Here is a 56,520-nt window from a genome sequence, read left to right on the forward strand (position 1 = left end):
AAACCCCGGCAGGCGTCAGCTGCCGGCGCTCCCGGTGGCCGGTGAGGCCTGCGCGACCACGCCGGTCTGCTCCGAGGCGGTCGGGCCACTGCGGCGGCCCGGCTGGCGCAGGAACAGCACCATGACGGCGGACAGCAACGCGATGCAGCCGGCCAGGACGTAGGCACCGGTGTAGCCCCACGCCGCGATCACGCCCGCGGCGAGACCACCGCCGCCGACACCGCCGATGAGCTTGGCGCTGTAGACGAGGCCGTAGTTCGTGGCGTTGTGGTTCTCACCGAAGTAGTCCGGCACGAGCGCGGCGAACAGCGGGTAGAACGCGCCGCTGCCGAACCCGGTCAGGACCGCGAACACCATGAACCAGAACAGGCTGTGCGTGTTGCCCGACCACATCACGCCGAACTGCGCGACCGCCGCGATCACGAGCACCCAGAACAGCGTCTGCTTGCGCCCGATGCGGTCCGACGCCCAGCCGACCAGGCCGCGGCCGACGCCGTTGACGATCGCGAGGATGCCGGCCGACGAGGCCGCCACGAACGCGCCGAAGTGGCTCTCCTCGGCGAAGGGCACCTGGAAGTTGATGCCGAACAACGACACGCCGCCGATCACGATCAGCGTGACCCACATCAGCGGGAGCATGCCGGTCCTGATCGCCTCCATCGGCGTGAACTGCCGGACGGCCGGCGGGTTCTTCTCCAGGCTCTTGGCGCTGCCCGCCGCCTTGCCCTTCAGCCACGCGATCGGGTCGACCTCGGACGGCCACCAGTTCTTCGGCGGGTCCTTGAACAGGAACCCGCAGATCCCGACGACCAGCAGCATGTAGAGGCCGATGGCGTCGAGCGTGATGGTCAGGTTCTCGTGCCCGAGGAAGGCGCTGAACAGGTAGATGAACGGCACCGAACCGTAGGCGAACCCGCCGTTCACGAAGCCGGTGCGCGCACCGCGCTTCTCGGGGTACCACTTGCCGACCATGTTGATGCAGGTGGCGTAGACCAATCCGGCGCCCGTGCCGCCGAGCACGGAGTACCCGATGAAGGCGAGCACCAGGTTGCCGCTGTGCGCGATGGTGAAGTAGCCGATCCCGGAGAAGACCGCGCCTACGAGCATGGCGGTCTTCGCCGAGACGATGTTCTTCTCGCGCAGCCGGCCGGCCGGGAACGCGACCCCGGCCTGGAACACGGCCCAGATGCTGGCCAGCCAGAACGCGTCCGACAACGACCAGCCGTACTTCTCTTCGAGCGTGCCTTCGACGGCTCCCCAGCCGTACTCGAACACGCTCACCGCCATCATGGCGACCCACGGCAGCCAGACCATGAATGCGCGTGAGCGGCCCATGATGTCTCTGGGACTCTCACCGATCCGGTACTTGCGTCCGTTGTCGTCGACGATCTCCTGGTACGTCGGTAGGGCTGCGGTCATGAGAGTTCTCTTTCGTCAACGTTGACTTCGGTTCCCTCTGAGTGGGGTGGCTCCTTGTCCCCCGCCGGGCGCGACCGCGCGCGCCCGGCGCTTCTTGCGTGCTCGTGTCCCCCGCTGTGGCCGACGGCTAGGTGTCCGGCAAGATACGCCTCCTTCCTCCTCGCCGGAAGTGATCAGCCGAGCAGCCCGGCCGACCGCGCCCAGCGGTACTTGGCACCGAGTACCGCCACCGGCTTCTCGGTCGTGTACGGGTAGGCGACGATCCCGTTGGCGTAGAGGTGGTCGCTCGCGGCCTCCACCTCGACGTCCCCGGACAACGACGCCACCACCGGCTTGTGGATCCCCCTGCGGCGGAACTCCTCGACCACGTCCACCACGAGCTCGGCGAACACCATCGGCGGCGTGACGATCGTGTGCCAGTAGCCGAGGATCAGGGAGTGGATGCGCTCGTCGGAAAGACCGAGCGCGATCGTGTTCCGGTAGGTCGACGGCGGCTCGCCACCCGTGATGTCCACCGGGTTGCCGGCCGCGCCGAACGGCGGGATGAACTCCCGGAACGCCGCGTCGAGGTCGTCGGGGATCTCCATCAGCGACAGGCCGTTGTCCACACAGGCGTCCGACAGCAGCACGCCCGAGCCGCCGGCGCCGGTGATGATCACGACGTTCTCGCCCTGCGGAGCCGGCAGCAGCGGGATGCCGCGGGCGTACTCCAGCATGTCGTTGAGCCCCGGCGCCCGGATCACGCCGCTCTGGCGCAGGATGTCGTCGTAGACCTTGTCGTTGCCGGCCAGCGCGCCGGTGTGCGAGCTGGCCGCCTTCGCGCCCTGCGACGTGCGCCCGGCCTTCAGGACGACGACCGGCTTCTTCGCCGAGACGCGCTTGGCGGTCTCCGCGAACGAGCGGCCGTCCTTGAGGTCTTCGAGGTGCATCGCGACGAGCTGGGTGTTGTCGTCGTGCTCGAAGAAGGTGAGCAGGTCGTCCTCGTCGATGTCCGCCTTGTTGCCCACGCCCACGATGGACGACACGCCCATGCCGGCCGACCGGCTGAAGCCCAGGATCGCCATGCCGATGCCGCCGCTCTGCGAGGAGAGCGCGACACCGCCCTTGACGTCGTACGGGGTGCAGAAGGTCGCCGACAGGTTCTCCGGCGTGTAGTAGTAGCCGTAGATGTTCGGCCCCAGGACGCGCACGCCGTGCTTGCGCGCGATCGCCACGACCTCGTCCTGCAGCTCGATGTTGCCGGTCTCGCCGAACCCGGACGGGATCAGGATCGCGCCGGCCACGCCCTTCGCGCCGGCCTCTTCGAGCGCGGCGGGCACGAACTTCGCCGGGATGGCGAACACCGCGACGTCGACGTCGCCGGGTACCTCGCTGATGCTCGCGTACGCCTTGCGGTCGAGGATCTCCGAAGCCTTGGGGTTGATCGGGTAGATCTCGCCCGCGTAGCCGCCGTTGACGAGGTTCTTCATCACCGAGTTGCCGATCTTGCCCGCCTCGGCCGAAGCCCCGATCACCGCGACGGCGGCCGGCTTCATGATCCGGTTCATCGACGCGAGGATCTCCTCCTGCGTGAACCGCACCGGCTCCTTGGCCGCGTCCGGGTCGACCAGGATGCGCACGTCGACCGCGGTCGCGCCGGCGGCCGTGGCGAGCACCGGGTTGAGGTCGACCTCGGCCAGCTGCGGGAAGTCCGTGACGAGCTGCGAGAGCTTGTTCACGATGCCCGCGAGCGCCTTCTTGTCCACCGCCTCGCTGCCGCGCACCCCGTCGAGGACCTCGGCCGCCGCGATACCGTCCACCATGGACAGTGCCTCGGCCTCGCTCGTGGGGGCCAGCCGGAAGGTCACGTCCTTGAGCACCTCGACGAGCACGCCGCCGAGCCCGAAGGCGACGATCTTGCCGAAGGTCTGGTCGGTGACCGACCCGATGATCACCTCCTGGCCGGTGGTGAGCATCTGCTGCACCTGCACGCCGACGATGTCCGCGTCGGCGTCGTACGCCTCGGCGTTGGCGAGGATCGTGGCGTACCCGTCGGCCACCTGCTCGGCCGTGCGCAGGCCGACGAGCACGCCGCCGGCCTCGGTCTTGTGCAGGATGTCGGGCGACACGATCTTCAGCACCACCGGCAGGCCGATCTCCTGCGCCTGCGCCACCGCCTCGTCGGCCGAGGTCGCCAGCCGCTCGGCCGGGGTGGGAATGTCGTAGGCCTCGCACACGGCGCGGCCTTCGGGGGCGGTGAGGGACGAGCGCCCCTCGGCCGCCGCCTTCTCCAGGATCTTCTCGACCGCAGCGCGGCCGGTTCCCGTGGTCATCCAGCTTCTCCTTAGATCACGCCTGCGGTGCGCAGCCGCTCGAGGTCCTGGCCTGCGTAGCCGAGCTCGCCCAGCACCTCGTCGTTGTGCTCGCCCAGCAGCGGCGAGCGGCCGATGTCGACCGGGGAGTCCGACAGCTTGAGCGGGCAGCCCACGGTCTTGAACTTGCCGCGCTCGGGGTGGTCGACCTCGACCACGCTGCCGAGCTCGGCGAGCGTCTCGTCCTCGATGAGCTCCTGGGTGGACAGGATCGGCCCGCAGGGGATGTTGCGGGCGTTGAGCTTCTCCATGACCTCCCACTTGGTGTGGCGCTCGGTCCACTGCTCCACGAGCGCGAACACCTTGTCCAGTTTGGACAGCCGCGCCTCGGGCGTGGCCCACTCCGGGTCCTCGGCGAGCTCGGGCTGCCCGATCAGCTCGGTGATGGGCTGCCAGCCGACGGGCTGGATGATCACGTAGATGTAGTCGTTCGGGCCGCCGGGCGCGCAGCGCACCGCCCAGCCGGGCTGCCCGCCGCCGGACGCGTTGCCCGAGCGCGGCACCTCGTCGCCGAACACCTCGTTGGGGTACTCGCCGAGCGGGCCGTGCGCCAGGCGCTGCTGGTCGCGCAGCTTGACGCGGCAGAGGTTGAGCACCGCGTCCTGCATGGCCACCTGCACCCGCTGCCCGCGGCCGGAGTTCGTGCGCTGGTACAGCGCGGCGAGGATCGCGGCGACGAGGTGGATGCCGGTGCCGGAGTCGCCGATCTGCGCGCCGGTCGCGGTCGGCGGGCCCTCCTCGAACCCGGTGGTGCTCATCGAGCCGCCCATGGCCTGCGCGATCACCTCGTAGGCCTTGAAGTCGGCGTAGCGGCCGGGGCCGAAACCCTTGATGGACGCGTAGATCAGCCGGTCGTTGATCTCCTGCAGCTTCTCCCAGGAGAAGCCGAAGCGGTCGACGACACCGGGGCCGAAGTTCTCCACGAGGATGTCCACTCCGGACACCAGCTTCGTGAAGATCTCCTTGCCCTCGTCGCTTTTCATGTTGAGCGTGATGCTGCGCTTGTTCCCGTTCAGCATCGTGAAGTAGAGACTGTCCACTCCGGGCAGGTCCCGCAGCTGACCGCGGGTGATGTCCCCGCGGCCCGGTGTCTCCAGCTTGATCACGTCCGCGCCCAGCCAGGCGAGGATCTGGGTCGACGACGGTCCCGACTGGACATGGGTCATGTCGAGGACGCGGACGCCTTCGAGTGCCTTTCCCATTTCTCGTGCCTCCCGACTACTTGTACATCGTCTGGTTCATGGTTCCGGGGGCGTACGCGTCCGGGTCGACCCAGACGTTGATCAGCGACGGCTTGCCCGATTCGCGGGCGCGCTGCAGTGCCGGCGCGATGTCGGCGGGGTCGCGGACCTCTTCGCCGTAGCCGCCCAGCATGCGGGCGAACTCGTCGTAGCGGACGTCGCCGAGGGTGTTGCCGATGCGCTCGCGCGCGAGGCCGTACTTCTGGGCCTGGCCGTAGCGGATCTGGTTCATCGACGAGTTGTTGCCGACGATCCCGACGAAGGGCAGGTTGAACCGCACCAGCGTCTCGAAGTCCCAGCCGGTCAAGGAGAACGCGCCGTCGCCGAACAGCGCGACGACCTCCTTGTCCGGGCGGGCGTGCTTGGCGGCCATCACGAAGGGGATGCCGACGCCGAGCGTGCCCAGCGGGCCCGGGTCCATCCAGTGGCCGGGCGACTTCGGCTGCACGACCTGGCCGGAGAAGGTGACGATGTCGCCGCCGTCGCCGATGTAGATCGAGTCCTCGGTGAGGAACTCGTTGATCTCGTGCACGAGCCGGTACGGGTGGATCGGGTTCGCGTCGGAATGCTGCTGCGGCAGGCGCTTCTCCTTCGCCTTGTCCTCCACCGCGCGCAGTTCTTCCAGCCACGGCTTGCGGGCCACCGCGCCGTTGTCGGTGCGGCCCGACGCCGCCTGGGTCACGCCGGCGAGGATCTGGCCGGCGTCGCCGACCAGCCCCAGGTCGATGTCGCGGTTCTTGCCGACGGTGCGGTAGTCCAGGTCGATCTGCACCACCGTGGCGTCGGGCGAGAGCCGCTTGCCGTAGCCCATGCGGAAGTCGAACGGCGTCCCGACGATCACGATCACGTCCGCGTTGTCGAACGCGTAGCGGCGCGAAAGCTGGAAGTGGTGCGGGTCGCCGGGCGGCAGGGTGCCGCGGCCCGCGCCGTTCATGTACGCGGGGATGTTCAGCGTGCGCACGAGCTCGGCCGCCGGTTCGGCCGCGCGGGTGGTCCAGACCTGGCTGCCCAGCAGGATCACCGGCTTCTTCGCGTGCACCAGCAGGTCGGCGAGGCGCTCGACGTCGGCGGGGTCGCCGGCGCTGCGGGTGGACGCGCGGTAGCGGCCCGCCTCGGGGATCCGCGCGGCCGACAAGGGCACGCGCGCGTCGAGCACGTCGCGCGGGATCTCCAGGAACGCCGGGCCGGGCGCGCCCGCCAAGGCCTCGCGGAACGCCATCGACACCAGGTCGGCCGCGCGCGCGGTCGAGGGCACGGTCGCGGCGAACTTGGTGATCGGGGTCATCATGTCCACGTGCGGCAGGTCCTGCAGTGAGCCCATCTTGTGCTGGCTCAGCGCGCCCTGGCCGCCGATCAGCAGCATCGGGCTCTCCGCGCGCAGGGCGTTGGCCACGCCCGTCACCGCGTCCGTGGTGCCCGGGCCCGCGGTGACGACCGCGCAGCCGGGGCGGCCGGTGATCCGCGCGTAGCCGTCGGCGGCGTGCGCGGCGACCTGCTCGTGGCGTACGTCGATGACGTTGATGCCCTCGTCGACGCAGCCGTCGTAGATGTCGATGATGTGCCCGCCGCACAGCGTGAAGATCGTGTCGACGCCCTCCGCCTTGAGCGCCTTGGCCACCAGGTGCCCGCCGGAGATCGTGTCCGGAGCCGGCTGGCCGCCGTTCGTCGCAGGGGCGGCCCGGTCCTTGTCGACGTTCTGGCCGGTCGTGGTTGGCGCCATTGCTCAACTCCTCTGGTCTCACGCCGGACCTCTCTGATCCGGGCGCTCGTTCCGGTGCGCTCCCCGGTCTGCACTGCCGTCGGTCCACAGCCGCGGCGAAGGGAATCCCTCCAGGTCAGCGGCACCTTCGCCGAAAACTGTAGATTGCATACCGTATGAGGTAGGCATTAGGATTACTCTCCGAGCGACCCGCTGTCCAGGGCCATCCGCAGGTTTGTCCGGAGGTTTTTTTCGCCGGAGCCGCGGCGGATGACGGCACGCCGGACGGCCCTTTTCCTCCCCAGTCCCGTTCGCGGCCCACCGGGCCCGCCAGGAAGGACTCAGATGGATCTCTTCGAACACGAGGCGCGCGAGCTGTTCTCCTCGCACGGCGTACCGGTCCCCCACGGCCGCGTCGCCGCGAACCCGGAGGAAGCGCGCGCGGCGGCCGCGGTGATCGGCGGCACCGTGGTGGTGAAGGCACAAGTCAAGACCGGCGGGCGCGGCAAGGCCGGCGGCGTGAAGCTCGCCGCGACGCCTGACGACGCCGAACAGATCGCCGACGACATCCTGGGCATGGACATCAAGGGCCACACCGTGCACAAGGTGCTGGTGACCGAGGCGAGCGAGATCGCCGAGGAGTACTACGTGTCCTACCTGCTCGACCGCGCGGAGCGGACGTTCCTCGCCATGGCGTCGGTGGCCGGCGGCATGGAGATCGAGGAGGTCGCGGCGACGCGGCCCGAGGCGCTGGCGAAGGTGCCGGTCGACGCGCGCACCGGCGTGGACCGCGCCAAGGCGGCCGAGATCGTCGCCGCGGCGCAGTTCCCGGCGGAGGTGGCCGACCACATCGCCGACGCGCTCGTGCGCCTGTGGGAGGTCTTCGTCGGCGAGGACGCGACGCTGGTCGAGGTGAACCCGCTGGCGCGCACCGAGAACGGCCAGGTGATCGCGCTCGACGGCAAGGTCACCCTCGACGCCAACGCCGAGTTCCGCCACGCCGACCACGAGGCCTTCGCCGACCCGAACGCCGGCGACCCCCTGGAGCGCGAAGCCGCCGAGCAGGGGCTGAACTACGTGAAGCTCGACGGCGACATCGGCGTGATCGGCAACGGCGCCGGCCTGGTGATGTCCACATTGGACGTCGTCGCGGCCGCGGCCGCCGAGGTGGGCGCGCGGGGGCCGGCGAACTTCCTCGACATCGGCGGCGGCGCCTCGGCCGGGATCATGTCGGCCGGGCTCGGCGTGATCCTCGGCGACCCGGACGTGCGCAGCGTCTTCGTGAACGTCTTCGGCGGCATCACCGCGTGCGACGCGGTGGCCGACGGCATCGTGCAGGCGCTGGGGATCCTCGGCGACCGCGCGACGAAACCGCTGGTGGTGCGCCTCGACGGCAACAACGTGGCCGAGGGCCGGCGCATCCTCGCCGAAGCCGGCCACCCGCTCGTGACCGTGGTGGAGACCATGGACGACGCCGCCCGCGAGGCGGCCAAGCTCGCGACCGTTCCTGCTAGCGCGGAGGCCTGAGAAGTGGCGATCTTCCTGGACGAGAACAGCCGTGTCGTCGTGTCGGGCATGACCGGCGCCGAGGGCATGAAGCACACCAAGCGGATGCTGGCCGCGGGCACGAACGTGGTCGGCGGCGTGAACCCGCGCAAGGCCGGGCAGAAGGTGGCGGTCGGCGAGCACGAGCTGCCCGTGTTCGGCAGTGTCGCCGACGCGATGGCCGGGACCGGCGCCGACGTGGTGGTGCTGTTCGTGCCGCCGCCGTTCGTGAAGGACGCGGTCATCGAGGCCGTCGATGCCGAGATCGGCCTGGCCGTGGTCATCACCGAGGGCGTGCCGGTGCACGATTCCGCGGTGTTCTGGGCGCACGCCGTGGCCAAGGGCGGCAAGACGCGGATCATCGGCCCGAACTGCCCGGGCATCGTCTCCCCCGGGCTGTCCAACGCGGGCATCATCCCGGCCGACATCACCGGCCCGGGCCGCATCGGGCTGGTGTCGAAGTCGGGCACGCTCACCTACCAGCTCATGCACGAGCTGCGGGACATCGGCTTCTCCACCTGCGTCGGCATCGGTGGCGACCCGGTGATCGGGACCACGCACATCGACGCGGTCGAGGCCTTCGAGAAAGACCCGGACACCGACGTGATCGTGCTGATCGGCGAGATCGGCGGCGACGCCGAGGAACGCGCGGCCGCCTACGTCCGGGAGAACGTGAGCAAGCCCGTGGTCGGCTACGTCGCCGGGTTCACCGCGCCGGAGGGCAAGACGATGGGCCACGCCGGCGCGATCGTCTCCGGCTCCGCGGGCACGGCCGTGGCGAAGAAGGCGGCGCTGGAGGCGGCGGGCATCCGCGTCGGGCGGACGCCGAGCGAGACCGCGCGGCTCGTGCGCGAGGTCCTCGCGGGAACGCCGTAGCCGTGGGCGAGATCGACGCGCTCGTCGCCAACGCCGGGCGCTACCACGGCAGCCTCGACCACACCCGGTTGGTGAAGCGGCCACGCCGGCGCGTGGCGGTGGTGGCGTGCATGGACGCGCGGATCAGCGTCTACCGGTTGCTGGGCCTGGAAGAGGGCGACGCGCACGTGATCCGCAACGCCGGCGGCGCGGTGACCGACGACGCGATCCGGTCGCTGGCGGTGAGCCAGCGGCTGCTGGGTACCCGGGAGATCATCCTCGTCCACCACGAGGACTGCGGCATGCGAACCTTCACGGACACGGAGTTCGCGCGCCAGGTGGAGCAGGGCACCGGCATCCGGCCGCCCTGGTCGGCCGAGGCGTTCACCGACGCCGAGCAGGACGTGCGCCAATGCCTGCGCCGCGTGCGCAGCAGTCCGTTCCTGCCGCACACCGCGTCCGTGCGAGGGTTCGTGTACGACGAGCGGACCGGGGCGATGACCGAGGTCGGCGCCGCGGGCCGGCCGGACTAGGAGGTACGCCATGCACCGGGGATGGGCCGAGGCCCGCCGGATCGCCCGCGACGCGGTGAAGCCGCTCGAGGCGGTCGAGCTGCCGTTGGGCGAGGCGCTGGGCCGGGCGCTGGCGAGCCCGGTCCGGGCCCTGGTGCCGATGCCGGCGTACGACAACTCGGCGATGGACGGGTACGCCGTCGCCGGGCCCGGACCGTGGACCGTGGTGGGCGCGGTCCGGGCCGGCGGCGCCCCGTACGCCGGGGTGCTGGCCCACGGCACGGCCCTCGAGATCGCCACGGGCGCGCCGGTCCCGGCCGGCACGCGGGCGGTGCTGCCGGTGGAGCACGCCGTCCACAGTGGACGGCGGGTGAGCGGCACCGTGGTGACCGGCAAGCACGTGCGCCGCCGCGGCGAGGACTGCTCCGAGGGCGAGGAGCTGCTCGCCACGTCGACCACCGTGACGGCCGCGGTGCTCGGCGCGGCGGCGGCCGTCGGGCACGACACGCTGCTGGTGCACCGCCGGCCGCGGGTGTCGGTGGTCGTGACCGGCGACGAGGTCCAGACCTCGGGGCTGCCGCGGCCGGGCCGGGTGCGTGACGCGATCGGACCGCTGTTACCCGGCCTGCTGCGCGCCGCGGGTGCCGACGAGCACGGCCTCGTCCGGCTCGCCGACCGGCCCGACGCCCTCACCGCGGTGCTGACCGACGACGACGCCGACGTGGTGGTGGTCTGCGGCGCCACCTCGAAAGGCCCGGCCGACCATCTGCGTGGCGTGCTGCGCGCACTGCTCGCCGACGTGCGCGTGGACGGTGTCGCGGTCCGGCCCGGGCACCCGCAGCTGCTGGCGGTGCTGCCCGACGGCCGGTGCGTGGTCGGGTTGCCGGGCAACCCGTTCGCGGCGCTCGGGGCCGGGCTGACCCTGCTCCTGCCGTTGCTGACCGAGCTCGGCGGGCACCGCGAGCCGAGGCCCGTCACGGCGTGGGCCGCCGAACCCCTGCCGGCGCACCCGAGCGACACCCGGCTCGTGCCCGTCGTGCGCTCCGGCGGCGACGTCACGCCGGTGGGCCACGACCGGCCCGGTTCGCTGTGGGGCGCGGCGCTCGCCGATGCCCTCGCCGTGGTGCCGCCGGGCTGGCGGGGCGGTGACGTCGAGCTGCTGCCCCTGCCCTGACCACGAGCACCCGAGGAGGACCGCGGATGGACCTGCGGCAGCTGGAGATCGTCGTCGCGGTCGCCGAGGAAGGCGGGTTCACCGCCGCGGCGCACCGCCTGCACACCGTGCAGTCGACGGTGTCCACAGTGGTGCGCGCGCTCGAACGCGACCTCGGCACGTCGCTGTTCGAGCGCACCACCCACCGCGTCGCGCTGACCCCGGCCGGACGGGCGTTCCTGCCCGCCGCGCGCGCCGCGCTGAAGGCCGCCGAACACGCGCGGGCGACCGTGGACGGGGCGCGCTGGAAACTCGCCGGCCGCGTGCGCGTCGGCGTGATGCCCGGCGCGTGGCCCGACCCGCACCGCGCGCTGGCGGCGCTGCGCCGCGAGCACCCGGGTGTGCAGGTGCAGGTCCTGCTGGTCCCGCCGAGGCAGCTGCGCTCGGCGGTGCACGAGTCCAGTGTGGACGTTCTCGTCGCCGTGGAGGACTGCGTGGCCGGTGACGGGTTGATCAGCCGGCCGTTGCGGCGCGAGGAGATGGTCCTGGTGAGTCCCGCGGGCGATCGCGGCGCCGACCGGCCGGTCACCGCGGCCGACGCGGCCGCCGCGGCGGTCGTCGACTTCGCCCCGGGCTGGGCCAACCGCGAAGCGACCGACCGCGCGTTCCACACCGCGCAGGTGCGCCGCACCGTCGCCCACGAGGTCACCGACGTCGCCGCGGCGGCGGAGCTCGTCCGCCACGACCTGGGCGCGTGCATCCTGCCCGCGTCCGTGGCCGCGCGGTTCGCCGATCTCACCTCTCGGCCCTTCTCCCGCGGCGGCCCGACCTGGCACATCACCGTGACCCGCCCGGCCGGTGATCCCCCGCCGGCGGTGGCGGCCGTGCTGCGGCACCTGACCTGAAGCCGCAAAGCCTTTCGCCGGTCCGGGGCGTGCGCCATGATGAGATGTGCTGCTACGCCAACTGGAGTACCTCGTCGCGCTCGCGCGGGAACGTCACTTCGCCCGCGCCGCCGACGCCTGTCACGTCTCGCAGCCTTCGCTCTCAGCCGCGATCCGGAAGCTGGAGCACGAGCTGGGCGCGCCGATCGTGCGCCGGGGCCGGCGGTTCGAGGGCCTGACACCCGAGGGTGAGCGCGTGCTGCTGTGGGCGCACCGGATCCTCGCCGAGTGCGACGGGATGCGCCAGGACCTCTCCACGATGCGCAGCAACCTCTCGGGCGTCCTGCGCGTCGGCACGATCCCGACGTCGCTGACCGCCGCGACGCTGCTCACGACCCCGTTCTGCGAACGCCACCCGCACGCCCGCGTGTCGCTCGAATCCCTGCCGTCCCGGGAGATCACGCGCCGGCTCGCGGAGTACGAACTGGACATCGCCCTGACCTATGTGGACGACGAGGAGCTCGGCGCCGTCCGCACCTTCCCGCTCTACGAGGAGCGCTACCTGCTCCTGACACCGCGCGACGGCAAGCTCGCCGGGCGCGAGCGCGTGCGCTGGGCCGAGGTCGCCACCGTTCCGTTGTGCCTGCTCGGCCCGCAGATGCGCAACCGGCGGATCCTCGACGGGTTCTTCGCCGACGCCGGGGCGTCGGTCGTCCCGGCGATCGAGACCGACACCGTGTCGGCGCTCTACGCCCACGTCGCCTCGCGGCGCTGGTCGAGCGTGATCTCCCACGCGTGGCTGCACATGTTCGGCGTGCCGCCGGGCATGCGCGTGGTGCCGCTGGAAACCCCGGCCCGGCCGCCCCAGATCGGGCTCGTGATGGCCGACCGGGACCCGGAACCCATCCTCGCCCGGGCGTTGCTCGAGGTGACTCCGCAGGTCGACGTCCGGGGGGTCCTGGAGCGCGTCCTCGCCGGTTTTCTCGCGCCCGCGCGACAGCCGGGACCTATCTCGGCATAGGCACTAACGCTTTGACCCCCTCTCTGCGGCGGAGGAAGGTAAAAGTCGTTAGCTGCCAACGAAAAACCTCGGGAGACAGACCATGGCAAAGGTGCTCTGCGTGCTGTACGACGACCCGGTCGACGGGTACCCCAAGACCTACGCGCGCGACGATCTGCCCCACCTCGACGGCTATCCCGGCGGCCAGACCCTCCCGACGCCCCAAGCGATCGACTTCACGCCCGGCGCCCTGCTCAGCAGTGTCTCCGGTGAGCTCGGCCTGCGGAAGTTCCTGGAGAGCCAGGGCCACCAGCTGGTCGTCACGTCCGACAAGGACCGCGACGGCTCGGTGTTCGACCAGGAGCTGCCCGACACCGACGTCGTGATCTCGCAGCCGTTCTGGCCCGCCTACCTCACGGCGGAGCGGTTCGAGCGGGCGAAGAACCTCAAGCTCGTGGTCACCGCGGGCATCGGGTCCGACCACACCGACCTCGACGCGGCGATCGCCCACGGCGTGACCGTGGCCGAGGTGACCTACTGCAACAGCATCAGCGTCGCCGAGCACGTGGTGATGATGATCCTCTCGCAGGTGCGCAACTACCTGCCCTCGTACCGGACCGTGCTCGACGGCGGCTGGAACATCGCCGACTGCGTCGCCCGGTCCTACGACGTCGAGGGCATGCACGTCGGCACCGTCGCCGCCGGCCGCATCGGCCTCGCGGTGCTGCGCCGCCTCAAGCCGTTCGACGTGCACCTGCACTACACCGACCGGCACCGCCTGCCCGCCGAGGTGGAGCAAGAGCTGGGCCTGACCTTCCACGAGAGTGCCGCGGCGATGGTGCCCCACTGCGACGTGGTGACCGTCAACGCGCCCCTGCACCCGGAGACCGAGGGCCTGTTCAACGACGACCTCATCGCCACCATGAAGCGGGGCGCGTACTTGATCAACACCGCGCGCGCCCGCATCGCCGACCGCGACGCGATCGTCCGGGCCCTGGAGAGTGGCCGGCTCGCCGGGTACGCCGGCGACGTCTGGTTCCCGCAGCCCGCGCCGGCCGACCACCCGTGGCGCACGATGCCGCACCACGGCATGACGCCGCACATCTCGGGTTCTTCACTCTCGGCCCAGACGCGCTACGCCGCGGGCACCCGCGAGATCCTCGAATCGTGGTTCGCCGGCACGCCCATCCGCGACGAGTACCTCATCGTCGACGGCGGCAAGCTCGCCGGCACCGGCGCGCACTCCTACTCGACCAACCGCTGACCCCGGCCGAAGAAGCCCCCTTCACCGATTCTGCGGCGAAGGGGGCTTCTTCGTGTGGCGCCTCAGTGTTCGACGAGCTGCAGCGGATCGTGCAGGCCGAGCCGGTCGGCCCGGGTGTAGACGTTCATCGAGCGGCCCCGCAGGAATCCGACGAGCGTGAGCCCGACTTCCTCCGCCAGTTCCACCGCGAGCGACGAGGGTGCGGAAACCGCCGCCAGCAACGGGATTCCCGCCATCGCGGCCTTCTGCACGAGCTCGAACGACGCCCGCCCGCTGACCATCAGCATCGTGGCGGTCAGCGGCAGCCGGCCCTCCCGCGCGGCCCAGCCCACGACCTTGTCGACCGCGTTGTGCCGCCCCACGTCCTCGCGCACGCACAGCAGCTCTCCAGTGGCGTCGAAGAGCCCGGCCGCGTGCAGGCCGCCGGTGCGGTCGAACACCTTCTGCGCCTCGCGCAACGCGTCGGGCAGACCGGTCAGGACCTCCGGCCCGACGGCGAGCGGGTCGGCGGTCACCGGCCACCGCAGCGTCGTGCGCACCGCATCGAGGCTCGCCTTGCCGCAGAGGCCGCACGAGGACGTCGTGTAGAAGTTGCGCTCCAGCGACGGGTCCGGCAACGGCACGCCGGCGCGCAGGACGACGTCGACGATGTTGTACGTGTTGGAACCGTCCACAGTGGCCCCGGCGCAGTACCGGATCCCGGCGACGTCGGCGCTCTGGTGCACGATCCCCTCGCCGACCAGGAACCCGGCAGCGAGGTCGAAGTCGCTGCCGGGTGTGCGCATGGTGATCGTGAGCGCCTTGCCGGCCACACGGATCTCCAGCGGCTCCTCGGCGCTGAGCGTGTCCGGGCGCATCGTGAGCTCGCCGTCGACGACGCGGAACACGCGGCGTCGGCTCGTCATCCGGCCCATGGGGCCACCTCCGGGTTCAGCGCGCGGGAAGCAGGGACTTAGGCCGGCCCGGCTGCGTGAGCCGTCCGGTGAGGACCGCGCCGGCGAGGCTGAAGAGCCCGGCCGCGGCGAAGGCGCCGAAGTAGCCGTGCGCCGTGACGACGAGGGCGGCGAGCCCGATGCCGAGCAGTGCGCCGACGGCTTTGGCGCTGTAGAGCACGCCGAAGTTCTGCAACGCCGACTCCTCGCCGAAGTACTCGCGCACCAGCCCGGTCAGCAGGGTGTAGCAGCAGCCGTTGCCGAGCCCGGCGAGCGCGGCGCCGAGCACGAGGCCGAAGGCGTGCCGGTGTTCGCCGGAGTAGAACAGCACGAACTGGCCGATCCCGCCGGCCACCAGGGCCAGCTGCAGGATGCGGCGGCGGCCCACGCGGTCGGACAGCCACCCGAGCAGCACGCGGCCCGTGCCGGTCACACCGGCGAGCACAGCGAGCGCGACCGCCGCGAGGCCGGTGCCGCCGCCCTGCTCGGCGACGAACGTGGCCAGATAGGCGAGGTCGAACAGCAGCACCGCGGCGGCCAGCACCACCGTGCCGTACAACGCCGCCGTCGTGCCGCAGCGCAGGAGCTCGGCCGGCCGGTAGTGGCGGACGGCGGGGCGGTTGACCGAGACGGTGCGGTTGCGGACCTTGTCCCGCGCCCACTCGCGCGGGTCCGGCGCGCCCGACGGCCACCAGTTGCGCGGCGGGTAGCGCAGGAGCACGCCCGCGCCGACCACGACGACCAGCACGAGTGCCGCCGTCACGTCGAGGAGCACCCCGCGGTTGCCGACGCCGAGGCCGAAGCCGGCGACGAGGACGAAGGGGACGCTGCCGTAGGCGAAGGCGCCGCTCACCGCCCCGACGCGGGTGGCGGTGTGGTCGGGGAACCAGCTCATGACGGCGCCGACGCACGTGCCGTACACGAGCCCGGTGCCGATGCCGCCGAGCAGCGAGTAGCCCGCGAACACCACGACCAGGCTCGACGCGTGGCCGAGCGTCACGAGGCCGATCGCGCACAGGATCCCGCCCAGCACCACGGCGAACGACGGTGAGAGCCGGCCGCGGTCGCGCAGCCAGGCCGCGGGGAACACCACGCTCGCCTGCGCCACCGCCCACACGGCGAGCGACACCACGACCTCGGTGAACGTCCAGCCGTGCGCGCCGGTGAGCACCGGCGCGATGGCGCCGAAGCCGTACTGCTGCAGCCCGGCGGCGAACATCGCGGCGCCGCTGAGCCAGAGCATCCAGCTCCGGGGGCGCCCGAGCAGGTCCAGATCGCTTTCCCCGACCCGGTACCGGCGCCCGTAGACGTCGTTCAGCTCGCGAACGGCGGTGGTGGTCTGGGGTTCGGACATGGCGTCACCCGCTCGACTGGATGTTGTATGCAGTATGGAGTAGTCCGGTTATAGCACCCGCACCGCACCCTGTCCACGAGCGTCGCCCGACGGGTGGAGCGGCCTCAGTCCCCGAGCACGCGCGGCGCGGGCAGCACGGCTTCGGCCTGGACCGGGACCCACTTCAGCGAGCCGTCGGTGTCGCGCTCGACGCGCCCGAAGGCCTGGTCCCCGAAGTGGATGCCGAACCCGATCGCGCCGGACCGCTCCAGCTCCGCCACGATCCGGCGCCGAGCGGCGAGCACGCCGGCGGCGTCGACGTCGGGCAGCGAAGGCCAGTCGGGGTGCGTGATCTGCGCGGGGATGTGGAAGACGTCGCCGAACGCGACCACGCGCCGTTCCCCCGCCTCGATCACGTACGAGGTGTGCCCCGGACTGTGTCCGGGCGTCACGATCGCGTGCACGCCCGGGAAAACCTCGTCGCCGTCGCCGATCACCTGGTGCGTGCCCGCCAGCGGCTCGATCACCTCGGCCCGGCCCGGTGCGCCCGGGATGAGCTCCCCGCGCCCGTGCGGCGCCCACTCCTGCGCCGCGACGAGGTAGGTGGCCGCGGGGAAGAACTTGCGCCCGTCGACGAACGCCCATCCGGTGTGGTCCACGTGCAGGTGCGTGAACGCGACGGCCTCGATGTCCTCGGGCCGGTGGCCGAGCGCGGCGAGGATGTCGGGCAGGGCGCCGGAATCGCTGAAGGCGACCGGCTCACCGCCGATCTCGACCGGGTCGGTCTCGACACCGAGTCCGGCGTCGACGAGCAGCGACCGGCCGTCGCGCTCCACGAGCAGACCGCCCGCGGACGCCGTGACGCGGCCCTTCGCGTCGAGCACCTCGGGGTGTTCGGTCCAGTAAGCGGCCGGGATGGCGGGGAAGAAGCCGCCGGGCACCATGGCCAGCGCGCCGTCGACCACGTAGGTGAACCGCACTCCCCCGAGCTCCAGCACCCGTACGGCCGACTGCTCGTTCAGCGCTCCCGCCACCACGCACTCCCTTCTCCGCCCGTCGAGTTGATCATGCCCCCGTCAGCGCCCGGCGAGCGAGCGGATCCCCGGCGGCAGGTGACCGAGCCCACCCTCCCCGGCCAGGAACCGGACAATCTCCTCCTGCAGAGCGCGGGCCGCGCGGGTGAGCTCGACGTCGCGGCGGAAGGCGAGCCGGACGACGCGGCTGAGGCCGGGCTCGGTGAACTGCGTCATCCGGAAGCGGTCCCCCACCACAGTGCTCGGGACGACGGCGAGGCCGAGGCCCGCCTGCACGAGCTCGAGCACGGCGTCCATCTCGCCGCCCTCGATGGCGAAGGCCGGATCGAAGCCGGCGGCGCGGCAGGCGTTCACCGTGGCCTCGCGCAGGTCGTAACCGCGGCGGAACATGACCAGCGGCCGGCCCTTCAGGTCCTGGATGGCGAGCCGGCCGCGCACCGGCGCCGGCTCGTGCTTCGGCGAGATCACCACGAGCTCTTCGACGAACAGCGGCGTGCTCTCCAGGCGGTGGTCGTCGCGGACCCGGCTGTCGACGATCATCGCGAGGTCGAGCCCGCCTTCCGACAGGTCGGTCTGCAGGTCGCGGGAACCGCTTTCGTGCAGCACCAGCTCGATGCCGGGGTAGGTGCGCCGGAACGCCGCGAGCATCACCGGCAGCAGGCCGGTACACAGGCTGGGCGTGGCGCCGAGGCGCACGCGGCCGCGCCCCAGCTCGTCGAGCTCGCGGATCGCCCGGTACGCCGCCTCGGTCTCGGCCAGGATGCGCCGCGCGATGGGCAGGAGCGTCTCGCCGGCCTCGGTGAGCGTGACGTTGCCGCGGACGCGGTGGAACAGCGTGGCGCCGACGTCGCGTTCGAGCGCGCGGATCTGTTGGGACAGTGAGGGTTGCGCCACACGCGCCTGCTCGGCCGCACGCGTGAAATGCCGCGTGTCGGCCACTGCCAGGAAATATGCCAGCTGCTGGAACTGCATAGGGCCCATCATAGGCTTTGACTCTGGTGATGAGAGGAATCATGTGTTTGCCCTCTCGTTCACTCAGACCTAACGTCGCAGGCGTGGCAAGTGAACTCGCCACCGCCCGGCGCAAACGCCCGGCGGTGCGGCTTTTCTGGGAATCGTCGATCGGCAAGAAGGTCGTGATGGCGGCGACCGGACTGCTGTTCGTGGTCTGGCTGCTCGCGCACATGGCGGGCAACCTGAAGATCTTCTTCGGGCCCGAGACCTTCGACCACTACGCGGCCTGGCTGCGCACGATCGGCGAGCCGGCGCTGCCGTACGCGTGGTTCCTGTGGATCCAGCGCGCGGTCCTGGTGGTGGCGCTGGTGCTGCACGTCACGGCGGCGGTGCAGCTGTCCAAACGCGACCGGCGCGCTCGGCCGGTGCGGTACGCGCACGGGCAGCGGCCGCGGGCGACGTTCGCCACGCACACGATGCGCTGGGGTGGTGCGACGTTGGCGGTGTACATCGTGTGGCACATTCTCGATCTCACGGTCGGGGTGGCGAACCGGGATTTCGTGGAGGGGCAGCCGTTTCACAACGTGGTGGCTGATTTCCAGGTGTGGTGGGTCAATGTGATCTATCTGGTGGCGTTGTTGATGTTGGGGTTGCACATCAATCACGGGTTCTGGAGTGCGGCGCAGACGTTGGGGATCAAGAGCGCGACCAAGGACCGCGCGGTGAAGACGGTCGGGACGGTGCTGGCGGTGGTCATCACGGCCGGGTTCATGATCGTGCCGGTTTCCGTGATGACGGGATGGGTGAGCTGAGCATGCTCGAGTACACGATCGGTGAGCCGATCACCGATACGAAGGCGCCGTCCGGGCCGATCGACCAGCGGTGGAGCGCGCGGAAGTTCTCGGCGAAGCTGGTGAACCCGGCGAACCGGCGCAAGCATCGGGTGATCGTGGTCGGGACCGGGCTGGCCGGGGGGTCGGCCGGGGCGACGCTGGCCGAGCAGGGCTATCACGTGGTGCAGTTCTGTTTCCAGGACTCGCCGCGCCGCGCGCATTCGGTGGCGGCGCAGGGTGGGATCAACGCGGCGAAGAACTACCGCAACGACGGTGATTCGGTGCACCGGTTGTTCTACGACACGGTCAAGGGCGGCGACTTCCGGTCCCGGGAGTCCAATGTGTACCGGCTGGCCGAGGTGTCGGCGCAGATCATCGACCAGGCCGTGGCGCAGGGGGTGCCGTTCGCGCGGGAGTACGGCGGGCTGCTCGACACGCGCTCGTTCGGCGGGGTGCAGGTGCAGCGGACCTTCTACGCGCGGGGCCAGACCGGGCAGCAGCTGCTGATCGGGGCCTACCAGGCGCTCTCGCGTCAGATCGACGCCGGCAACGTCGAGCTGCACCCGCGCACCGAGATGCTGGACCTGATCGTGGTCGAGGGCCGGGCCCGCGGGATCGTGGCGCGGGATCTGGTCACCGGCGAGGTCTCCACGCACCTGGCCGACGCGGTGGTGCTGGCCACCGGCGGCTACGGCAACGTGTTCTACCTCTCCACCAACGCCAAGGGCTCCAACGCCTCGGCGATCTGGCGGGCCCACAAACGCGGCGCCTACTTCGCCAACCCCTGCTTCACCCAGATCCACCCCACCTGCATCCCGCGCTCGGGTGAGCACCAGTCGAAGCTGACGCTGATGAGCGAGTCGCTGCGCAACGACGGCCGCATCTGGGTCCCCAAGCAGAAACAGGACCCGCGCCCCCCGGCGCAGATCCCCGAGGACGAACGCGACTACTACCTGGAGCGGCTCTACCCCAGCTTCGGCAACCTGGTGCCGCGCGACATCGCCTCGCGGGCGGCGAAGAACATCTGCGACGCCGGCTACGGCGTCGGGCCCGGCGGGCTCGGGGTCTACCTCGACTTCGCCGACGCCATCACCCGTCTCGGCCGCCCCGCCGTGGAGGCCCGCTACGGCAACCTGTTCGACATGTACCAGCGCATCACCGCGGAAAACCCGTACGAGGTGCCGATGCGCATCTACCCCGCCATCCACTACACCATGGGCGGGCTGTGGGTCGACTACGACCTGCAGTCCACCATCCCCGGCATGTTCGTGATCGGCGAAGCCAACTTCTCCGACCACGGCGCCAACCGGCTCGGCGCCTCGGCCCTCATGCAAGGCCTGGCCGACGGCTACTTCGTCCTGCCCGCCACCCTCAACGACTACATCGGACAGGGCGGCCTCACCGACGTCACCCCCGACCACCCCGCCGTCCTCGAGGCCCAGACCGGCGTCCACGACCGCCTCCAGCGGCTCCTCGCCGTCAACGGCACCCGCTCGGTCGACTCGTTCCACCGCGAACTCGGGCTGATGATGTGGGACCACTGCGGCATGGCCCGCACCGCCGAAGGCCTGCGCAAAGCCCTCGAACGCGTCCCCGAGCTACGCGCGGAGTTCTGGCGCGACGTCCGCATCCCCGGCACCGGCGAAGAACTCAACCAGGAACTGGAGAAAGCCGCCCGCGTCGCCGACTTCCTCGAACTGGCCGAGCTGCTGCTGCTCGACGCCCTCGTGCGCGAGGAATCCTGCGGCGGGCACTTCCGCGAAGAACACCAAACCCCCGAGGGCGAGGCCGCCCGCGACGACGAGAACTTCTCCCACGTCTCCGCCTGGGAATACGGCGAGAAACCCGTCCTGCACAAGGAACCCCTCACCTTCGACTACGTCCACCCCACCCAGCGGAGCTACACGTGAAACTCACCGTGCGTGTCTGGCGCCAAACCGGCCCCGACACCCCAGGCCGGCTCGTCGACTACCCCGTCGACGGCATCAGCAGCGACATGTCCTTCCTCGAAATGCTCGACACCCTCAACCAGCAGCTCATCGAGGCGGGCGAGCAGCCGGTCGCGTTCGACCACGACTGCCGCGAAGGCATCTGCGGCTCCTGCGGCGTCGTCATCAACGGCCAGGCCCACGGTCCGGAGACGACCACGACATGCCAGCTGCACATGCGCGCGTTCTCCGACGGCGACGTGATCGACGTCGAACCCTGGCGCGCCAAAGGCTTCCCGGTGATCAAGGACCTGGTCGTCGACCGCTCGGCGTTCGACCGCATCATCCAGGCCGGCGGCTACATCACGGCGCCGACCGGCGCGGCGCCCGACGCCCACGCGACGCCGGTCCCCAAACCCGACGCCGACCTCGCCTTCGACAACGCCACCTGCATCGGTTGCGGCGCCTGCGTCGCCGCCTGCCCCAACGGCTCCGCCATGCTCTTCACCGCAGCCAAAGTCAGCCACCTCAACTCCCTGCCCCAAGGCCAGCCCGAACGCGAGCAGCGGGTGCTGGACATGGTCGACACCATGGACGCCGAAGGCTTCGGCGGCTGCACCAACAGCGGCGAATGCACCCTGGCCTGCCCCAAGGGCATTCCGCTGACGAGCATCACCACGCTCAACCGCGAGTTCCTCAAGGCGGCGCGCAAAGCCCGCAAGTGAGTTATTCGGCGAGGACGCGGCGCAGCCAGTTCACCCGGCTCGCCCGCGCCTCGCGGGACATCGGAGCGTGCGGGACGACCTCGTCGAAGCCGTGGCAGCCGCCCGGCCACACGTGCAGCTCCGCCTGCCCGCCCGATTGCCACAGGCGCGACGCGTAGGCGACGGCCTCGTCGCGGAAGGTCTCGACCGAGCCGACCTCGATGAACGCCGGCGGCAGGTCCGCGAGATCGCCGGCGCGGGCGGGCGCGGCGTAGGGCGAGACGTCCGGGCCGCCGGCGTCCTCGCCCAGGAGCGCGGACCAGCCGGTGGCGTTGGAGACGCTGTCCCACACGCCTTCGCCGACCAGCTCGGTGCTCGACGGGGTGCACGCGCGGTCGTCGATCATCGGGCACACCAGCAGCTGGCCCCGCAGCGCCGGGCCGCCGCGGTCGCGCGCCATCAGCGCGGTGGCGGCCGCCAGCCCGCCGCCGGCGCTGCCGCCCGCCACCACGAGCCGGGCGGGGTCGATGCCCAGCTCGGCGAGGTGCTCGCCGACCCACGTCAGCCCGGTGTAGCAGTCCTCGACGGGCGCGGGATGCGGGTGCTCCGGCGCGAGGCGGTAGCCGACGCTCACCACGACCATCGGAATCTCGGCCAGCCAGCCGAGCAGCCAGTCGGCGCCCGTGCGGTTGTTCCCGGCCATCATGCCGCCGCCGTGCATGAAGTAGACACCCGGCAACGGCACGGCGGGATCACTGCCCTTGGGCCGCAGCACCAGCAGCGGAACCCCGGCGTCGATCTCGCGCACGTCGGCGTGCTCGCCGATCTCGGCCACGCTCATCGTGTGCCCGGCCGCCGTCAGCTCCCGCAGCCGGCCCACCAGCTCCGGCGTCACCGACGACGGCAACGCTTCGTTCACCGCCACCAGCGCCGCCGCAATCTCGGGGTCGAACGGTGGGTGCACCCTCTTCATGCCGCCTGCTCCTCTCGGGACGTCGACCCCCGACGCTAGGCGCCGCCCCCGCCCCAGGTGAACCCGGCACGCGGCGGCCATTGCCCGCCACACGGCGGTTCAGCGGGTACCGCGGAACCGCCGCAACACCAACGCCACCGTCAGCCGCGCCCACCCCGCCGGCGACGCGACGCCGTACCCCAACGCCTGAGCGAGCAAGCCCACCGGCCCTTCAGCGTCAAGTGGTGCACGACGGTTCAGCAGGTACGGCGGAACCGCCGCAACACCAACGCCACCGTCAGCCGCGTCCGCCCCGCCTGCGACGCAACGCCGTACCCCAGAGCCTGCGCAAGCAAGTCCACCCGGCTCTGCAACGTCGAGTGGTGCACGTGAAGGACGGCCGCGGCGGCCCGCAGGCTCGGCTCCGCCGCGACGGCGGTCAGGGTCGCGAGCGCCCACGGGTGCGCGGCGAGGACGCGGTCGAGGCGTGAAACCTCCGCCGTGGCCGCCGGGCTGTCACACCCGTCCGCGAGCGCCAGCAGCCCACCCAGCTCGGCGGCGTCCACATGCGACGGTCCCGGCTCGTCGACGGTGGTGAGCCGCAACGCGAGAACCGCCTGCGCGTACGACACCGGCAGCTCCCGCACGGGGACCGCCGGTCCCGACGCCGACCGCACCGCCGGTGGCGCGCCGGCCGAGGCCGGATTGACCACGGCCGAAGCGGGCCTCGCCGCCCGACCGCTGCCGCCCGATGCGGGCACCGCGATCGCGCCAACCTCGCGCATTCGCGCAACGGGCCGCTCCAGCTTCGCCTCTGCAGCGCGCTCGGCGGTCGCGGCTGCGCCGACTTGCGTCACCGAAGCGTCGAAGCGAGCGGACCCCGGCGCGGCTCGCGGTGGGCTGGCGACCGGGTCGATCGTCACCGCCAGGTCGCCGAGGCGGGCCGCGCCAGGTGGAAACGGGCCGTTCGCGCGCACCGTCACGGTGAACGATCCCTCCGCCGACAACCCGAGCCGCCGGGCGGCGGCCAGACGCCCCGTTTCGTCGGCGGTGGCGTCCAGCAGGAGCTCCACCGACGCGGGGTCACCCGGCGGAACCGCGGCGCCGGTGCGGTCCAGCACGATCGCGGCCGTGGTGGCGAGCCGGTCTGCGAGCACGCGGTCGAACTCGGCGCGGCCCGGGTCCTCGGCCACGCGCTCCACCCACACCACCGCGCCCGCGTATCCCGGCAACGGCACCGAAAGGCCCACGGGCTGCCCGTCTGCCCGACGGCCGTCCGGCTCCACCCGGACCCGCAAGCGGCGGCCCGGAACCGCGAGACCCGCGGCGCAGCCGGCGAGGACGGCGGCGGCCCGCACCGTCGCTTCGAGACCGGCGCGGGCTTCGACCAGCGCGTCGAAGTGGGCGACCACCTGCAAGGCGGCCCCGGCTCCGGGGTCGATCGCCCGCATGCGCCCGGCCAGCTCACGCAACGTCGGTCACCTCCTCGGCGACCAGCGTACGGGCCGGCGCCGACTCAGAACCCCGGCGTGTTGCGCAGGTTGGTGCGGGCGAGCTCGATCATCTTGCCGACGCCGCCGTTGAGCACCGTCTTGCTCGCCCCGAGCGCGAAGCCGCGGACCTGCGCACCGGTGATGTGCGGCGGGATCGACAGCGCGTTGGGGTCGGTCACGAGCTCGACCACGGCCGGTCCGGGGTGGACGAACGCCTTCGCCAGCGCCTCCCGCACGTCGCGCGGGTCTTCGACGCGCGTCGCGTGGATGCCGCACGCCTGGGCGATCGCGGCGAAGTTCACGGGCGCGTGGTCGGTGCCGAAGTCGGGCAGGCCGTCCACGAGCATCTCGAGCTTCACCATGCCGAGCGTGGCATTGTTGAACACCACCACCTTCACCGGGATGTCGTAGGCCGGCAGCGTGAGCAGGTCGCCCATGAGCATCGCGAGCCCGCCGTCGCCCGAGAGCGACACGACCTGGCGGCCCGGCTGCGCGAACTGGGCGCCGATGGCGTGCGGCAGCGCGTTGGCCATGCTCCCGTGGCGGAACGAGCCGAGCACGCGGCGGCGGCCGTTGGGCGTGAGGTAGCGCGCGGCCCACACGTTGCCCATGCCGGTGTCCACGGTGAACACCGCGTCGTCGTCGGCCACCTCGTCGAGGATCGCCGCGGCGAACTCCGGGTGGATGGGCCGGCGGTGCTCGATCTTCGTGGTGTAGGCCGAAACCACCTTCTCCAGCTTGCGCACGTGCTCGCGCAGCATCCGGTCGAGATAGGTGCGATCGGTCCGCTCGCGCAGCAGCGGCAGCACGGCCTCGATCGTCGCCCTCACGTCGCCGTGGATCGCCAGCTCCAGCGGAGTGCGCCGGCCCAGGCGCGCGACGTCGGTGTCGACCTGGATCGTGCGGGCCTGCGGGAGGAAGTTGTCGTACGGGAAGTCCGTGCCCAGCAACACGATCCGGTCGGCGGCGTGCATCGCGTCGTAGCAGGCGCCGTAGCCGAGCAGGCCGCTCATGCCGACGTCGAACGGGTTGTCGTACTGGATCCACTCCTTGCCGCCGAGTGAGTGGCCGACCGGGGCGTTGAGCCGATCGGCCAGGGCCAGCACCTCGTCGTGCGCGCCGCGGGTCCCGGCGCCGGCGAAGAGCATCACCTTCTCGCCGGAGTTGAGCAGGCGCGCCAGCTCCTCGATCGTCTCGGCCGGCGGCACGACGGGCGACGGCGTCACCAGCCGGACCTTCTCCACACCCGGGTGCGCGGCCTTGCGGTCGGCGATGTCACCCGGGATGGTCAGCACGGACACGCCGCCCTTGCCGACGGCCGTCTGCATCGCGATCCGCAGCATCCGCAGCATCTGCTCCGGCTGCGACACGAGTTCGCTGTAGAAGCTGCACTCGGTGAACAGCTGCTCCGGGTGTGTCTCCTGGAAGAACCCCGTGCCGATCTGGGCCGACGGGATGTGCGACGCGATCGCCAGCACGGGCGCGCCGCTGCGGTGGGCGTCGAAGAGCCCGTTGATCAGGTGCAGGTTGCCCGGGCCGCAGCTGCCCGCGCACACCGCGAGCTTCCCCGTCACCTGGGCTTCGGCGGCGGCCGCGAACGCCGCGGCCTCCTCGTGGCGGACATGGACCCACTCGATGCCGTCGGTGCGGCGCACCGCGTCGACGATCGGGTTGAGACTGTCGCCGACGATGCCGTAGATCCGTTCCACGCCGGCGTCGCGCAGGGTCCGCACGAGCTGTTCGGCCACAGTGGCCATGAGCCACGCTCCTCTCTCGGAAAACCTGCCTCCAGCATGTGCTGCCAGCGTATATGCGTCCAATGCCTCTTTTTCCTCGGTTCCATGCCGTGGCAGTATGGATGGCATGGACCTGCACGTGCTCCGGCTCTTCCGGGAGGTCGCCCGCGGGGCGACGGTGACCGACACGGCGGCCCGCGCCCGGCTCACCCAGCCCGCGCTTTCCCGTGCGCTGCACCGGATCGAGCGCGAAGCCGGCGCCGCCCTGTTCCAGCGTTCGGGCCGCGCGCTGCGGCTCACGCCCGCGGGCCACGCCTTCGCGACCCACGTCGACGCGATCCTCGAGCGCTACGACGAAGGCATGCGGGCCGTCGCCGAAGCCGTCGATCCCGAGTCGGGGGTGATCCCGCAGGCGTTCCTGCACACGTTCGGCACCTGGCTCGTGCCGCCCGTCGTGAGCAGCTACCGCGCCGAGCACCCGCGGGCGCGGTTCGAGTTGCGCCAGCACGGCGAGGAAGGCCTGGCGCGAGAACTGCTCGACGGCACGGCCGATCTCGTCCTCACCAGTGGCGACCCGGGTGACCCGCTGATCCACTGGGTCCGGCTGCTGGAGGAACCGCTGCTGCTGGCCGTTCCGCCGAAACACCGCCTCGCGCGCCGCAAGCAGGCCCGCCTGGCCGCCGTCGCCGAGGAGTCGTTCATCCTGCTGCGCCGGGGATACGCGCTGCGCGAGACCACCGAGCAGCTGTGCGCCCAGGCCGGGTTCACGCCGCGCGTCGGGTTCGAGGGCGAGGAGGTGGAGACGCTGCGCGGGCTCGTCACGGCGGGGCTGGGCGTGTCCCTGCTGCCGCTCCCCCACACCGCGACGTTCCCGCCCGCGGCGACCGCGCCGACGACCCCGCACCTGCGCGTCACGGACGTGCCCGCGGCTCGCGACATCGGCCTGGCCCAGCTCGCCGGGCGCGTGCTGCCGCCGGCGAGCGAGACGTTCCGCAAGCACGTGCTGGCGACGGCGCCCCGCGCGTTGCCGGCGTGAACCCGTTGCCGGACAAGAAAAATCCCCGGTGCCACCCGGGCACCGGGGATCTGCTGAGGGAAAGTCAGCTCACGGCTTGCGGCCGACGATCCCGGCGACGCACTTCGCGGAGTCGCTGAGCGGGGTGAGCCGCGGGCCGTCCGGCCACCACTCGTCGCAGACGGACATGCCGGGGCCGCTGGTCGCGTTGGGCGGCAGCAGTTCCAGGCCCGGCAGCATGCCTTCGATCTCCGCGCGCGTGCGGAAGCGGCCGGCGCCCAGCGGCCCGGACACGAGGATCTCCTCGATCCGCTTCGCGACGGCGGTCAGCTCCGGCACCTCGGGGTCGTAGAAGTGCGCCAGCGCCACGAACGAACCCGGGGCGAGGGCGTCGATGTACTGGCGCATCACGTCGACGGCGCCGTCGCCCTCGAAGTGGTGGATGGTGCCGATGTGCAGCAGGCCCAGCGGCTGCGAGAAGTCGATGTACTCGCGCACGGTCTCGTTCTCCAGCACCAGTTCCGGCTGGAAGATGTCGGCGTCGACCATGTGCGTGTACTCGTTCTCGGCCAGCAGTGCGCGGCCGTGGGCGAGGACCACCGGGTCGTTGTCGATGTAGACCACGTGGGCGTCGCGGTGGGCGCGCTGCACGATCTGGTGCGTGTTCTCCGCGGTCGGCAGGCCGGAACCGCAGTCGAGGAACTGGCGGATCCCCGTCTGGTTGGCCAGCATCCGCAGCGCGCGGTTGTGGAAACCGCGGTTGCCGCGCGCGATGTGCACGGCCTCGGGCACCGCCGCGTTGATCTTCTCCATGACCGCGCGGTCGACCTCGTAGTAGTGGTTCCCGCCGAGGAAGCCGTCGTAGATCCGCGCGATGCTCGGCCGGTTCGGGTCGACCCCCACGGGAACCTGGCTGGGCGACAGCGTGGACGGCGGAGCGCTGGGCATGGGTAACCTCGCAAGGCGGCTCGGGGGCGGCTTTGGCCCACTCAGAGTAGTACCTCGGCCCCCTCCGGTTACGGGAGGTCGCCCGCTCAGCTGCACGCCGGGCGCCTAAATCGGTGCCACCTGGGCCTTCCGCGCCCGGCCGGACACCGTCAGCCGCGGTGGCGGGGCGGCGGCTGCTGGTGGCGGCTGCTCCAGTCCTGGAGGTACGAGCTCACGGCCGAGCTCCAGATGTCCTCCGACGTCGTGCCCGCCGAGGTCTGGTGCGGAGCGCTCGGGTGCCCGCTCGCCGGCCGTTGCGGCGGCTTCTGCTCCTCGGTGGTGTGCACCGTGGTGTGGTCCACCTGGTCGGTCGCCGTCGGCGCCGTCGGGATGGCGGTCATGGTCGTGACCGCGGGCGGCGCGGACGAGGGCTTCGACGGCGCGACCGGCACTTCCGCCGGCCGCCCGGCCGAGCCGCTTTCCGGTGCCGGCCACAGCGCCCACGTGCCGAGCCCGGCCAGCGCGACGACCACCGCGCCGGCGATCACCACGTACCGCGTGTTGCGCCGGTTCGTCACAGGCGGTGAGGTCTGCGTCCGCTCGGTTTCGTGCTCGGGTCCCGCGGCGGCGAACATCGCGTCGAGCCCCAGGGGCAGCTCGCCGACGATCGACTGCGGTTTCGTGGCCGGGCCCTCGCCCGAGGTGCGCGGCGCGGTGGCGGGCTCCGGGTACAGCCCGCTCGGATCGGACTCGGGCTTCGGCCGCGTGACGAGCGGCGGCCGTTCGCCGTCGATGCGCGGCATCGGCGCCGTCTCCGACAGGCTCACCAGCTTCGCGACGGAGTCGAGCTCGTCGCGACCTTCGCCGGGCCCCGTGCCTGCCATCCAGACCTCCACACCGCCGGGGCCGCGGGCCCGCGGCACGACCGGCGGCAAGATCCTATGAACCTCCGCCCGATCGTGTAAACCCGCCCCCACTTGCTCACCCAGGGTGACGGATTTTCACGGGTGACACACGACCCCGCGCGAGCGCCGCGCAGATCCGGCAGCTGCGCCCCTGATCCACGCCGTGCCCGGGGGGCGGTTACGTGCTGACCCCGGCCTGGCCCGGCACGGTCCACAGTGGACCCCGCCCCGTCGCCGGGGACCCCTCCCGGATACGCCGGCCTAGTCTGCGCCGACCGGGGAAAGGGAGTCGGAGATGCGGGTTCGGTCGGCTGTGGTGCTGGGAGCGTTCGCGCTGGTCGCGGCCGGGTGCACCACGGGCGGGCACGCGCTGCCCGCGCCGCTGCCCCCGGTGCCGGCCGCGGCGCGGGCGCTCGTGGCGTGGTCGCAGGCGGTGTGCACGAGCGTGCAGGAGTTGCAGGGCCTGCAGACCGGGATCGACGAGGTGAACCACACCGCGGCCGACCCGGCGCAGGCCGACTTCCTCGCCTCGCAGATCAGCACCTACGTCAGCGGCATCACCGGGCAGGTCGGCCAAGCGGGGCAGGGCCTCAAGTCCGTGCGGCCGTCCGGGATCAAGGCCGCCGACGCGTACGTGAGGCAGCTGGGCAAATCGCTCGACGAGGTGGCCAAGAAGGCGCCGCCGGACACCACCGCGCAGCCGACCCTCGCGCAGGCCCGCGATCTCGCCACCGCCGTCGCCGCCCTGAAGCCGGCGGCCGCCGACCTGACCAGGGCGGTGCGCGGCGACGCGAAGCTCAACGCGTCGTACAACGTGGCGCCCGCCTGCGCGCCCGTGCGGCAGTTCGGCCCCGTGGACGCCGCCGCGCCGACCCGCCCGCTCGTGACGTGGGCGGACACGATGTGCGGCGCCGTCACCGCCGCCACGGCCCTCAAGGCGCAGAAGATCGAAGACCTGATCATCAGCGACCCGCGCTACCCCCGGTTGAGCGGCTTCGACCTGGGCAGCTTCATCTCTTCAGCCGGCTCCAGCGTCTCCCGGCTGGTCGAGACACTCGGCACCGTCACGCCGTCGGGCATCCCGGCGGCCGACAAGTACCACGACAGCCTGCTCGCCTCGCTGCGCGCGGTGGCGCCGAAGCTGCCGTCGAGCGATTCGGGGACGGCCGACCTGGCCTTCCAGTCCGTCGAGCAGCTGAAACCGCAGGCGGAGCAGATCATCGGGGTGCTCGCGACCATCGCCCTGCCCACGCCCGACGTGCCCACGATCGCGGCCGCGAACCCGGTGCTGGCCCACTCCCACGACGTCGCGCCACAGTGCCGCCCGCTCGGCTCACCGCCCCCGACGCTGCCGCCCGCCGCCAACGGCACCGACCTGGGCGCGTGCGCCGGCGGCAAGTGCCAGGTCCTCGTCACCGGCCAGGCCGACATCACCGCGAGCGGCCTGACGTTCACCGCGTCCGTCACCTCGAACGGCGTCCGCATCCTGCAGGACTCGGGCGAGCTGAGCTTCGGCATGGGCGGCAGTGGCTCCTTCGGCACCGCGGGCCACATGGTGACCGTCCGCCTCTCCGGGGTCCTCGACGGGAAGGCCGTGCTCGACATCTCGACGGGGTGATCAGCGCCGGAGGGTGACCTCGAACTCGCGGAATCCGTGCCGCCGGTAGAACGCGCGGGCGCCGGCGTTGGCGGCATAGGCGGTGACCTCGAATCCGTCCGCACCGCGGTTTTTCGCCCATTCGTCGAATCGCTCGACGAGCGCGGTGCCGACACCGGTGCGGCGTCGCGCGGCGGCGACTCGCATGCTTTCGAGCACCGCCGTCACGGCACCAGGGTGCAGCGGGTCCTGCCGCCTGAGCCGGCCCACGAGATGCCCGGAGACGCCGCGTTCTCCGTGTGCGACAAGGCAAAGCGCGTCCTCGTCGGCCAGCAGGGCGGTGTAGTAGGCCGGGCCTTCGCGCTGCGGCCAGGCGAGGTCCATACGCGTGTCGTGGCGGCCTCCGTCCTCGCGGAACAGCGCCTCCACCGAGGAGACGAGCGCAGGAATCAGGTCCGCGGACACCGCGGTGATGGTGGGATCCATCCAGGAAACGGTAACCACGTCGATTAAACCTGTAAATATCGAAGGTGCGCCGGCCTCAACCGGCGGGCGCTGCGAGACAAGACAGCCGAGCCGGAGGCGCACGCCGAATCTCCCGACCGGCTGGTCTCCGCGACGGTCGGCCGGCAGGGCGAGTTGCTACTGCTGGAGCTGGACCCGCGGAGCTGGGTCACGGTCACCAGGTCCAGCTCGCCGGTCTCGGTCGATGCGGCAAGCCCGGATGCGCTCGGCTTCGGTCATACCGGTCAGCCTGCGCGGGCCACGGCCGGCGAGGCCCCCGCCGGCAGCTGACGGCCATCGGCGAAAACCAGGTGCCACCACGTGAAGTGATCAGTAGTCTTCCCGGGCCGCCGACCCCCTGGAGGATCCCGCCATGGCCCCGTTCCCGCCGATCGAACCGTATGCGCACGGACTGCTCGACGTCGGCGACGGCAATCGGATCTACTGGGAGACCAGCGGAAACCCCGACGGCAAACCGGTGCTGTGCGTGCACGGCGGCCCCGGCGGGGGCGGTGCCCGCAACAGCCGCAAGGGCTTCGACCCGGAGAAGTTCCGGATCATCCTGTTCGACCAGCGCGGCTGCGGCGAGAGCGTGCCGAACATCGCGGACCCGGCGGTGGGCCTGGAGCACAACACCACCCACCACCTGATCGCGGACATGGAACGCCTGCGCGAGCACCTCGGCGTCGAGAAGTGGATGCTGTACGGCGGTTCCTGGGGTCCGACGCTCATGCTGGCCTACGCCGAGCGCCACCCCGAACGCGTGTCGGAGATGGTGATGATCGCCAGCTTCACCAGCACTCCCGACGAGGTCGACTGGCTCTACCGCGGCGTCAGCCGGCTGCTGCCCCGCGAGTGGGAAGCCTTCCGCGACGGCGTACCAGAGGCCGAGCGCGACGGCGACCTGCTCTCCGCGTACTCCCGCCTGCTCGCCTCACCCGACCGCGCGGTGCAGCTCAGGGCCGCCCGCGACTGGTGCGCCTGGGAAGACGCCGTGATCGCGCACGAGACGAACGGCAAACCCGGCCAGTACAGCGCCGGCCCTGAGGACCAGCTGATCACGCTCGCCCGGATGTGCGCGCACTACTACGGCCACCACGCCTGGCTGGAGGCCGGCGAGATCCTCGCGAACGTCCACCGCCTGCACGACATCCCGGCGGTGTTCATCCAGGGCCGGCTCGACCTCAGCGTGCCGCTGCGGGCGGCGTGGAACCTCACGCAGGCCTGGCCCTCGGCCGAGCTCGTGGTGATCGACGACTCCGGCCACACCGGCAGCCCCGCGATGGGCGAGGCGGTCCTGAAGGCGATCGCCGGCTTCACACCGGCGTGAGTCAGACGCGGTCGAACGTCACGTCCAGCCGGTACGGGCTGCCCAGGCTCAGCCCGACCTGCCGCCGGATCTCCGCGCCCGGCGCGAGCCGGAACCGCGTGGTCCGGGCCAGCAGCTCCTCGAACGCCACCGCGAGCTGAATCCGCGCGAAGTGCAGGCCCAGGCAGCGGTGGATGCCGAAGCCGAACGACACGTGGGGCACACCGCCACGGTCGAACACCAGCTCGTCCGGCCGCTCGAACCGGGCCGGGTCCCGGTTGGCCGCGGCGAAGAACACGGCAACACGCTCCCCCGCCTTCACCGGCGTGCCCGCGATCTCGGTGTCCTGCGTGGCCGTGCGGGCCATGAACGCGACCGTGGTCTCGTGCCGCAGGAACTCCTCCAGCTCGCGCTGCCAGCCGCCGGGGGCGCGCAGGATCGGTTCGATGTCGTCGCGGGTCGCGAGGTGGTAGGCGATGTTCGCGATCACGCCGCGCGTGGTGTCGAGGCCGCCGAGGAACAGCGTGGTCACCATGCCGAGCCGTTCCTCGAGGGTGAGCGGCCGGCCGCCGATCGTCGCGGTGACGAGGGCGCGCAGCACGCTGTCCTCGCCGTCGTCCGGTTTCGCTTCCGCTTCGGCCAGCGCCTCCATCGCCAGGCCCGCGAGCGTCTGGAACGCCTCGGGGCTGCTGGTGACCGCGGCGTCCTTGGCCGCCGCCACCCCGCGGTCCACGAGGTCGCGGTTGTCCGTCGCGAACACGATCCGCGCGAGCGAACCGGCGCTGAACGGGATCGCGAAGTCGCTCACGATGTCGCACGCGCCGCGGTCCACAAAGGACTCGATCGCCGTGCGCGCGAGCTCACGCAGCTGCGGCTCGTGCCGTGCGAGGGCGGCCCGGGTGAAGAACGGGTTGAGGATCCGGCGGTACTCGCGGTGCTCCGGCGGGTCCGTGTCGATCGGGATCACCCGCACCGGCACGCCGCGGATCGCGGGCTGCGCCGAACTGAACAGCTCCGGCGCGGCGCAGACCGCGCGCACGTCCTCGTAGCGGGTGAGCACGTGGTAGCCGCCGTCCGCGTCGGTGTGCGGGACGGGACAGCCACTTCTGGCGGCCGCGGCCGCCGCCAGCAGGTTCTCGCGCTGGTCTTCGGCGTACAGGTCGACGTTCGCCAGGATCTCCTCGACCGACTTGGCCACGTGTCCTCCCCACTCCGAGGACTCACCACCGTAGGGGCGGGCGGGGGCACGCGGCATCGGCCGCACGGGCGGAAAACGTCGCGCGTTCGGGTCACCGCGCCCGTCACGGACGACGGTCGGGCCGCTCGGCCAGCAAGGGCTTCGCCGGGTCCCACACCGTGCCGTCGGCGTGGTCACGACGCCGGCGCGCGATGCCCGACAACGCTTCCAGCACCACCCGGTTCGCGAGGAACGACGTGATGTCCGCGTGGTCGTACGGCGGCGACACCTCGACCACGTCGACACCCACCACCGGCAGCTCGTACGCGATGCGCCGCACGGAGTCCAGCAGCTGCCGGGCGGTGAGCCCACCCGGCTCCGGCGTGCCCGTTCCCGGTGCGTGGCCGGGGTCGCACACGTCGATGTCCACCGACAGGAACACGCCGTCGCACTCGTCGGTGGCGATCCCGAACGCCTCGGTCAGGCACTCTTCGAGCCCTCGCGCGACGATCTCGGTCATCTCGTAGGACCGCATGCCCTGCGCGGCCATCCAGTCGAGCGTCTCCGGGCCGGGCCAGTAGCCGCGCAGACCGAGCTGCAGGAACCGGTCGCCGCGCACGGCACCCGACTCGATCAGCCGGCGCATCGGCTGGCCGTGGCCCACCAGCGAGCCGAACGCGATGTCGCCGGTGTCGGCGTGCGCGTCGAAGTGCAGCATCGACACCCGCCCCTGGCCCAGGTGCTGTGCCACTCCGGCCGCGTCCGGCCACGCGATCGTGTGGTCCCCGCCCAGCACCAGCGGGATCGCACCCGCGGCGGTGACCGCGTGCACGGCCTCCTGCAGCGAACGCACCGAGCGTTCGGCGTCGCCCGAGTACATCTCGACGTCGCCGGCGTCGAAGACTTTCAGGTCCCGCAACGCGTCCACGCGCAGCGCTAGCGACGGGCGCGAACCATCGGCGGGCAGGTAGCAGCTCTGCCGGATGTACTGCGGGCCGAACCGGGTGCCGGCGCGGTGCGAGGTGCCGCCGTCGAACGGCGCGCCGAGGATCACGACGTCGGCACCCGGGTAGGTGGCGGGGTCGGCCCAGTCGCAGCGCGCCACGCCGAGGAAGGTGAGGTCCGGGCCGAACTGGGTGCCGTAGCGAGCCATGACGTCCTCCTTGCGGGCCAACCTACCCGCGCGACGCCCTGGATCTGCCCGGATTCGCCCACCGGTCACACCCCGGCCGACGCGGCGCGGCTCAGTTCAGCTCAGTTCAGCTCGGTTCGGCTCAGTTCGCGAAGTCGACGGAGCGGCCGAGCTCGGCCCAGCGCTCGTCCTCCGCCATCAGCTTCGTCATCCCGGCCCGCATCATGGCGACTGCGTCACTGCCGAGCACCAGGTGCAGCGGCGGCTCGGCCAGCTCCACGACCTGGAGGAACACCCGGGCGACCGCGGCCGGGTCGATCGGCTCGACGCCCCGCTTGCTCCGCAGGTGCTCGATCAGCGGGCCCATCGTGGGTGCGTACTCGGGCTTGAACGCGCGGACCTCCATCGACGGTCCGGACCAGTCCGTGCGCATCAGGCCCGGCTCGGCCATGGTGACCTTGATCCCGAGGCCCGACACTTCGTCGTTGAGCACTCCGGAGAAGCCCTCCGTCGCGAACTTCGCGCTCTGGTAGGCGGAAAGACCGGGTACCGTGCCGCGGCCGCCGACCGAGGTGACCTGGATGAAGTGCCCCGAGTGCTGCGCCAGGAACACCGGCAGCGCCGCCTTGGTCACGTGCACCGTCCCGAAGAACACCGCCTCGACCTGCGCGCGGAAGTCGGCCAGGTCGACCTCCTCGACCGAGGCCATGTTGGCGTAGCCCGCGTTGTTCACCACCACGTCGAGCCGCCCGAACCGCTCCACGGCCGCGGCGACGGCGGCCTCGGCCTGCGCCGGATCGGTCACGTCCAGCGGGAAGCGCAGGAGGTGGTCGCCGTAGCGCTCGTCGAGGTCCTTCAGCGAATCGACAGTGCGGGCCGTCGCCACCACGTCGTTGCCGGCCGCGAGGACCTCCTCCACCACCGCCCGGCCGAGACCGCGCGAACCGCCCGTGACCAGCCACACCTTGCTCATCGTTCGTTCCCTCTCGCCTCCGCGGGGCCGATCCCCGCTCCACCAAGTTAGCGCAACGACGTTCTCTTAACAACACAACGGCGTTGCGGTAACCTGTGCAGGTGGTCACCTCCGAGTTCCAGCGCGCCCGGCGTCCCGAGCACAAGGAGCAGCGTCGCGACGCGATCCTCGCCGCGGCGCGCACGCTCGCGACCCGCGACGGCGTGCGGTCGGTGACGCTCGGGGACATCGCCGGCGAGGTCGGCGTGCACAAGTCGGCGCTGCTGCGGTACTTCGAGACGCGCGAGGAGATCTACCTGCACCTCACGGCCGAGGGCTGGCGCGACTGGGCCGCCGGCCTGCACGCGGCACTGGACGAGACCACCGGCGCGACGCCGGCCGAGGTCGCCGACGTCATCGCGCGCACGCTCGACGAACGGCCGCTGTTCTGCGACCTGCTCGCCCACGCGCCCTTGACGCTCGAGCGGCACGTGTCCCTGGACTCGGTACGGGCGTTCAAGCTCTCGACGCTGGAAGCCGTCAGGGACATCGCCGCCCTTTTCACGCGGACGCTGCCCGGCCTCGGCGCGGCAGGCGGGCGCCACGTCGTCGGTGCCGTGACGTCGCTGGCCGCCTCGTTCTGGCAGATCTCGCACCCGCCCGACACGCTCGCGCAGCTCTACCGCGAGGACCCGCGGCTGGGCCACGGCGTCGTCGAGTTCACGCCGCGGCTGCGCCACCTCACGGAAGCCGTCCTCACCGGCCTGATCCGCTCAGCGGACGACGCGTAGCCACAGGTTCGTCGCGAGCGGGGCCTCGGTCTGCGACTTGCGTTCCAGCCGCACCGGCTCGCCACCGGGCCGGTCGAACAGCCGCACGCCGTCGCCCAGCATCACGGGCAGGACCGACACGAGGACCTCGTCGAGCAGCCCGGCGTCGAGGCACGCGCGACCCACGGTCGCGCCCAGGACGTTCACGTACTTCTCCCCCGCGGCCGCCTTCGCCAGCTCGACCCCGCGGTGCAGGTCGTCGACGAACGTCACGTCGGGCGCCGGCTCGGCGGGCCGGTGCGTGAGCACGAACTGCGGCCCTGCCCAGGCCCCGCCGAAGGCCTTGCCCTCGGCTTCGGTGTCGCGGTACGGGTCGTCGCCGCCGTACGTGTGGCGTCCGACGAGCAGCGAGCCGATGTCGGCGACCAGCCGGTCGATCTCCGGGTTCGGGCCGAAGAACTCCTTCACCCACTGCATGTCGCCGCCGGGTCCCGCGATGAACCCGTCTAGCGACATCGCCGCCGAGTAGAGCAGTTTGGCCATTCCGCACCTCCGTGGTCGTTTCCCGTACCGACCGGCGCGGGCCCGGAAACTCATCGGTGCATTTTCCTATAGGATCGTGCACTGTCCCTGCCGAGTCAGCGAGGAGGACCGCGTGACGGTGGTCGTGAAGGCCGAGGCGTTTCTCGTCGACCTCGAAGTGGAGCAGCAGCGCACCGACGCCGTGCAGGCGTTTCTCAAGCAGGAGACGGTGTTCGTCGAGCTGGCCACTGCCGACGGCGGCACCGGGCTCGGCTACTCCTACACGATCGGCACCGGCGGCACGGCCGTGCTCGCGCTGCTGCGCGACCACCTGCTGCCCCGGCTGATCGGCCAGGACTCGCGCCGGGTCGAGGCGGTCTGGACCGACCTGTTCGCCTCGACGCGCGCGACCACCGTCGGCGCGATCACGTCGCTCGCGCTCGCGGCCGTCGACACGGCGTTGTGGGACCTGAAGTGCCGGCGCGCGGGTGAGCCGCTGTGGCGGGTCGCCGGCGGGTTCGCCCCGCGCGTGCCGCTCTACGACACCGAAGGCGGCTGGCTGCACCTGAGCACCGACGAGCTCGTCGCGGGGGCACGGAAATCCGCGGCCGCGGGCTGGGGCGGGGTGAAGGTGAAGGTCGGCAAGCCCACCGCGCACGAGGACCTGGAGCGGCTCACCGCCGTGCGCGAGGCCGTCGGGCCGCGGTTCGACCTGATGGTGGACGCCAACCAATCCCTCACCGCCGCCGAGGCCATCCGGCGGGCGAAGGCGTTCGAGGCGGTGGACCTGTTCTGGTTCGAGGAACCGCTGCCCGCCGACGACGTCGCCGGCCACGTCCGGCTGTCCGCCGCCACGTCGATCCCCGTCGCCGTCGGGGAGTCCCTGTACTCCGTGGCGCAGTTCCGTGACTACTTGCACCGCGGTGCCGCTTCGATCGTGCAGGTCGACGTCGCGCGCGTCGGCGGGATCACGCCGTGGCTGAAGGTCGCGCACCTGGCGGAGGCGTTCAACGTGCAGGTGTGCCCGCACTTCCTGATGGAGCTGCACGTCAGCCTGACCGCCGCGATTCCCAACGGCCGTTACGTCGAGCACATCCCTCAGTTGCGCGCCATCACGACCGCCGAGATGACGATCTCCGACGGGCACGCCGTCGCCCCGGAGACGCCGGGCCTGGGCATCCCATGGAACCTCGACGCGATGGACGACCGCCGGGTGGCCTAGTCAACACGAGGAGACCGGCCGCAGGGACCAGGGCCAACGCCAGTGCGGCGGAGGCGCCCCAGGCGTCGGCGGCCTGTCCGGCGAGGGCCGCGGCGAGCGCGGAGCCGGCCGCGCCGGCGGAGTTGTTCCAGGTGAAGGCCTGGGTGAGTGCCGTGGGGTGAACGGCCTTCTCGGTCTCGACGTTCAGCAGGACCAGCGTGGGCGGGATCGCCGCCTCGGTGAGGGCGAGGGCGATCGCGAGCCAGAATGCGTTGGGCGCGAAGGGAAGCAGCAGGGACGCAACGGTGAGGCAGGCGGCGGCTCCGGACAGCTGCCGCCGGGCCGGGGCGCGGTGGCGGCGCAGCCCGTAGCCCCAGCCCGACAGCAGCCCGCTGACGCCGGCCGCGGCGACGATCGGCGCGGCCGGGGTGCGGTGGCCGAGGGCGAAGGAGCTCACCGAGACCTGCGTGGTGCCGAAGTACAGGCCGAGGGCCAGGTTCATCAGGGCGATCCGGACGAAGGCCGGGTCGAGCAGCTTCTGTCCGGTGCAGACTTTCGGCGCGGGCCGGGGTGCCGTGCCGCGCTGGGCGGCCAGCACCGCTCCCCCGCTGAGAAGCAACCCGGCGGCCAGCGCAGTGGCCAGGGCCGGGTGTCCGGCCGCGCCGAGCGAGGTGACCAGGACCGGGCCGAGGAGGAACGCGCCGGCATTGGCCAGCGACTCCAGCGAGAACGCGGTGGGCGCCTCGTCGATCCGCTCTCGCAACAGGTACACCCACCGCGCCCCGGACAGCGCACCGAGCTGCGGCACGACCGCGCCGGCCCCACTGGCGGCGACGACCACCACCGCCGCGCTGGAAGACCCCAGCACCACGGCCATCGCACCACCGTGCAGGACCAGGCAAAGCGGCAGCACGCGCGTCTGCCCGAACTTGTCGACGAGCCGGGCAACTTGCGGCCCTACCACCGCCTCGGCGAGCGCGAACCCACCGCTGGCGAGGCCGGCGGCGCCGAAAGACCCGGTGCGCGCGTGCACCAGCCACACCAGGCCGAGCCCCGTCATGGCAATCCCCACGCGCCCCACCGCGGCGGCCCCGAAGAACACCGCCGCACCCCGCGTACCCAACAGCGACCGATAACCACCGGCGCGAGACATGACCAGTCCTTCTCGCCACCCGGTGGGGCGAGCCACGCACGCCGGGGGAAGCCAGGCCCGAACCAATGCGGGCCCGGACGACTCCCGCGAACATAGCAGCACACGGCCGGTCACCCTCTACCGAAATTCAGGTGCGCGCAGCCCGCGCCCGACGCACCGCGACTCACCCCGCACCGGTCGCCGAAAGGCCGGTCGCGCCGCCGCCTCCGAAATTCGGGCGCGGTCGGTCCGCGGACCGCGGCCTGGGTCGTGCAGCCGTCAGCCGAAGCAGAAGAGGGGCCCGCGGGCGCGCACCGGATCAGTCCTCTTCGGACTGCTCCGATCCGGCGTCGTAGGCGTTGTGCAGCCGGGCGCGCGAGCGGTCCAGGTGCGTCCGCATCGCGGCCGCCGCGGCGGGGCCGTCGTGGGAGGCGATGGCGTCGACGATCGCCGTGTGTTCTCGGGTCGTCTCAGCGGCGATGCCCACGCGGAAGTAGAGGCGGTAGCCGTGGGTGTGGGCGTGGAGGCGGGCCAGCGCGTCGGCGATCAGCGGGTTTCCCGAGGCCTCCGCGATGACGCGGTGGAGGCGGGCGTCGAGGACGGCGAAGTCGCGGTAGGCGTGGTAGTCGTCGGCCGCGGGGTGGGCGGTCATGGCGGCGCAGGCCGAGCGCAAGGATTCCACCGACGCCTTCGAGGCGGCGCCGGCGGCGAGGCGGGCGGCCTCGGGTTCCAGGAGGACGCGGACGTCGAACAGATGGTCCAGTTCGGTCTCGTCGAGCACGGGCGCCACGACGTAGCCCGCGTTGGGCCGGGTCGCGACGAGGCCGTCGGACTCCAGCTTGGTGAGGGCTTCGCGCACGGGGGTCGGCGAGACGTCGAGGCGCCGGGCGATGCCGTCGATCGACAGGCGGCTGCCGGGCGCGACGTCGAGGTCCATGAGCATCGCCTTGAGCGCCTCGTACACGCTGTCACGCAGGATGGTGCGCGGCGGCAGGGTCAGCCTCGGGTGCTCGGGCAGGTCCACCGCAGGGTTCTTCCGTCGCGCCACCCGGAAAGCGTAGTCCCCCGCGAACGCTCAGCGGCGCGCCAGTTGCCGGTTGACCGCCGTGTGGCAGCCGAGGCACGCCGGCACGGCCCGCACGTCGGTGCCGGACACCAGCGCGACCGTGGCACCCGGCACGGCGAGCTCGTCGCACACCGAGTGGTGGTGTCCCAGCACCGAACACACGCACCGGCACAGCTGCACGGTCTGCCTCGGTTCCGCGGCCATCGGAGCCCTCCTCCCGGAAATCCCCAGCAGAAGAGTGATAGCCCCTCCACCGCCCGAAAAGCGCAGCCCGATCCGAGAGGAAGGTCGCCCAGGGCACGGTTCGTGCGCGGACGTCAGTTCTCCCGCGTCGACACCGGGTCCGGCACGGCGGCCGGCAGCGGCGGCAGGCCCGCCCGGATCTGCCGGTAGAGCCGCGGCCCCGGCGACACGAGCCCCGGTGCGGGACGCAGCTCGACCGGGCCGGTCGCCGTCAGGTCGCGCAGCACCAGGTACAGGTGGCTCAACGCCCGCAGCACCGGATCCTTCGCCCGGTCGCCCGGCGCCGCCGGCGTGTACGCGAACAACGCCACATCCGCGCTCGCCAGGGGACCGCGCACCGCCGTCGTGGGCTCGCCCACGGGCGTCGCGGCCAGCTCCTCGACCGCCGCCGCCAGCGCCGTGCACGCCGCGACCGGGCCTTCCGGGTTTGCGCTGCACGCGCCTTCTGGCCAGCGGACCGCGACGGCGAGCGCGCGGCCGTGCGTGGCCAGCGCCGCGTAGAGCGAAAGCCGGTGCCGCAGCCTCGGCGAGTCCGTGCCGCCCAGAATGGGCCGGGTCAGCGGCCGCGCGACGAGCGCGAGCTGGTAGCGGCGGTGGTCCAGGGCGCGCGCGAGGGCGTCGAAGTCGGGCTGCGGGTCCACGGCCTTGCCGTGCTCCAGCCGCTCGGCCGCGGCCTGGAGGATGTCGCCGAGGGCCGTCAGCAGGTTGTTCCGCGCGTTGCGCACGGTGTCCCGGGTGGACAGTGGGATCACCAGCACCGCCACGAGCAGCCCCGCCACGGCGCCGGCCGCGGTCTCCTCGAGTCTGAGCAGCAGCAGTCCCGCGGAGAACTCGTTGAGCACGCTGTAGAGCTGCCCGACCATGATCGTGACGAAGAAGATCATGTACGCGTAGGAAATCTGGATCAGGTAGAAGCCGAAGAACATCGCGCCGCAGATCGTGACCAGCACGGCGGCGGTGTTGCCCGCCGTCAGCTCGGCGAACCCGACCGACGCGAGCAGCCCCACCAGCGTGCCGAGCACGCGGTTGAAGCCCTTGATGAACGTCTCGGTGCGCGTGGCCGTGCCGGTGAACATGAAGAACGCCGCCAGCACCGCCCAGTAGTAGCGCGCCGAGGACAGCTCCTTGCCGATGAGGATGGCGAGCCCGCCCGCGATCGCGCTCTGCACCGCCTGGCGTGTGATGAAGTCCAGCCGCGCCAACGGGTTCCACTTCGACTGCCGCGGCAGCACGTCGCCCGCCGCGGCGGGTGAGCCGGGCAGGTTGCCGAACGCGAGCCCGACGGCGGGTTCGAAGTCGTCCACCGGTTCGGCCGCGATCTCCTCGGGTTTCGGCGCGGCGTCGAACACCGCGACGACCTCCAGGGCCGCCGCCGCGAAGTGCCGAGCAGGCCACCAGCCGCCCCCCGCACCGCCGGTGCCCTCGGCGTGCCCAGCGAGCCGGTAGGCGACCTCGCTCGCGCCGCGGTCGTCGCGGCGGGCCAGGCGATCGGCCACCTCGGCGGCGAGCACGGTGAGGCCGGAACCGCTGCGCAGCAACGAGTCCGCGGCCGTGGCGAGCTCGTCGAGCAGGTGGTGCGCGTCGACCATCTGCCGCCGCAGCGAAGCCGCCGAGCGCCCGCGCGGCACCGCACCCGGCTGCGCCGACCAGCCCTCGACCATCAGCGCGGTGTCGGCCAGCCGGGCCTGCCGCCGTTGCAGCCGGCGCCGCAACCGCGCCTCCTGCTTGGGGTCGCGGTTGGCCAGCAGGTCGGCGCACGCCCGCGCCACGGCCCGGCCGCGCGCGTCGAACGCGCGCAGCACGCGACGCAGCGTCCTCGTGGTGCTGGTGTTCAGCACGGTGACGAAGAGCAGCAGCAGCCACGCGCTCGCGACGACCACGGCGAGCAGCAGGCTCGGCAGCGTCGCGAACGTCGCGTGCAGGAACGCCGCGAAGAAGTAGCCCATCCAGCCCATGAAGCCGTAGAAGAAGAACGGCCCGCCGAACTTGCGGACGTACACCGACAGGAACATCACCAGCACGAACACGGCCAGCATCAGGTTGCCGTTGTCGCCGACGAGCACGCCGAGTGTCATGCCCGTGCCGAGCGCGACCGGGAAGAACGCGGCCGTGCGGGTCTTGACCCACCGGCTGCCGTCGCCGAGCGCCATCGCGCCCATCATCCCGACGACCGCGCCGAGCAGCATCGAGGTGAGCGTGCCCATGGCGTCGGCACCGGTGAGCTTGGCGACGAGGTACTCCACCGCCAGTGCGCTGGCCATGCCGATGGTCGCGGAACCGGCCGATCTCAACCGGTTGAGACCCGGATCCGAAGCGACGACCCTGTCCCGGAACTCCCTGGCCGTGGGCAGCACAAAACCCGCCTTCCCGTGCGTTCGGAGTGATCACCGGTATGATACCGATAAATACCGGTGTCATACAGGGGTTTGGAGTCCGAGTGATCGAACCGACTTTCGCAGCCTCGAAGCTCGCGGATCGGCTCGCCGAGACCGGCGACACACTCGACGTGCTCGAACTGGCCACCGCGGTGCTCGTGCGCAACTTCGAGCTGCTGCGGCGGCGCACCGACGCCTACGCCGAACTGGACCAAGCGGAGTACCTGCTGCTGCGCACTTTGGACGAACTGGGTTCGGCGGACGTCGGAACGCTCGCCGGGGCACTCGGGCTAGACCCGTCCACCGTCGGCAGGCAGGGCTCGGTGCTGCTCGGCAAAGGACTCGTCGAACGCAGCCCCTCGGCCGCCGACCGCCGGCGCAGCATCCTCACGCCGACGGAGGAGGGGCGCCACCGCATGCGCGTGACGCAGTCGCGCCGCCGCAACGCGTCCGCGGAGCTGCTCGGCGACTGGAGCGAAGAGGACCTGCGCGCCTTCGGCTCGCTGCTGAGCCGTTACAACAAGGCCGTCGCCCGGCGTTACCTGACGGCGCCCGACGACTGAGCGCCCTGCTCCCCCGCGGCCAGGTCCGCGTGGGTGTCTCGTAGTGCCCGCTTCACGATCTTCCCGCTCGGGTTCTTCGGCAGCGCGTCGGTGAAGACCACGTATTTCGGGCACTTGTAGCCGGCCAGGTGCTCCCGCGCGTGGACGAGCACGGCCTCGGCCGTCAGCTCCACGCCCTCGCGCGGGACGACGGCCGCCGTCACCGCTTCGATCCAGCGCGGGTGCGCGACGCCGAACACCGCGACCTCGGCCACGCCGTCCAGGCGGTAGAGGGCTTCCTCCACCTCGCGGCTGGCCACGTTCTCGCCGCCGGTCTTGATCATGTCCTTCTTGCGGTCCACCACGGACAGGTAGCCCTCGTCGTCGAGCACGCCGAGGTCACCGGAGTGGAACCAGCCGCCGGCGAACGCGGCGGCCGTCTTCTCCTCGTCCTCGTAGTAACCGAGCGTCGCGTGCGGGCTGCGGTGCACGATCTCGCCGACCTCCCCGGGCGGCAGCTCGCGGCCGTCCTCGTCGACGATGCGCGTCTCGACGTTGAGCGAAGCGCGGCCCGCCGAGCCGGCCTTCGGCAGTTGCTCGTGCGGGCGCAGGATCGTGGCGAGCGGCGCCATTTCGGTCTGGCCGTAGAAGTTCCAGAACTCGACGTCCGGCAGCCGCCGGGCCAGCTCGCGCAGCACCTCGACCGGCATCGCCGAAGCGCCGTAGTAGCCCTTGCGCAGGCTGGAAAGGTCGGTGGTGTCGAACGCCGGGTGGCGCAGCAGCGAGATCCACACCGTCGGCGGCGCGAACAGCTTCGTGGCGCGCTCGCGCTCGACGGCCGCCAGCAACGCGGCCGGGTCCGGGCCGGGCAGGATCACGCTGGTGGCGCCGAGGTAGACGTCCACGGAGAAGAAGCAGTCCAGCTGTGCGCAGTGGTACAGCGGCAGCGAGTGGACCTCGACGTCGTCGGCGCTCATGCCGCCGTCGATCACGCACGACACGTACTGCGCGATCAGCGAACGGCTCGACAGCAGCACACCCTTCGGCCGCGACTCGGTGCCGGAGGTGTACATCAGCCGCAGCGGGTCGTCGTCGGCGACGGCCACGCCGGGGTCGGTCTCGTCGCCCGGGCCGTCGATCCAGGTGTCGACGTCTTCCCAGTCTGCCCAGTCCTCGGCGGTGCCACCGAGGCGGCCGCGCACCACGTCCCCGAGCCCGGCGCGCTCCAGCGCCGCGGCTCCCGTGGCGAGCAGCGCGTTTTCCGCGATCAGCCCGGACGCTCCGGCGTGGCCGAGGATGTAGGCGATCTCGTCGGCGCCCAGCATGAAGTTGACGGGCACGAGAACGACCCCGAGCCGGGCCGTCGCGAACGTCAGCACCACGTACTGCAGGCAGTTGTGGCTCAGCAGCGCGAGCCGGTCGCCCTTGGCGAGCCCGCGCTCGGCGAGGCGGTGGGCGCAGCGGTTCACGGCGGCGTCGAACTCCGCGAAGCTCAGCCGTCGCTCGCCGTCGACCACGGCGAGCTTGTCCGGGTACCGCGCGGCCGTGCGCCGCAGCAGGTCACCGACGGAGTGTTGACGCGCGTGCTGGATCGCTTCGCCGGTTTCGGCGCTGAACGGGCTCGGCATGGTCCGGAGTTTCATCCACCGCCGCGCGGGGCGCAACCCTGGCGCGCGGCCGCAAGCGGCCGAGCCGAGCGGCACCCGGGCGTGACCGGTTAAGCTCCGTCGGCGCACCTCGGGGGACGAAGAAGTGGACGAGACGGAAGCACCGACGCTCGATCGGCCGGACATCACCGGCCGGCTGCCCCGATATCGGCTGCTGCGCCAGCTCGCCAAGACGAACATGAGCGAGGTCTTCGAGGCCTACGACCTCGTGGCGCAACGGCCGGTGGCGCTCAAGGTCGTCGGGCCGGAGTTCATGGCCGAGCCGGGGTTCCGCCGGCGCTTCGAGCGTGAGACGAGCATCGCGCTGGCGCTGGACCACCCGCACGTCGTCGCGTCCTACGACGCCGGGTTCTCCGCCGACGGGCACCTCGGCTACCTCGCGATGCAGTTCGTGCCCGGCACGAACCTCGCACGGCTGATCCACCGGCGCGGCGCGTTGTCGTTCGAGCAGACCGTGGCGATCGGACGCGGGGTCGGCGCCGCGCTGGACGCCGCGCACGCCCGCAACCTCGTGCACCGCGACGTGAAGCCGGGCAACATCCTGCTCGAAGCCGCGACCGGTGGCGTGTACCTGTGCGACTTCGGCATCGCGCGCAACCTCGACCTCACGCGGCTCACGGCGACCGGCGGGTTCCTGGGCACGATGAACTACGCCGCGCCCGAGCAGCGCGAGGGCCGGCCGGTCGGCGCGGCCGCCGATGTGTACGCGCTGGCGTGCGTGCTCTACGAATGTCTCTCCGGCAGTCCGCCGCACCACCACGCCGACTTCGCGCACCCGGGCGTCGCCGCGTTGCGCCGCGCCCTCGACCGGGATCCGGCCAAGCGGCACCGGACGTGCGCGGAGCTCGTCGACGACCTCGTGGCCACGACCCGGGCTGCCGAACGGGCCTGGCGCCGCAAACGCCGATGGCAGGTCGTGGGCATCCCAGCCGCCGCGCTCGTGGTGGTGGGCTTGCTCGTGCTGTGGTTCACCACCGGCGGTTCGCCGGGCACCGGCGACTCGACGCTGGCCCGCGTGCCGACCGCTCTGCGCGACGGGTGCGCCGCGGCGAACCGCCCGGCACCCGGCGCGACCGCCACGGTGACGTGCCACGACGCGTCCGGGCAGGCGACGACCACGGCACTCTACGCGACTGCGCAGCAGGTCGCGGCCGCGTACGCCGAGGCTGTCACGGGCGCCGGCGTCGACACGGACCAGGGCGACTGCGCGAGCGCGCCCGGCGGCGAACACCGGTACCCCGCGACCGGGCCCGCGCGGGGACGAGTGCTGTGCCAGGACCGCAACGGCACCGCGACCGTGGTCTGGACCGACGAGCAGGCCCGCACCGTCACCCGCGCCGAAGCACCCGACGACGTCGCGCTGCGCACGGCGTGGGCCGGCTGGACGAACTGGGCTCCCGCCGCGTTTCCCACCCCGGACGAGAAGGCCCTCCTCGACGTCGCCGCCGGCTCCGCGTGCCGGCGAGCGGCACCCGCGGACCTCGACGCGTACTCGGGGGCCGTCGCGGGGATCACCTGCACGCCGCAGGGCACGGGCGCCCGCCAGGTGTCGTACTACCGGTTCGCCGACGTGCCGGCGCTGCGCTCGGCGTTCACCGGTCTCGTCGGCGCGGCGAAAGCGCCCAGCGGCAGCGGGTGCCCGGGCGGCGCTTTCCTCGGCACGACGCGATTCGACTGGCTCAGCGTGGACCTCGGGCAGGTGCTGTGCCACCCCGGTCCCGAGGGCACGGTGGCGATGGACTGGAGCCTCGAAGCGTTCTCGATGATCGGCCACGTCACGGGTTCCTCGCCCGACGCCACCGGCGGGTGGTGGTCGCAGTGGCACCTCGCGCCGTTGAGCCGGATCGTGCGCGAGGTGAACACCCACGCCACACCGGCGTTCCCCACTGACGCCGAGCGCGCGTTGCTGCAGCACGTGCCGCCGCAGTCGCGGCTGAACTGCGTGCGCCCGTCAGCGGACCAGAAGTGGCAGGACCTCGGTGCGGTGACCGCGGTCGCGGCTGTCGCGTGTGGACGGACGAGCGGCGCCGGGCTGGTGGTCTACTACCAGCTGCCCGACGCCGCGACGATGCGGCAGGTGTTCAACAGCACCGGCGACAGCGAAGCCGCGTGCACGAGCCTGCCGAAGGACTTCTCGGGCGACCGGCCGTACTCACGCGGCGGGCGCACGGGCCGGCTTTCCTGTGCGACCGAGGATCCCGGCGGCGAGCGCGTGCTCAAGTGGACGGACGACGCGACGGGCATCGACACGGTCGCCCACCGCGGCAACGATCCGTTCGCGCTGATCGACTGGTGGACCCACGACGCCGGGCCGGTGTGAGCGCTTTTCAGCCCTGTACGGTCCCGCCGACGGACGCGCTGCCGCTGATGTGCGAGCCGGGCGAACCCGCGCCGGCGGCGCCGGTGTGGATGCCTTCCTTGCCGTCGACGATCGAGAACATGTCGACGGTGCCCTTGGTGCCACCCGCGTAGGAGATTTCGAGTGTCCACTGGTGCGGTTTGCCGTCGGCGGGCACGGTGAGCGACTGGCGCCACGGCAGGGTCACCGCGCCGGTCTGCTTCGTCTCGCCGTCGAGGGTGTACTTGATCTGGGTCAGCTTGCCCTCGCCCGTCGCGTTGAGCACGAGGGTGTGGGGCTCGCGGTCGGGCACCGAGGTCGGGGGCGGGGCGACCGAGGTGGACGGCGCGGGTGCGGAGGTCGCCGGCGGCGCCGCCGCGGGGGCCGGGTCGCTCCCGCACGCCGTGAGGGCGGCGAGCAGAGCCGCGGCGGCGGCCGCCCTGGCGGTGGTGCGAAGATCCATGCGCGCACCGTACCGGCCTGCGACGGGACCGGTCCCCGATTCGAGAGGACCCGAGGTGGCCCCTTTTCCCGCTGACGATCCCGCGTCCGAGACACCGGGCGCCGTCGTCGTCCGCGGCCTTGCGGGCACAGCCGTGGTGCTGCCCGCCGAGTACGCGCGGCTGCCGTTCGGCCGGCAGCCCGGCCCGGACGGCGTCAAGGTCGGCGAGGACGACCCGCGCGTGAGCCGGGAGCACGGCGCGCTGACCTATCGGCAGGGCTGGTGGCTGCTGAGCAACTCCGGCCACACGCCGATCGAGTTCTCCCCCACGCGGCTGCTGCACTCCGACGACGAGCCCGAACCGCTGCCGGCCGGCTTCACCACGCTGCTCGTGGTCGGCTCGGGCGGGCGCAAGCACCCGCTCGAAGTCCGCGTCAACGCGCCCGACCACAACCGCCCGATGCCCGTCACCGGCCCGACCCTGCCCGGCCGGCGGTGGGACCTCACTCCCGCCCAGCGGCTCGTCCTCACGGTTCTCGGCCAGCAGTACCTGCGGCGGGAGATCCAGCCGCAGCCCATGAGCCGCGGCCACGTCGCCGAGATCATGGGCGCGCTCGAGCCGGGCGGCGAGTGGGACGTGAAGAAGGTCGACCGCGTGATCGCCGCCGTGCGCGACCGGCTCTCGGGTCAGGGCGTGCGCGGGCTCAAGCGCACGGAGGTGCCGGAGCCGATCGGGAACTCGCTCAACCACAACCTGCTGACGGAGCTGGCGATCACCACGAACTCCCTGACCCGCGCCGACCTCGACGTCCTGGACCGGCTCGACTGACCGGCGCCACGGTGCGGCGGCCGGAAGTCCTCGGCGAAGATCCGCACCGTGACCACCGTCGCCACGCCGACCGGCTGGGCCAGCTGCCGAACCACCCGACGAGCACGGACCCGGGCAAACCCGCGCAAAGCCGGACGAGTGGCGGCCATGTGCGGCACCGCGGCGACCGGGGCTGGTCACCCGGCGAGCTTCGTCTCCAGCCACGCCACCACGCGCTCCCACGACGGGTTCGCCGGGTCGATCACCTCGAAGTGGCCCGCGCCCGGGACGTTGAGGGTCTCGGCGGCGTAGGGGCTGCTGGCCTGGGCGGCCGGGACGATCTCGTCCGCGTCGCCGTGGACGATCAGCAACGGGACGCCCGTGTCTGCCGGGGTGGCGACGGTGTAGCGGTCCGGGACCGCGGCCGGGGTGCCGCCGAGGAGGGCGGCGACCAGGCCGTCGCCGGCGAGGGCGGCGACGGCCGGGACGTACGCGGGGTCTGCTTCGACAGGGGCGCCGGCCGGAGCCGGCAGATCCGGGTCGGCCAGTTCACGGCCGAGGCGGGCGTCGGCGGCCCCGCGCAGGTCGAGCAGGCCGGCGAGGGACACGACGGCGACCGGCGTGATCTTCGGGCCCGCGCCGGGCGCGGAAGCGGGCAGAGCCGGGCGCCCCGCGGCCCAGGCCGAGAGCTGGCCGCCGGCGGAGTGGCCGACGAGGACCACCTTCGAGACGTCGAGCGCCGGGTCGAGGGTGGCGACGGCGTCCACGGCCGCGGCGAAGTCGGTCAAGGTGCCCGGCCAGCCGCCGCCGGGTTCGCCCAGGCGGCGGTACTCGACGTTCCACACCGCGAACCCGCGCGCGACGAGGTCGTCGGCCAGGCGGGTCATCTGGCGGCGGTCGTACAGCGCCGTCCAGAACCCGCCGTGGGCGAGCACCACCACCGGGAACGGCCCGGCTCCCTCGGGCCGGTACAGCTCCCCCACCTGCGACGGCGAAGGCCCGTACGCAATGGTCCGGACCCTCGCGCCCGCCGGGTCGTCGTAGCGGACGCCCCGCTCGGAGCTCACCAGAGTGTCGAGCGTGGCGAAGAACGCGGCGATCTCCGGCTGGTTCGCCCCCTTCGCCCGCGAGGCGTCCCACGCCGTGTCGTCGGTCCACTCGACGAAGTCCAGCCAGGTGTCCGCCGAAACCCGCACCAGGCGCGCGGCCACGAATCCGCGCCGGTCCCGGCGGAACGCCTCCACCATGCCCGGGCGGGCGTCCAGCATCGCCTGGGTCCGCTCGGGACGGACCGTGAAGGTCGTCAGCTCGATCACCGACATCGTGGGCTCCTCGGGTCGAATTAGTCACCAAAAATGACTAACACGGACCCTAGCCACCCCATTCCCGGCGGGCAACCCGCGCCGCGGATCGGCGGGGCACGCCACACCGTCCACTGTGGTCCCGCACACGGCGGCGCCGCGGACCACTACGATGCAGGCGAGCCGACAGGAGAGTGATCCGATGCCCGACGACGCCACCCCCGCCGACGGCGGCGATTCGCTCACCGAGCGGATCACCGGCCGCCTCGCCGGGATGTCGCGGGCCGAGCGCGCCGTCGCCGAGTACCTGCGCCACCACGCGCGCGAGGCGATCTTCGCCACCGCCGAGCAGATCGGCTCGGCCACGGGCACGAGCGACGCCACCGTGGTCCGCACCGCCAAGACGCTCGGCTACAGCGGCCTGGCCGACATGCGCCAGCACCTCGCCCGGCAGGTGGTCACCGAGACCAGCCCGTCGATCGAGCTGCGCCACCGCCAGATCGGCGAGCCGACCGGCGAGCCCACGACCGTGCTCGCGCGCGTGTTCACCGAGGCGACGGAACGGCTGGCCGAGACCTGGCGCCTCGTCTCGGAGGAGGACTTCGAGAAGGCGGTCGACCTGCTGGCCGGCGCGCGTGAGGTGCTGGCCTTCGGCATCGGCCCGTCGAGCTTCCTCGCCGGGTACGTCGCGCTGCGCCTGGGCCGGATGGGGCGGCGCGCCCGCGCCAGCGGCGCCACCGGGTTCCGCCTCGCCGACGACCTGCTCGGCCTCGGCGAGGGCGACGTCGTGGTGCTGTTCCTGCCCAGCCGGCTCCTCGGCGACATCGAGGTGCTGCTCGACCGCACGCGCGAGGTCGGCGCGCACACGCTGCTGATCACCGACTCGCTCGCGCCCGTGTTCGGCGACCGCGTGGCCGTGGCCCTGCAGGCGACGCACTCCCCCAGCAACTTCACCGGCGAGATGCTCAGCGCCGAGGTGCTGGCCGACGCGCTGCTGCTCGGGCTGGCCTCGCGCGACGAGGACCACGCCAACCGGACCTCGGAGCTGCTCACCACGTTGCGCTCGCGGCTGATCCAGGGCGACAGCCGCGACTACGTGCCGCGGCGCAAGTCCGGCAACCCCCGCAAGGGCTGACCGCGCGCCCGGAATGTCCGGGGTTCACGGCCGGCGTGATCGCATTTGTACGGCGCGTGTATCGGCTCGGGCGAACCTGGTTCCCACACCCACTGGGGATCAGGAGGACCGAGGATGAGAATCGCGAAACGCACGCTGGGCCTGGTCGCGTTCGCCGCGGCACTGACGCTGTCGGGCATCGCGCCGGCGCTGGCCGCCGACGCCAGCGGCACCGTGCACACCGACTCCGGCGCGCCGCTCACGGTGCGCTCGGCGCCCGGCACCGGCGCGAGCTCCGTCGGCACCATCGCCGACGGCACGGCCGTGGTCATCGACTGCCAGACCACCGGCGACACCGTGACCGGCAAGTACGGCACCAGCAACATCTGGGACCACGTCGCCGCCAAGGGCGGCTACATCACCGACACCTACGTCTACACCGGTTCCGACGGCCGCATCGCCCCGGACTGCACCGGGGTCCCGACGCCGCCGCAGAGCACCTGCTCCACCTCGGGCCTGGGTGACGCGAAGACCTGCGCGGAGGCCGTGGCGTACGCCAAGACCCGCGTGCACACCACCAACATCGCGTCCTACGACGGCTGGTGCGACCGCATCAACGCCCAGAACTACGGGTTCTCCGCCAGCGGGTCCGAGACCGCGTACGTGCACTGGACCCAGATCCCCGCGCAGTACAAGCACGCCGGCGACCAGAACGTGCCGGCCGGCGGCCTCGCCTTCTTCTCCAACGGCGGCGCGGGCCACACCATGATCTCCATCGGCGGCGGCCAGTTCCTGTCGAACGACATCCACGGCGCGGGCACCTACACCCAGACCACGATCTCGGAGATCAAGAGCAAGTGGGGCCAGACCTACCTCGGCTGGTCGCAGCCGTGGTTCAAGGTCAACCACTGACCGGTCTGCCACCGAACCTTCGAACGCCGCACGAACCCGCACCGCTCGGTCCACCGCCGAACGGTCGGCCCTGACCCGCTCGGGGAGCGCACCACGGCCCCGCCCGGCACCCGCCGGGCGGGGCCTTTCCGTATCTCCGGCCCTTTGCCCGGCAGTCGGTTCGCGGTGTTCCGGACAGCGGGACCCGCCCGCCCGAACCACGGCAGCGGCCTTCCGTACGCTCGCGGGAGCGATGTCCGTTCCGAGGCCTCGCCGAGCCGCGCCGATTTCCCGCCGTCCGCGCGCCAGGCGGACCAGCCCGTACCACTGGACCGGGCCGCGCCCCTTTTCGCGGACAGCTTCTGTCCGCGCCCCGCGTTCCGGCGAGGTCTTCACGAACAACCGCCACGGCGGGACAAACCCTGCCCGGTAAAGGTTTTCCGGTGCGCCACCTGCACTTTTGCGCCGCGCGTTGGTAACCGGCCGGACACGCAGCGTCAAACTCCGCGTCGCGATTACAACGTCTTGGCAACCGGCTTGACACCAGCTGTGGTCCGGACCACTCTGCTCAACATTGGTCTACACCATTTGTCACTCGACCGGCCTGGGGGCCGGACACCGAAAGGACAGACAAGTGAAGCGCTGGCTCAAACTGGCGGCGGGTGCCGCCGCCCTCACCCTCGCGACAGCCGGGTGTGCCGGTTCGGGCGGCGGTGACACCGCGTCCGGCTCGGGTGGTTCGGACGGTGGCACGCTCACGGTCTGGCTCATGGACGGCTCCGCGCCGGACAGCCTCACGGGTGCCCTCAACAAGGAGTTCGAGGCGGCCCACGCCGGGGTCAAGGTCAACTACCAGATCCAGCCGTGGAACGGCATCCAGCAGAAGCTGACCACCGCGCTCGCGAGCGACACCCCGCCCGACGTGATCGAGGTCGGCAACACCCAGACCCCGGCGTTCGCCTCCGACGAGGTGCTCACCGACCTGTCGGCCGACGTCAACAGCCTCAACGGCTCGCAGTGGCTCACCGGGCTCAAGGCCTCGGGCGAGTACGAGGGCAAGACCTACGGCGTGCCGTTCTACGCCGCCAACCGCGAGGTCCTCTACCGCAAGGACATGTTCGAACAGGCCGGCATCACCGCGCCGCCGACCACGGACGCGGAGTGGCTCGACGACATCGCCAAGCTGAAGGCGAAGTTCGGCAGCGACAAGGACTTCCAGCCGCTGTACCTGCCGGGTCAGTACTGGTACGCCCTGCTGTCGTTCATCTGGGACAACGGCGGCGACGTCGCCAAGGCCGAAGGCAAGGGCTTCAAATCGACGCTCGACTCGGCCGGTTCGAAGGCGGGCCTCGAGTTCTACAAGCAGCTCGTGGACGCCTCCGGCACCACCGCGCCGAAGGACAACGACGAGGCCACGCCGCAGCAGGCCGGCATCTACGGCGGCGGCAAGGTCGCGATGTTCATCGGCACGCCGGGCGAGGTCGCCACGGCCGCGAAGACCGACCCGAGCATCGCCGACAAGACCGGCGCGTTCCCGATCCCGAGCAAGACCGCCGGCCAGTCGGCCCCGGTGTTCCTCGGCGGCTCGAACCTGGTGATCCCGCTCAACAGCAAGCACGCGGACCTCGCCAAGGACTACCTGAAGCTGCTCACCAGCACCAAGTACATGAGCCAGATGGCCGCCGCCGGCTACGTGCCGGGCACCTCGACCGACACCAGCGCGCTGGACAAGGACCCGCTCGGCGGCGTGATGGCGAAGGCCTCGAAGAACGGCCGCGCGGTGCCCACCAGCCCGAAGTGGGGCGAGGTCGAGGCCGGCCAGAACCCGCTGAAGGACATGCTCACGGCGTACCTGACCGGGAAGAAGTCGATCGACCAGGCCACGGCTGACGCCAACGCCGCCCTCGACAAGATCATCGGCGGATGACCGCCACCAAAGTCGTGCCGATGCCGGCGGGGGCCACCCCGCCGGCATCGGCGCGCGTCACCCCGGAGAAGCCGCGGCGCCGGGTCGGGATCGGCGAGCGGATGATGCCGTACCTGCTGCTCCTGCCCGCCCTCGTCGCGGTGCTGGTGCTGCTCGGCTGGCCCACGATCCAGATGCTCGGCATCAGCCTGCGCAAGCTCGACCTGCACGAGCTCGTGACCGGCAAGGCCGTGTGGATCGGGTTCGACAACTACACCGAAGAGCTGACCGACCCGGAGTTCTGGTCGGTCGCGGTGCGGACGGTCGTGTTCACCGCCCTGCTGGTGGCGGCCACGCTGCTGGTCGCGCTGGTCATCGCCGTGCTCATGCGCCACCTCAACCCGGTGGTCCGGATCATCCTGCAGATCTCGCTCGTGCTCGCCTGGGCCGTGCCGGTGATCGCGACGACCACGGTGTTCCAGTGGATCTTCGACCAGCAGTACGGGATCCTGAACAAGACCCTGGACCGGCTGGGGTTCCACTCGTTCATCGGCTACTCGTGGTTCTCCACCGGCGCGAGCACGCTCACGGTGATCGGGCTGCTGGTGCTGTGGCAGGCCGTGCCGTTCGTGGCGTTCACGCTGTACGCGGGCCTGCTCGGCGTGCCGCGGGAGCAGTACGAGGCCGCGGGCATCGACGGCGCCGGGCCGTGGCAGACGTTCCGCGCGGTCAGCTGGCCCGCGATCCGGCCGATCCTGACGATGGTCACGTTCCTGTCGGTGCTGTGGGACTTCAACATGTTCGGCCAGGTCTGGGCGATCCGCCAGGGCGGGCCCGACGGCGCGAGCACGACGCTCGCGATCCTGCAGTACCTCAAGGGCATCGCGGGCAGCCACTTCGGTTCGGCCGCCGCGATCGCCACCATCATGCTGGTGCTCCTGCTGCTGGTCACCGGGCGGTACGTGCAGCTGCTGGTTCGTTCGAAGGACGGTGAGCTCGCGTGAGGAAGTCCCTGACCCAGCGGGTCACGCTCTCGGTGGTCGGCGTGCTCGTCGCGCTGCTGTTCTTCTTCCCGACGTACTGGATGTTCACCACGTCGCTCAAGACGCCGGGCGAGGTGCTCTCCCCCAAGTACGACCTGTTCCCCACTTCGGCGACGCTGGCCAACTTCGCGTCGGCGCTCACCAAGCCGGGGTTCGTGACCTACCTGAGCAACAGCCTCATCGTCACGCTCGGGGCCGTCCTCGCGGCGCTGGTCGTCGGGGTGCTCGCGGCGATCCCGCTCGCGCGGTTCCGCTTCAAGGGGCGCAAGGGGTTCCTGCTGCTGATCCTGGTCGCGCAGCTGGCGCCGCTCTCGGCGCTGTTCATCCCGATGTACCTGCTGATGCGCGACCTCGGGCTGCTCAACACGCTGCCCTCGCTGCTGCTGGTGTACTTCGCGACGTCGCTGCCCTTCACCGTCTGGATGCTCTACGGGTTCATCAACGGCATCCCGTACGACCTCGAAGAGGCCGCGATGATCGACGGCTGCAGCCGCGCGGGCGCGTTCCGCCGCGTGACACTGCCGCTGCTGGGCCCGGGTCTGGTGACCACGTCGGTGTTCAGCTTCATCACCGCGTGGAACGAGTTCCTGTTCGCGCTGGTGTTCATGCAGGACAAGCCGAAACAGACGCTGCCGGTGTGGCTCTCGTCGTTCAAGACCGCGTTCTCGGTCGACTGGGGCGGCATCATGGCGGCGTCGGTCGTGTACGCGATCCCGGCGCTGATCTTCTTCCTGATCGTGCAGCGCAAGCTGGTGTCGGGCCTCACGGCCGGCGCGGTGAAGGGGTGAGCGATGTCTGATCCTCGGGCGTGGGCGGAAGCGGTGCTGCTGCCCGGTTTCGCGGGTACGACGGCGCCGGACTGGTTGCGGCGCCGCCTGGGCGAGGGCCTCGGTGGCGTGATCCTGTTCGGGCGCAACGTGGTCGACGACACCCAGGTGGCGGCGTTGACCTCGGCGCTGCGGGCCGAACGCGACGACGTGGTGGTAGGCATCGACGAGGAGGGCGGCGACGTCACCCGCCTCGACGTGAACACCGGCTCGTTCGTGCCCGGCCCGCTCGCGCTGGGTGCGGCCGACGACCCGGAGCTCACCACGGCGGTCGCGGCGGCGCTCGGCGAGCGGCTGGCCGCTTGCGGCGTGACGGTGAACCTGGCGCCGTGCGCGGACCTGACGCTGGCGGCCGAGGACCCGATCATCGGGGTGCGCGCGTTCGGGTCCGACCCGGCCAAGGCGTCGCCGCACGTGGCGGCGTTCGTGACGGGGCTGCAGAAGTACGGCGTGGCCGCGTGTGCGAAGCACTTCCCCGGCCACGGTGCGGCCACGGAGGATTCGCACGTGGCGCTGCCCGTGCTGCCGCGGACGGTGGAGGAGCTGCGGGAGATCGAGCTGGTGCCGTTCGCCGCGGCGATCTCGGCGGGCGTGCGGTCGATCATGTCGGGCCACCTCGTGGTGCGGGCCTGGGGTGACGAACCGGCGACGTTGAACCGCGTCGCGCTCACCGACGTGCTGCGGGGCGAGCTGGGCTTCGACGGCGCGGTGATCACGGACGCGCTCGAGATGGGCGCGGTCTCGGGCTCCTACGGCCGGCACGACGGCCTCGGCAGTGCGGCCGTCCGGGCCCTGGCCGCGGGCGCCGACGCGTTGTGCATCGGCGGCGCGGCGTTCGAGGCGGACACACTGGACGCCATCACGGCCGCGATCGTGGCCGCGGTTTCGGACGGGACGCTTTCCGCGGAGCGGCTGGCGGACGCGGCGGCCCGGACGGCGGCGCTGGGCACCTCGCCGACACCCGCCGAGCTGCAGCCGGTCGACTACACGCT

The 56,520-nt window shown here is 71.8% G+C and carries 49 protein-coding genes (1 of these 49 only partly in view); 24 read left to right on the forward strand and 25 right to left on the reverse strand.

All coding sequences use genetic code 11. From position 1 onward, the window contains the following. Positions 1–15: 15 nt before the first annotated feature. From ACFY1H_RS09435 to ACFY1H_RS09450, 4 genes are all read right to left on the reverse strand, one after another. A complete protein-coding gene (locus ACFY1H_RS09435; protein WP_366582008.1) occupies positions 16–1,419 on the reverse strand; it encodes an OFA family MFS transporter in 1,404 nt (467 codons plus the stop codon). 173 nt (positions 1,420–1,592) lie between these two features. Beyond that, complete coding sequence (locus tag ACFY1H_RS09440; RefSeq protein WP_386945697.1) at positions 1,593–3,731, reverse strand: acetate--CoA ligase family protein; 2,139 nt, start codon at positions 3,729–3,731, stop codon at positions 1,593–1,595. Between the two features lie 11 nt (positions 3,732–3,742). Next, positions 3,743–4,972, reverse strand: a complete 1,230-nt coding sequence (gene frc, locus ACFY1H_RS09445; RefSeq protein WP_366582006.1) for a formyl-CoA transferase — start codon at positions 4,970–4,972, stop codon at positions 3,743–3,745. A gap of 16 nt (positions 4,973–4,988) precedes the next feature. Further along, positions 4,989–6,731, reverse strand: a complete 1,743-nt coding sequence (locus ACFY1H_RS09450; protein ID WP_366582005.1) for a thiamine pyrophosphate-binding protein — start codon at positions 6,729–6,731, stop codon at positions 4,989–4,991. Between the two features lie 324 nt (positions 6,732–7,055). On the opposite strand from ACFY1H_RS09450, the gene sucC reads away from it, so the two are divergent. From sucC to ACFY1H_RS09485, 7 genes are all read left to right on the forward strand, one after another. Next, on the forward strand, positions 7,056–8,237 hold the full coding sequence (sucC, locus tag ACFY1H_RS09455; RefSeq protein ID WP_386945700.1) for an ADP-forming succinate--CoA ligase subunit beta: 1,182 nt from the start codon (positions 7,056–7,058) through the stop codon (positions 8,235–8,237). A gap of 3 nt (positions 8,238–8,240) precedes the next feature. Beyond that, positions 8,241–9,131: a succinate--CoA ligase subunit alpha gene (gene sucD / locus ACFY1H_RS09460; RefSeq protein ID WP_366582003.1), complete on the forward strand. Its 891-nt coding sequence runs from the start codon at positions 8,241–8,243 to the stop codon at positions 9,129–9,131. Positions 9,132–9,133: 2 nt separating this feature from the next. Further along, positions 9,134–9,643, forward strand: coding sequence for a carbonic anhydrase (locus tag ACFY1H_RS09465; RefSeq protein WP_366582002.1), 510 nt, complete (start codon positions 9,134–9,136; stop codon positions 9,641–9,643). A gap of 10 nt (positions 9,644–9,653) precedes the next feature. Further along, positions 9,654–10,796, forward strand: coding sequence for a molybdopterin molybdotransferase MoeA (locus ACFY1H_RS09470; protein ID WP_386945701.1), 1,143 nt, complete (start codon positions 9,654–9,656; stop codon positions 10,794–10,796). A gap of 26 nt (positions 10,797–10,822) precedes the next feature. Then, positions 10,823–11,680 (forward strand): LysR family transcriptional regulator, encoded by an 858-nt coding sequence (locus ACFY1H_RS09475; RefSeq protein WP_366582000.1) that lies wholly within the window; start codon positions 10,823–10,825, stop codon positions 11,678–11,680. A 46-nt stretch (positions 11,681–11,726) separates the two neighbouring features. After that, positions 11,727–12,680 carry a LysR substrate-binding domain-containing protein gene (locus tag ACFY1H_RS09480; protein ID WP_386945702.1) on the forward strand — a complete coding sequence of 318 codons (954 nt, stop codon included), beginning with the start codon at positions 11,727–11,729 and terminating at the stop codon, positions 12,678–12,680. A gap of 82 nt (positions 12,681–12,762) precedes the next feature. Continuing rightward, positions 12,763–13,923, forward strand: a complete 1,161-nt coding sequence (locus ACFY1H_RS09485) for an NAD-dependent formate dehydrogenase (protein WP_386945705.1) — start codon at positions 12,763–12,765, stop codon at positions 13,921–13,923. A gap of 62 nt (positions 13,924–13,985) precedes the next feature. Here the strand turns inward: ACFY1H_RS09485 and fdhD are convergent, their stop codons facing one another. The 4 genes from fdhD to ACFY1H_RS09505 all read right to left on the reverse strand — a co-directional run bounded on the left by fdhD (position 13,986) and on the right by ACFY1H_RS09505 (position 18,194). Beyond that, positions 13,986–14,837 carry a formate dehydrogenase accessory sulfurtransferase FdhD gene (fdhD, locus tag ACFY1H_RS09490; RefSeq protein ID WP_386945707.1) on the reverse strand — a complete coding sequence of 284 codons (852 nt, stop codon included), beginning with the start codon at positions 14,835–14,837 and terminating at the stop codon, positions 13,986–13,988. A gap of 16 nt (positions 14,838–14,853) precedes the next feature. Beyond that, a complete protein-coding gene (locus ACFY1H_RS09495; RefSeq protein ID WP_386945709.1) occupies positions 14,854–16,209 on the reverse strand; it encodes an OFA family MFS transporter in 1,356 nt (451 codons plus the stop codon). Positions 16,210–16,313: 104 nt separating this feature from the next. Next, positions 16,314–17,222, reverse strand: a complete 909-nt coding sequence (locus ACFY1H_RS09500; protein WP_386945711.1) for an MBL fold metallo-hydrolase — start codon at positions 17,220–17,222, stop codon at positions 16,314–16,316. 42 nt (positions 17,223–17,264) lie between these two features. After that, entirely contained in the window at positions 17,265–18,194 is a 930-nt protein-coding gene (locus tag ACFY1H_RS09505; RefSeq protein WP_366581994.1) for a LysR substrate-binding domain-containing protein, read from the reverse strand. An 83-nt stretch (positions 18,195–18,277) separates the two neighbouring features. Between ACFY1H_RS09505 and ACFY1H_RS09510 the strand changes: the two genes are divergently transcribed. From ACFY1H_RS09510 to ACFY1H_RS09520, 3 genes are read left to right on the forward strand one after another with little or no spacing between them, the layout of a single operon-like run. After that, on the forward strand, positions 18,278–18,988 hold the full coding sequence (locus ACFY1H_RS09510; protein WP_386945713.1) for a succinate dehydrogenase cytochrome b subunit: 711 nt from the start codon (positions 18,278–18,280) through the stop codon (positions 18,986–18,988). Continuing rightward, a complete protein-coding gene (locus ACFY1H_RS09515; protein ID WP_386945715.1) occupies positions 18,976–20,919 on the forward strand; it encodes a fumarate reductase/succinate dehydrogenase flavoprotein subunit in 1,944 nt (647 codons plus the stop codon). Before ACFY1H_RS09510 ends, ACFY1H_RS09515 begins: the two co-directional genes overlap by 13 nt. Next, positions 20,916–21,662 (forward strand): succinate dehydrogenase/fumarate reductase iron-sulfur subunit, encoded by a 747-nt coding sequence (locus tag ACFY1H_RS09520; RefSeq protein ID WP_386945717.1) that lies wholly within the window; start codon positions 20,916–20,918, stop codon positions 21,660–21,662. Before ACFY1H_RS09515 ends, ACFY1H_RS09520 begins: the two co-directional genes overlap by 4 nt. 1 nt (position 21,663) lies before the next feature. Here ACFY1H_RS09520 and ACFY1H_RS09525 read toward each other — a convergent pair whose 3' ends face one another. From ACFY1H_RS09525 to ACFY1H_RS09535, 3 genes are all read right to left on the reverse strand, one after another. After that, complete coding sequence (locus tag ACFY1H_RS09525) at positions 21,664–22,614, reverse strand: alpha/beta hydrolase (RefSeq protein WP_386945719.1); 951 nt, start codon at positions 22,612–22,614, stop codon at positions 21,664–21,666. 236 nt (positions 22,615–22,850) lie between these two features. After that, the gene (locus ACFY1H_RS09530; protein ID WP_386945721.1) at positions 22,851–24,065 is read right to left on the reverse strand and encodes a helix-turn-helix domain-containing protein; all 1,215 of its coding nucleotides are present in this window, start codon (positions 24,063–24,065) and stop codon (positions 22,851–22,853) included. A 44-nt stretch (positions 24,066–24,109) separates the two neighbouring features. Continuing rightward, positions 24,110–25,843 carry a pyruvate dehydrogenase gene (locus ACFY1H_RS09535; protein ID WP_386945723.1) on the reverse strand — a complete coding sequence of 578 codons (1,734 nt, stop codon included), beginning with the start codon at positions 25,841–25,843 and terminating at the stop codon, positions 24,110–24,112. 106 nt (positions 25,844–25,949) lie between these two features. Here ACFY1H_RS09535 and ACFY1H_RS09540 point away from each other — a divergent pair, with 106 nt between their 5' ends. Continuing rightward, positions 25,950–26,858 carry a LysR family transcriptional regulator gene (locus ACFY1H_RS09540; RefSeq protein ID WP_386945725.1) on the forward strand — a complete coding sequence of 303 codons (909 nt, stop codon included), beginning with the start codon at positions 25,950–25,952 and terminating at the stop codon, positions 26,856–26,858. Between the two features lie 69 nt (positions 26,859–26,927). On the opposite strand, the gene ACFY1H_RS09545 is transcribed toward ACFY1H_RS09540, so the two are convergent. Both ACFY1H_RS09545 and ACFY1H_RS09550 read right to left on the reverse strand, forming a co-directional pair. Beyond that, on the reverse strand, positions 26,928–27,785 hold the full coding sequence (locus tag ACFY1H_RS09545) for an SAM-dependent methyltransferase (RefSeq protein WP_366581987.1): 858 nt from the start codon (positions 27,783–27,785) through the stop codon (positions 26,928–26,930). Positions 27,786–27,934: 149 nt separating this feature from the next. Further along, positions 27,935–28,648 (reverse strand): hypothetical protein, encoded by a 714-nt coding sequence (locus tag ACFY1H_RS09550; RefSeq protein ID WP_386945727.1) that lies wholly within the window; start codon positions 28,646–28,648, stop codon positions 27,935–27,937. A gap of 316 nt (positions 28,649–28,964) precedes the next feature. On the opposite strand from ACFY1H_RS09550, the gene ACFY1H_RS09555 reads away from it, so the two are divergent. After that, positions 28,965–30,287, forward strand: coding sequence for a hypothetical protein (locus ACFY1H_RS09555; protein ID WP_386945729.1), 1,323 nt, complete (start codon positions 28,965–28,967; stop codon positions 30,285–30,287). On the opposite strand, the gene ACFY1H_RS09560 is transcribed toward ACFY1H_RS09555, so the two are convergent. After that, a complete protein-coding gene (locus tag ACFY1H_RS09560; protein WP_386945732.1) occupies positions 30,288–30,854 on the reverse strand; it encodes a GNAT family N-acetyltransferase in 567 nt (188 codons plus the stop codon). 289 nt (positions 30,855–31,143) lie between these two features. Here ACFY1H_RS09560 and pip point away from each other — a divergent pair, with 289 nt between their 5' ends. After that, positions 31,144–32,100 carry a prolyl aminopeptidase gene (gene pip, locus ACFY1H_RS09565; RefSeq protein WP_386945734.1) on the forward strand — a complete coding sequence of 319 codons (957 nt, stop codon included), beginning with the start codon at positions 31,144–31,146 and terminating at the stop codon, positions 32,098–32,100. Between the two features lies 1 nt (position 32,101). On the opposite strand, the gene ACFY1H_RS09570 is transcribed toward pip, so the two are convergent. The 3 genes from ACFY1H_RS09570 to ACFY1H_RS09580 form a co-directional block, all read right to left on the reverse strand. Then, positions 32,102–33,277, reverse strand: coding sequence for a cytochrome P450 (locus tag ACFY1H_RS09570; protein WP_386945735.1), 1,176 nt, complete (start codon positions 33,275–33,277; stop codon positions 32,102–32,104). A 103-nt stretch (positions 33,278–33,380) separates the two neighbouring features. Next, the gene (gene speB / locus ACFY1H_RS09575; RefSeq protein WP_386945737.1) at positions 33,381–34,409 is read right to left on the reverse strand and encodes an agmatinase; all 1,029 of its coding nucleotides are present in this window, start codon (positions 34,407–34,409) and stop codon (positions 33,381–33,383) included. Positions 34,410–34,530: 121 nt separating this feature from the next. Further along, positions 34,531–35,361 (reverse strand): SDR family NAD(P)-dependent oxidoreductase, encoded by an 831-nt coding sequence (locus ACFY1H_RS09580; RefSeq protein ID WP_386945739.1) that lies wholly within the window; start codon positions 35,359–35,361, stop codon positions 34,531–34,533. Positions 35,362–35,462: 101 nt separating this feature from the next. On the opposite strand from ACFY1H_RS09580, the gene ACFY1H_RS09585 reads away from it, so the two are divergent. Further along, the gene (locus ACFY1H_RS09585; RefSeq protein ID WP_386945740.1) at positions 35,463–36,131 is read left to right on the forward strand and encodes a TetR family transcriptional regulator; all 669 of its coding nucleotides are present in this window, start codon (positions 35,463–35,465) and stop codon (positions 36,129–36,131) included. Here the strand turns inward: ACFY1H_RS09585 and ACFY1H_RS09590 are convergent. Next, on the reverse strand, positions 36,114–36,653 hold the full coding sequence (locus ACFY1H_RS09590) for a dihydrofolate reductase family protein (RefSeq protein WP_386945741.1): 540 nt from the start codon (positions 36,651–36,653) through the stop codon (positions 36,114–36,116). The genes ACFY1H_RS09585 and ACFY1H_RS09590 overlap by 18 nt on opposite strands. Before the next feature lie 112 nt (positions 36,654–36,765). Here ACFY1H_RS09590 and ACFY1H_RS09595 point away from each other — a divergent pair, with 112 nt between their 5' ends. Beyond that, positions 36,766–37,854, forward strand: coding sequence for a mandelate racemase/muconate lactonizing enzyme family protein (locus tag ACFY1H_RS09595; RefSeq protein WP_366581977.1), 1,089 nt, complete (start codon positions 36,766–36,768; stop codon positions 37,852–37,854). On the opposite strand, the gene ACFY1H_RS09600 is transcribed toward ACFY1H_RS09595, so the two are convergent. The 4 genes from ACFY1H_RS09600 to ACFY1H_RS09615 all read right to left on the reverse strand — a co-directional run bounded on the left by ACFY1H_RS09600 (position 37,745) and on the right by ACFY1H_RS09615 (position 42,535). Beyond that, positions 37,745–38,986 carry an MFS transporter gene (locus ACFY1H_RS09600; RefSeq protein ID WP_386945743.1) on the reverse strand — a complete coding sequence of 414 codons (1,242 nt, stop codon included), beginning with the start codon at positions 38,984–38,986 and terminating at the stop codon, positions 37,745–37,747. The two genes, ACFY1H_RS09595 and ACFY1H_RS09600, sit on opposite strands and share 110 nt — an antisense overlap. Positions 38,987–39,284: 298 nt before the next feature. Then, positions 39,285–40,013, reverse strand: coding sequence for a GntR family transcriptional regulator (locus tag ACFY1H_RS09605; protein WP_366581975.1), 729 nt, complete (start codon positions 40,011–40,013; stop codon positions 39,285–39,287). Positions 40,014–40,040: 27 nt separating this feature from the next. Next, positions 40,041–40,235 (reverse strand): hypothetical protein, encoded by a 195-nt coding sequence (locus ACFY1H_RS09610; protein WP_366581974.1) that lies wholly within the window; start codon positions 40,233–40,235, stop codon positions 40,041–40,043. A gap of 113 nt (positions 40,236–40,348) precedes the next feature. Next, positions 40,349–42,535: an FUSC family protein gene (locus ACFY1H_RS09615; protein ID WP_386945746.1), complete on the reverse strand. Its 2,187-nt coding sequence runs from the start codon at positions 42,533–42,535 to the stop codon at positions 40,349–40,351. A gap of 176 nt (positions 42,536–42,711) precedes the next feature. On the opposite strand from ACFY1H_RS09615, the gene ACFY1H_RS09620 reads away from it, so the two are divergent. After that, the gene (locus tag ACFY1H_RS09620; RefSeq protein ID WP_386945748.1) at positions 42,712–43,212 is read left to right on the forward strand and encodes a MarR family winged helix-turn-helix transcriptional regulator; all 501 of its coding nucleotides are present in this window, start codon (positions 42,712–42,714) and stop codon (positions 43,210–43,212) included. Here the strand turns inward: ACFY1H_RS09620 and ACFY1H_RS09625 are convergent. Next, entirely contained in the window at positions 43,188–44,819 is a 1,632-nt protein-coding gene (locus ACFY1H_RS09625) for an acyl-CoA synthetase (RefSeq protein ID WP_386945750.1), read from the reverse strand. The genes ACFY1H_RS09620 and ACFY1H_RS09625 overlap by 25 nt on opposite strands. Before the next feature lie 124 nt (positions 44,820–44,943). Between ACFY1H_RS09625 and ACFY1H_RS09630 the strand changes: the two genes are divergently transcribed. Further along, a complete protein-coding gene (locus tag ACFY1H_RS09630; RefSeq protein ID WP_386945752.1) occupies positions 44,944–47,178 on the forward strand; it encodes a protein kinase in 2,235 nt (744 codons plus the stop codon). Positions 47,179–47,185: 7 nt separating this feature from the next. Here the strand turns inward: ACFY1H_RS09630 and ACFY1H_RS09635 are convergent, their stop codons facing one another. Beyond that, positions 47,186–47,659: a hypothetical protein gene (locus ACFY1H_RS09635; protein ID WP_386945754.1), complete on the reverse strand. Its 474-nt coding sequence runs from the start codon at positions 47,657–47,659 to the stop codon at positions 47,186–47,188. A 55-nt stretch (positions 47,660–47,714) separates the two neighbouring features. On the opposite strand from ACFY1H_RS09635, the gene ACFY1H_RS09640 reads away from it, so the two are divergent. After that, a complete protein-coding gene (locus ACFY1H_RS09640) occupies positions 47,715–48,467 on the forward strand; it encodes an FHA domain-containing protein (protein WP_386945756.1) in 753 nt (250 codons plus the stop codon). A 176-nt stretch (positions 48,468–48,643) separates the two neighbouring features. Here ACFY1H_RS09640 and ACFY1H_RS09645 read toward each other — a convergent pair whose 3' ends face one another. Beyond that, positions 48,644–49,768, reverse strand: coding sequence for an alpha/beta fold hydrolase (locus tag ACFY1H_RS09645; protein WP_386945758.1), 1,125 nt, complete (start codon positions 49,766–49,768; stop codon positions 48,644–48,646). A gap of 181 nt (positions 49,769–49,949) precedes the next feature. Between ACFY1H_RS09645 and ACFY1H_RS09650 the strand changes: the two genes are divergently transcribed. The 6 genes from ACFY1H_RS09650 to ACFY1H_RS09675 all read left to right on the forward strand — a co-directional run. Next, the gene (locus tag ACFY1H_RS09650) at positions 49,950–50,882 is read left to right on the forward strand and encodes a MurR/RpiR family transcriptional regulator (RefSeq protein WP_366581966.1); all 933 of its coding nucleotides are present in this window, start codon (positions 49,950–49,952) and stop codon (positions 50,880–50,882) included. A gap of 114 nt (positions 50,883–50,996) precedes the next feature. Next, the gene (locus tag ACFY1H_RS09655; protein WP_366581965.1) at positions 50,997–51,773 is read left to right on the forward strand and encodes a hypothetical protein; all 777 of its coding nucleotides are present in this window, start codon (positions 50,997–50,999) and stop codon (positions 51,771–51,773) included. 613 nt (positions 51,774–52,386) lie between these two features. Next, a complete protein-coding gene (locus tag ACFY1H_RS09660; protein WP_366581964.1) occupies positions 52,387–53,679 on the forward strand; it encodes a sugar ABC transporter substrate-binding protein in 1,293 nt (430 codons plus the stop codon). Continuing rightward, a complete protein-coding gene (locus tag ACFY1H_RS09665; RefSeq protein WP_366581963.1) occupies positions 53,676–54,662 on the forward strand; it encodes a sugar ABC transporter permease in 987 nt (328 codons plus the stop codon). The genes ACFY1H_RS09660 and ACFY1H_RS09665 overlap by 4 nt, the downstream gene beginning before the upstream one ends. Further along, positions 54,659–55,489 (forward strand): carbohydrate ABC transporter permease, encoded by an 831-nt coding sequence (locus ACFY1H_RS09670; RefSeq protein ID WP_364048234.1) that lies wholly within the window; start codon positions 54,659–54,661, stop codon positions 55,487–55,489. The genes ACFY1H_RS09665 and ACFY1H_RS09670 overlap by 4 nt, the downstream gene beginning before the upstream one ends. 3 nt (positions 55,490–55,492) lie before the next feature. Further along, positions 55,493–56,520, forward strand: partial view of a glycoside hydrolase family 3 protein gene (locus ACFY1H_RS09675; protein WP_386945761.1) — the 5' portion only. Its footprint extends 409 nt past the window's final position; only the first 1,028 of its 1,437 coding nucleotides appear in the window; it begins with the start codon at positions 55,493–55,495; its stop codon lies beyond the right edge, outside the window.

Source organism: Amycolatopsis sp. NPDC001319 (assembly GCF_042896185.1).
GTDB lineage: Bacteria > Actinomycetota > Actinomycetes > Mycobacteriales > Pseudonocardiaceae > Amycolatopsis.

What these genes read in the sequence shown, in the direction of transcription:
- ACFY1H_RS09440 (WP_386945697.1), bottom strand. Translation starts at nt 3,731, where the DNA reads ATGACCACGGGAACCGGCCGCGCTGCGGTCGAGAAGATCCTGGAGAAG.
- pip (WP_386945734.1), top strand. Translation starts at nt 31,144, where the DNA reads ATGGCCCCGTTCCCGCCGATCGAACCGTATGCGCACGGACTGCTCGAC.
- ACFY1H_RS09505 (WP_366581994.1), bottom strand. Translation starts at nt 18,194, where the DNA reads ATGCAGTTCCAGCAGCTGGCATATTTCCTGGCAGTGGCCGACACGCGG.
- ACFY1H_RS09600 (WP_386945743.1), bottom strand. Translation starts at nt 38,986, where the DNA reads ATGTCTCGCGCCGGTGGTTATCGGTCGCTGTTGGGTACGCGGGGTGCG.
- ACFY1H_RS09655 (WP_366581965.1), top strand. Translation starts at nt 50,997, where the DNA reads ATGAGAATCGCGAAACGCACGCTGGGCCTGGTCGCGTTCGCCGCGGCA.
- ACFY1H_RS09635 (WP_386945754.1), bottom strand. Translation starts at nt 47,659, where the DNA reads ATGGATCTTCGCACCACCGCCAGGGCGGCCGCCGCCGCGGCTCTGCTC.
- fdhD (WP_386945707.1), bottom strand. Translation starts at nt 14,837, where the DNA reads ATGGGCCGGATGACGAGCCGACGCCGCGTGTTCCGCGTCGTCGACGGC.
- ACFY1H_RS09610 (WP_366581974.1), bottom strand. Translation starts at nt 40,235, where the DNA reads ATGGCCGCGGAACCGAGGCAGACCGTGCAGCTGTGCCGGTGCGTGTGT.
- ACFY1H_RS09545 (WP_366581987.1), bottom strand. Translation starts at nt 27,785, where the DNA reads ATGCCCAGCGCTCCGCCGTCCACGCTGTCGCCCAGCCAGGTTCCCGTG.
- ACFY1H_RS09525 (WP_386945719.1), bottom strand. Translation starts at nt 22,614, where the DNA reads ATGAAGAGGGTGCACCCACCGTTCGACCCCGAGATTGCGGCGGCGCTG.
- ACFY1H_RS09485 (WP_386945705.1), top strand. Translation starts at nt 12,763, where the DNA reads ATGGCAAAGGTGCTCTGCGTGCTGTACGACGACCCGGTCGACGGGTAC.
- ACFY1H_RS09475 (WP_366582000.1), top strand. Translation starts at nt 10,823, where the DNA reads ATGGACCTGCGGCAGCTGGAGATCGTCGTCGCGGTCGCCGAGGAAGGC.
- ACFY1H_RS09650 (WP_366581966.1), top strand. Translation starts at nt 49,950, where the DNA reads ATGCCCGACGACGCCACCCCCGCCGACGGCGGCGATTCGCTCACCGAG.
- frc (WP_366582006.1), bottom strand. Translation starts at nt 4,972, where the DNA reads ATGGGAAAGGCACTCGAAGGCGTCCGCGTCCTCGACATGACCCATGTC.
- sucC (WP_386945700.1), top strand. Translation starts at nt 7,056, where the DNA reads ATGGATCTCTTCGAACACGAGGCGCGCGAGCTGTTCTCCTCGCACGGC.
- ACFY1H_RS09580 (WP_386945739.1), bottom strand. Translation starts at nt 35,361, where the DNA reads ATGAGCAAGGTGTGGCTGGTCACGGGCGGTTCGCGCGGTCTCGGCCGG.
- ACFY1H_RS09540 (WP_386945725.1), top strand. Translation starts at nt 25,950, where the DNA reads ATGGACCTGCACGTGCTCCGGCTCTTCCGGGAGGTCGCCCGCGGGGCG.
- ACFY1H_RS09515 (WP_386945715.1), top strand. Translation starts at nt 18,976, where the DNA reads ATGGGTGAGCTGAGCATGCTCGAGTACACGATCGGTGAGCCGATCACC.
- ACFY1H_RS09435 (WP_366582008.1), bottom strand. Translation starts at nt 1,419, where the DNA reads ATGACCGCAGCCCTACCGACGTACCAGGAGATCGTCGACGACAACGGA.
- ACFY1H_RS09550 (WP_386945727.1), bottom strand. Translation starts at nt 28,648, where the DNA reads ATGGCAGGCACGGGGCCCGGCGAAGGTCGCGACGAGCTCGACTCCGTC.
- ACFY1H_RS09645 (WP_386945758.1), bottom strand. Translation starts at nt 49,768, where the DNA reads ATGTCGGTGATCGAGCTGACGACCTTCACGGTCCGTCCCGAGCGGACC.
- ACFY1H_RS09615 (WP_386945746.1), bottom strand. Translation starts at nt 42,535, where the DNA reads ATGGCCAGCGCACTGGCGGTGGAGTACCTCGTCGCCAAGCTCACCGGT.
- ACFY1H_RS09665 (WP_366581963.1), top strand. Translation starts at nt 53,676, where the DNA reads ATGACCGCCACCAAAGTCGTGCCGATGCCGGCGGGGGCCACCCCGCCG.
- ACFY1H_RS09535 (WP_386945723.1), bottom strand. Translation starts at nt 25,843, where the DNA reads ATGGCCACTGTGGCCGAACAGCTCGTGCGGACCCTGCGCGACGCCGGC.
- ACFY1H_RS09495 (WP_386945709.1), bottom strand. Translation starts at nt 16,209, where the DNA reads ATGTCCGAACCCCAGACCACCACCGCCGTTCGCGAGCTGAACGACGTC.
- ACFY1H_RS09470 (WP_386945701.1), top strand. Translation starts at nt 9,654, where the DNA reads ATGCACCGGGGATGGGCCGAGGCCCGCCGGATCGCCCGCGACGCGGTG.
- ACFY1H_RS09590 (WP_386945741.1), bottom strand. Translation starts at nt 36,653, where the DNA reads ATGGCCAAACTGCTCTACTCGGCGGCGATGTCGCTAGACGGGTTCATC.
- speB (WP_386945737.1), bottom strand. Translation starts at nt 34,409, where the DNA reads ATGGCTCGCTACGGCACCCAGTTCGGCCCGGACCTCACCTTCCTCGGC.
- ACFY1H_RS09555 (WP_386945729.1), top strand. Translation starts at nt 28,965, where the DNA reads ATGCGGGTTCGGTCGGCTGTGGTGCTGGGAGCGTTCGCGCTGGTCGCG.
- ACFY1H_RS09450 (WP_366582005.1), bottom strand. Translation starts at nt 6,731, where the DNA reads ATGGCGCCAACCACGACCGGCCAGAACGTCGACAAGGACCGGGCCGCC.
- ACFY1H_RS09625 (WP_386945750.1), bottom strand. Translation starts at nt 44,819, where the DNA reads ATGCCGAGCCCGTTCAGCGCCGAAACCGGCGAAGCGATCCAGCACGCG.